Below are 50,574 nucleotides of genomic sequence, written 5' to 3' on the forward strand. Positions count from 1 at the left end.
CGTAAGCGCCACCCCGCGTTCCTTTACCAGCTTCACTGCCTCAAGCTTGAACTCCCGGCTGAATTTCCGTCTTTCCATCGTACACCTCCATAGGTATCATCCTACCTTAACAAGGTGTCCGTGAAACCGGGGGCAGCCCAGGCAGAGACCTCGTTATCCAAGCTCTCCTGCTGACAGCCGCAGAATTTCCTGGAACAATTCCCTCGGCACCATGACCTCGGCCATTTGGAAGATGACGTAGCGGCCATGCGCACGACCGCCGGCGCCGATATCCTTGCCATCAGTTTAGCTTTTCCAATCAAGTGAGCTGATCCCCCAGATTTGAACAACAATTTTAAGTTATTACAACACCTGTTAATCCGCAGGTCGTAGGTTCGAGCCCTACTCGGGGAGCCACTCCGGGCTCGAACCCTGTCTAATATTTGATAAGTCGCCAAGGAATGATGAGGCCTAGCAACAGAGAACCAAACGAGAAATTTTGACAGTGATTCTGGCATCACTCTCATCGAATCAACTAGGTACGGAATTCTTGAGATTGGACTTTAGGTTGGCTCGAAAAAACGAGGAGGCTTCAAGCCAAGCCCGTCATTATGGACAACAAAAACTCAACTACTCTTTTCGTTTATTCCAATACAATAAGAATTCATTAGAAAAATAAATAATAAATAGATTTAGGTAAAGTGATCCAAAGAGCAAGTAACTTCGGCTTGGCACATATCCGAAATGGGCAAACCTGGAGGCCACAACCTGTGCTAGTAGTGCGCATAAAATGATATTACCCCCACCTAGCTTGAATACGGATATTTCAATTGCCGCAGCAATCGCACCTAATATAAACATGCAACAGAATAAAAATGGAAATGAGCCTGGATAAAAACAAAACGCCAATATTCCAGGAAGTGAAATATAATGATATTTAGTCCTATCTGTATATCTATATGGCGATGTGATTAAGTTCGTATCGTAAAAACTCATTTTATTAGAGGGGGTCTCTTTCCACGCTTCGCTCCATAGATCCCAACCTTGCTTTGGATAACTGGAGACGGCCATAACACCCTCTATTCCAACCCACCGATCAAGAATGAGCACTGCTGGTGTCTCTCGACCTTTCGCAAGTACCTTTATGTTGTTTATGTGCAATTTTAGTAGCAGTTTTTTAAAAGCATCAAATGATCTCAGGTCGCTAATATTAATTGATTCCAGGACTCTAGGATCAATTGATCGCAAATGCTCAACCAGAATAACTGAGGTTCCAAACAGCAGTATAAATATTAAGAATGAGACTACTAAGAAACGAAAACTCGATTCTATGGAATAGAATTTCAAGCTTCTAAACACCCCGTAGCCTAGAGCACCTGTATTTAGAATCATCCCTCGACTTAATAGAGACACATTCGTGAGAAAACCTTCCACTAAACTTAAAATGACGACTGGATAGGATGTTTTCTTATTGAGCGTAAATTCAAAGTGAAGTATTAACGCAGAAATGGATGCAAGTCCAAATAGTAATAGCCAGCTATAAATCCCGCTAAGCCCATAAGGCAAGATTGTTCGGGGTATAGCCCCTCTTTGATAAATCCCAAAATAAATGTTTATTACGGCAACAGTGACAAATAAAATAACAAATCCTAACAAAACAACCTTTCGATGATGTTGGTAGACTTGTATCAACCCTTTTTGAGCAACTTCGGTTATCTTTTCCGGGTAAGTAAACACATACTTTGCTCGAAGAAAACTGACTGACAATAGTCCAAGGAAGCCACAAGAAGTGACAAGTAGCGCCCGATCAAATGCCGCTCCAGATCCGTCAAAGTTACCGACAGGTTCATGGAATTGACCGTCCAGGAAGGCGACTCTAAAAGTCAGCTTAAGCCAGAATCCAAGCCAGAAAAAAATGCCAATAAAAGTATCGAAAAAAATGGCATTTTTTCTAAACCCAAAGTAAAGCAATGCAGTTGATATTATTGTAAATAATACATATATCTGACCTTGACCTGGGTATTCGAGAAATGCCAAAAAAGACAGGACACAAATTAATGCATAAAAAATATATAAGTAGCGTCGAGGAGGCATATATCGACTTTCTTGATTATTCATCCCTATAATTTTCTCACGCGATAATCAAAACCTTCTGGATTTATTGCGCGCGTGCCGAGCAGGCGCCTCTTGTCTGCCGTCCGTAATGACTCGATACGCGCCAAGAGCAAGCCCCATAGAAAGAACGTGATGATCCCTGGATATGGCTGTCTGAGGCCGACCTTCAAAGAGTTGTCCACGAGCAATAAGAACAGCACCACAACGGTCAACCCAAGAAAGCTTGGAGAAGCAAGAATGGCTTCCCTATATCGAAACACCATCACGAGCGTGTAACCGAGCACACCCACCAACGGCAAAACAGCTAGGCTGCCGAAGTTATAGACAAAATCCAGGTAGTAATTGTGTGCGCTTTGAAATTTCGAGCGGTCCGGACGTTCAGCGTGCCCGAATATGAACACCTTGGAACCGCTCACGATGCTCTTGGCGTAATATTCCCAATACTGCAATCGCTTAGCTACAGGTGTTTGGGCTATTTCTTCACTAAACTGGACCTCTGCCGGAGTTAATTCCGCTCCTTCGGCAAACTTCTCGCGAAGCTGAAGCTCCTTAGGAGTTAGTTTCGCTCCAAGGAAGGCAAACTTCTGCGGGAAGATGTAAGCGTCCTTGAAAGAAGAACTCATAGCAACGGGAAGGTAACATGCAGAACTCAGAAACACCAAGAAGACGACAAGCATCGCCAGTTTATCAAGTCCAAGCCGCCATCGATAAATGGCAAACCCGATGACGCCTACAATCATTGCGCTATACGCCAGCAGCGAAACTGAGGCCACAGCATAGATGCCTATCAGCGGTGTGAGCAGGATAAGTAGCATTTTGAACCGAGGAACTGGCCATAACGAGTAAAGCGAAAGGAGATAGCCACAAATGAAAATTACAGCCACATACTGAAGATGCTGATAGATGCTGAATAAATACAAGTATGACGAAAGCATAGTGTGTCCCTGCACCCAGCTTATTACTAACTGGATTGGGACCAGTATAGACAAAATGTAAAGAACCACCTTCTCAAAAATTAGAGCATTTGAGCTACTCCCTTCGTAAGTCTGTCCCAAGACAAGCGCGAACATCGGCAAGATAAACTGGAGCAGCAAAAGAAGCTTTTCTGGTTTATTGATAACCTGGTCTTGGGCTGAAACAATGCACGCTAGAAGCATCAAACCGAACGACAGGAAAATAACCCCCAACGACAGAGATGCGCGTTTATATCCTCCAAGAAGCAGTATCCCTCCATAACATGCGAGGATTGACAACGGTAAAGGCAACTTCTTCAGAGATCCCTCCGAGTCAAAAACAAATGAGGGGTCGTGAAAAATGTTTCCGGTCAATTGGAAGAACAGAGGGAAAAACAGCAGAACAGCTACCAATGTTCGAAACATCCCGCTGGAGAAACCCAAGCGTCGATCGCCCATCGTCAGTCCAGGTTGCCCACTAAAGTAAAACACAAAGTGACCCGCCGCGAGTTTCTGTACCAGTTGATGTAAAGTAGTTTACTGGTTTTTGCGGTTCGTTGGCTGCTCGATAGGGTTGCTCCTTTCCGTTGTTGTAAGTCCCGGTGCTGGGTCTTCCGGTGTTGAGATCACGCATGAGATGATCCTAGCGGGTGCGCATCGCGTGTAGGACCAGTGCGGAGATATGCCCCTTGCTAGAGCAACAAGTCCGACATTCCCCAGATAAACCTCAGTTCCGAGCGCCAGAGTAGCCAACTGGGCTCCCTGCGGCCATCTGGAACGCAGTTGAAGGGCGCTCCTCTCCTCTACCACGACCGTCGAACACGCCCTTTCCGGGCTGCTGATGTCGCGTTTTTCCGTCCTCAAGGCGCACCTCTCCCCTTGTTTGTCATTCCCGCCGTCACCGCCCGCATCAAGCCGGAACTGGCGGCGCCCGAAGTTGAGCAATCAGCACGCAGATTTCCGGTGCCCCCAGCCTATCGTGTATAGTTTCTATCCTGGAAATCCAACAATGACGCCACGTTATCTTATCATCGGAGCATCCGGTTTTATTGGTTCGCGGTTGTTTTCGTTTCTTGGTCCTGACAACGCGGTGGCCACCTATTGCACTAGGCGCGTGGCGGGCGGCGTATTTTTCGATGCAGCCAGCATGCGGCTTGCTGATGCTGTATTGAAACAGCATAACGGTCTGACACATGCATTCATATTTCACGGTATCACCAACATTGACGCTTGCGCGCGTGATCCGCAAGGAACAGAGCGAGTAAACGTTACCAGCGTGCTCGCGGTTATCGACGACCTTATTAAGCACGGTATCGTGCCGGTATTCGCTTCCAGCGATGCGGTGTTCGACGGCACGAGAGGTATGTGGACTGAGGAGGACCCGGTAAATCCAATTTTAACTTATGGCCGCCACAAAGCGCAGGTTGAGCGTTACTTGCAAAAAAAATCTTCCCCGTGGCTGGTGGCGCGGCTTGCCAAAGTGACAGGCGCCGGGCCTGGGCAGGCTGACATACTCAGCGACTGGATGGATAAACTGGAATCGGGTGCGGAAATCCGTTGTGCCCGTGATCAGGTGTTCTCTCCGCTTGGTGTGGATGACGCGATTGATGCCATGCTTGGCTTGGCGGAAGGCGGCCATTCCGGGATTTTTCACGTGTGCGGCTCACGGCCGGTGACACGTCTGCAGTTGCTGCAGATGCTGATCGAGGAGATCGACAAATATCGCGAGCTACGGGCGCGGATCATTCCCTGTAGCATTCGCGATTTCGAGTTCGCCGAGTCACGGCCATTCGATACCTCGATGTCACCATGCAAGCTGTATGCAAACTTGGGCCGCAGTTTCGATGATCCGCGCGAGGTATGCCGTAAAGCCGCAGCGGCCCGCTACGGCGGGCGGTCCGTGCCGCAGGGTGCGGGCCACGCAAATGCGCAGTAGGTTGCCAGCACGGCTGGACGCGGTTGGCGTTCTTTTCATGCAGTGCCTGCCGAGCAAGCCGCAGCAAAAGGCCGGGTTGTGATGAAGGAGCCAAGCATCGCAGTCATTGTTCCGAACCGGAACGATGCGCGTTATCTCCCGCGCTGTCTTCGCTCGGTTCTCGAACAGGCAACGCCGCCTGAGGAACTCATCGTCGTGGACGACGCGTCCACGGACGACAGCGTGGCAACCATCAAGTCCCTGATTCAGGCTAACTCGCGGGCGCAGCTTTTTGTGAACCCCGTAAACATAGGCGCGAACCGCACAGTCAATGATTCATTGGGACGCGCACGGAGCGAGTATGTACTGCTGTTGTCGGCAAACGATTACGTGCTGCCCGGAATCTTTTCGCGCGCCAAGACCTGCCTGGCGCGCTCGCCGGGTGCAGGGCTCTGGTCCGCGATGGCGTGGCTGGTGGACGAAGACGACCGGCCGATCCGTCTGCATCTATCGCCCATCGTCGCCCTGAACGACGCTTTTCTGCCGCCGGAGCGTTGCATAAAGCTCGCGCACCGCTTCGGTAACTGGTTTACCGGCACTACACTCATCTATCACCGAGATACGTTGTTGGCGGTGGGTGGATTTGACCCTGCGTACGGTGCTCCAGCGGATCTCTTCACCGCTTTGACGGTAGCGAGCCTGCGGGGGGCAACCTACTCTCCGGAGCCGTTTGCCGCAATCCGGATTCATGCCGGCAGCTACTCCTCGCGCGATTTAAGTGACATCGCGGGACTCGATACGAGGCTGGAGCAGCTCCGGGCACGCGGCCCCCGGTTGTCACCGCGGCTGTTCAGCGGCAAGTTTTTCGAACGCACGGCTTCGCGTTTTCGCTTTGCGGCAATACGCGTGTCGGGTGGCGGATTGATCTCGGATGTTGCCGTGAGAGAAGGAGGATGGAAAGGCGCTACCTTACGCGTTGCGGACCAGTTGATTCCTGCGAGCTTGCGAAGGGTCCGCGTAGCCATCGCATTCCTGGTCCTCAGGCCGTTCGATATCGTACCCACACTGGTGAACCGGCTGCTCGGTTGGGCCGTTGTCAGATTGCGTGTTCAGTTACGCGGACGCGGATCACTGTGATACAGCGTCAAAATAATTTCGACCTGCTGCACACGCCTAGGCAGGCTACTGGGATCTCATTAACTGTGCCCCGCTCTAGTAGCGCGGATGACAGAATTAAAGCTGTTGCCAGCAGCTGTGTGAAAGTTGCGTCGCTCATGGAATGTGGTTTGTGAGTTGCCGGCGCGCCGCGCCGGCAACAGGCCTGTCAGGCACGCGCTTTACCCCATATTCTGATAAAATTTGCTGTTGCTCTTCGCTTGAAGCAGAAAGCGAATATGCGGATGATACCGGGCTTTATTCGCCATGCCCCGACCCATTTACTGTGCGAGCGGATGCCGTAAACGACTATGACCATAATCAATCACCAAACCATACTTGAAACGGGCCGCTATCGCGAGTTGTCCCTGCGTGATGCGGACCCCGCTATTATCGCCAGTCTCCACCGTTTCATGCTGCGCCTGCGCCGGTGCGAGCAGGCGCTGGCTAAGGAGTACCACCCGGCCGACGAAATGCGCTGCCCGGTTCATTTCTGTATCGGACAGGAAGCGGTGCCCGCAGCGCTCAGCGAGTTGCTGACTCAGGACGATTACCTGTTCAGCCATCATCGCTCGCACGGTCATTATCTTTCCAAAGGCGCGCCGATGCGCGCGATGTTTGCCGAGCTCTACGGCAAGGAAACCGGAGCGAACGGCGGCAAGGCGGGTTCGCAGGACATCTCCTACGGTCCGGCCAATTTTTTCAGCGGCGCCATTCTGGCTGGCGCAACGGCAATAGCGGTAGGAGCGGCACTTGCTTTTCAATTGCGCGGCGAGAGGCACGTAGTGGTGGCCGGCTTTGGCGAATCAGCAACCGACGAAGGCATTTTCTGGGAAACCATCAGTTACGCGGCACTGCGCAAATTGCCTGTGATATTCGTATGCGAGAACAACAAATACTCGGTCTTTTCGCCGCAGCTCAAGCGCCAATCGGCGGACAATATCAGCGAGCGGGTCGCGACATTCGGCGTGAAGAGCGTACCGTTGTTCGGGAATGACGTGGTCAAGGTTCATGCCGCCATCGCGGCCGCGATCGACGATGCGCGCGCAGGCAGAGGACCTTCTTTCATAGAAGCCTACACCTATCGCTGGAGCGGACATTACGGGCCCGAAAGCGATGATCTGGTCGGTTACCGCTCACCCGAGGAGATTTTGGCATGGAAGGCGAATTGTCCTATCGCCTTGCTGGAAGATGCCATGATATCTCGCGGTTGGCTTTCGGATGCCGACAAAGTGGAAATAATTCGTGGCATCGATGAAGAAATCGCCGATGCCTTCCGTTTCGCCAAGAGCAGTCCGTTTCCGCGCGCTGCAGACTGGGCATCGATGAACCTGAGCACACAGAGCCCGCTGGCCGACAAACTGCTTCTCGACGTCCATGTCGACGAATTCGATGAAAATCAAATCGCTGAGCAGGCAAAAGGCTACTGAAACTGGAGATTGATGTGGAAAAAGCACGTTCGCTGCGCGCCCATGCCGCTGCTGACCAAAGTACGGCGCAGCCGCTGCCGGCAACCCGTAAATGCTCTTATGCTGAAGCCATCAATGAGGGGCTTAGCCAGGCCATGGAGCTCAGCGACCAAGTATTGGTCCTGGGGCAGCTTGTCGACTACAAGCCGGGTGTGTTCGGCACGACTACCGGGCTTGTCGAGAAGTTCGGCACCGACCGAGTCCAGGATTTTCCGGTTGCCGAAAGCGTGATGACTTCAGCGGCGATCGGCGCCGCACTTGCCGGAATGCGGCCGGTTCTGATCCACCATCGGCTGGACTTCATGATTTATTCGATGGACGCGATCGTGAACTGGCTCTCGCTGTGGCGTTTCAAGTCCAACAACGAGACGGGACTTCCGGTCGTCATACGCGCGATCGTAGGCAAGGGCTGGGGGCAGGGTCCGCAGCATTCCAAAAGTCTTCATGCGTGGTTTGCTCATCTGCCCGGCGTGAAGGTGGCGGTGCCCGCCACGGCCTTCGATGCCAAGGGGCTGCTCCTTGAAAGCATTTTTGGGGAGGATCCCGCGATTATCATTGAACACCGCTCCATGTTCGGCCTGGTCGGTAACGTTCCGTCCCAGCCGTATCGTGTGCGATATGGCAAAGCCGTAATACGCCGCAAGGGCAAGCAGGTAACACTGGCTGCGATCGGTATGATGGTGCCGCTCGCGCTGCGCGCTGCAGCCCGGCTCGCCACGCAATCCGTAGACGCAGAAGTAATCGATCTTAGAACCGTGTCGCCGCTCGACATATGCAGTATCTGCGAGTCGGTTGCCAAGACCGGCAGACTGGTCGTCGCCGATCCGGCGTGGTGTACGGGCAGCGTGGCGGGGGAAATCATCGCCGCGGTTTGCGAACGCGAAGGGCGGCGCCTGAAAGCGAATCCGGGACGGGTATGCCTGCCGGACAGTCACACGCCGATGAGCTCGGCGCTGGAGGAAGTCTACTATCCCAACGAGGTTTCGATCGTAAATCAGGTTCTCACGCAATTTAAATGAAAACCTGGTGTGTATTACCGCTGCAGGCGCAGGCATGCATTGTCAGGCAAGGCAATCTGCAAGCGCCAAGCGTGAGTGATTGCAGCGATGGTGATGCGGGCCGCACAGAAAGTAATGATCACCGGCGTAAGTGGCTTCATCTGCCGGAGGTCGAAATCCAGGTAGGCTGAGTGGGCTCTCGATTAGGCGTAATTCGCCAATTCCTTACCGATATCCGGAGCGCCGGGCGTGAACGATTCGCCGGTCTCTTCGACCTTTCGTACCTGCACTACGCGCTTGGAGATGCGCTGACCGCGCAAATGAATATCGCCTGTCTGGCCCGTGAGGCAGGTTGTACGGGAATAGACCTCTGCTTGTTTGTTGACCCAGTCTATCCCGCGGCGCAGGCCCAGGATTTTATCAACCGTTACAATTACCCGGTGCATCTTGACAACCTGTTTCCGGCATTCCTCTGTCTGCCGGGGCTCAGCTCAATTCGCCTCGTCCGGGATTCGGTGACGGCCGGGCTCATCCTGTGCTCCCTCGCCGCAAGCCGCACTCCCATGTGGCCTTCCCTCCACCAACATCTGCGGCGCCGCATGACCTACCCGATGAGTCACGATATCATCAACCGGTTTTACGCACGCGAGGGCTTTGTGCCGCAGCTGGCCGCTCCGAGGGGCTACGGGCGGTGGGCACGGGAATTCCTTCTGCAGCACTGGCCAGACCGGTTTGTCGTGTGCATCAATCCTCGCCAGAGCCGGCTCAATGCGATTCCGGCCGCAACGTACCGCGATTCACCACTCAACGAATGGCATGCGTTCATTGATACCGTGGCCGACCGTTACCCGGACGTCCACTTCCTGATGCTCGGGGGTTTCCACGAGTGGGAAAGCGTGCTGACACGCCGGCCGAACGTCAGCATCCCACGCGTCATGGGACTGACTCTTGCACATGAACTCGCGCTCCTGCGTTCGGCTGACTTGTTCATGGGAGCTTCTAGCGGATTCTCGACGATGGCAACCTTCACTGACGTTCCCTATGTGATCACCAATTACGAGCATCTTTTCGCGTCGGTAGCGGGGGTTGAGGTTAATGCGCCCCGCTACCCGTTCGCCACCGAGCATCAGCACCTCGTGTGGCTGAAGGAAGATGCCGCGCTGCTGATGAAGTACTTCGAGGCCGTGTACCATCGCCTTCAACCACAGGAATAACGCGAACATGTTGGAGTTCATAGCTCGTTTACCTGGCCGTCTCGGCCGGTTATATGGGTGGTTCACCGGGCGGCGCCCGTTCCCACCCACAGTGAATTCGCCGCGCCAACTCTATGCCCTGATTGCGCATAATATGATCCGCCGTTCGTACTTCTTCCGCACGCTGTACGCAGTAGCAGCTAGCATTTTCAAGTATAAGGAGCGAATCTTAGCGGACCGCATTAACTTCGGCGCAAGGCTGCATGGTCCCGTAACCGTCGACACGCTGCGTAACGCGGTGCTGTGGCAACGCTACGTGCTTAATGCCCCGCCGTCCAAGCTCAAGGCCCACGCGAATTTCCACATTTCCGGCAACGCCGAGCAGGTGCAGCTCGATCGCCTGATGTCGCTCCTGCTGATGTCTGACGTATTTGCCAACGTGAACGTGTTTTTCGACGAGCAAGCGGCGCACGATGCCCATGTTTTCGCGCTCACTGTCGCCGAGGAGCGCCGGGGACGTGAAGATGAGTGCGATCTCGATGCGTCCCAACAGGTCCGCGCAGAGATGTTCGACAACCCAGGCTGGACGCGGATCTTCTCGACCACCGGCTTCGAGCGGAACGCCAACAACTACCTGAAGACTGCGCATCCCGGGGCGTTCGTTGTGGCCCTCGGTCTTCCCGAAAACGACGAGGGCTTCTGTGATGAGTGGATCGGGCCGTGGGAAGAAGCGGTTCGCGCCCTCGCGCCCGAGTTCCCCGATGTAACCTTTGTGGTGCTGAACAGGGTGGGGCCGATTGCTCTCCAATCGCCTGCAGGCTCGATGCGTAGTGCGATTGCATTCGCCAGGAAGGCCGGGCTCACGCTGGCGGAGGCCGCGTGTCTGGCCCGGAAGGCAGACGCCTTCATTGGACAGATGGACATGTTCGGCCTGGCCGCGCGCGCGGCGCGGCGCCCGGGGGTGTACATGATGAGCCCTGAGCGCGCGGACTTGTCTGATCCCGAAGCAGGTATTATTCACACGGGATTGTTGGCTCCGAACGAAGCGATGGCGCAGTTCCGGGCCCTCCTGGCTAACCGCCCGGCGCCGGCTGCAGCAGCATCTAAAGCGTTGTCAGACTCGGAGTCTAACAAGCGTCTGAGACGCTAGGCTCCGGTATCTCGAACGCAAGTCCGAGACGGAGCTAGCTATTCGCCTCCGATTCGTTCGCTCCTGATTCGGGTTAAGGAGTCCAGGAGCTTGGGCATGTCGTCAGGGGCAAAAAAGCGGGCTCGCCAGTATGCCAGTGCCAGATGGATTGGGTCCCGGGCGCCGCTGCCTGGCTCTACGGTGAGACGAATCTGTTGGCCATCCAAATCAATTCCGCTGAGCATAAAAGCGACCTCTGTTTCTCGAACACGTCGGTTGATTTCGTCCCGTGTAAAAAAGCGACTATTCTCCGGGGGATAAGGAATGGCCAACCGGGTCGTTTTTTGGAATGCCGCTGAAATAATCTCGGTCCAGATTGAGGTGGGGTAGTTCCATGTCCGCAGGGTTCTATCCCTGGGAAGTTTGTCGATCACTTGGATCACAGATGCCTGACCGACAAGCTGGTCATGAGCAACCTTCTCGATGGCGGAGCGATAATAAGCGTAATGGGCTTGCCAGTCAGCGTGATTTCGCCAATTGGAAAATGATTGCGCGACGATAAGAGCGGCAAAAGCGCCTATGGCAACTCGCCGCCGGAGGAGCCCTGAGCCCTGCGGTTCGGGCGCTTGGAATGACGCTCGAAGCTTCAAGAGCATGCAGAACAGCGCCGCTGTGATCCAACTGACGGATAGGGGAAAAAGCACACTGTCCCGGCTGTTAAAGCCGTACGCATAGAAAGTGCGCCGCCCTACTAAGTAGTAAGGCAATGCCGTGCCGAGCAGCGCCAGAATACCAAGGCCGAATAACATTTTAAGGTGGCTTCTAGCCGCCTCGGCGTCGTTCTCGAAACGCGCCAGCACCAGCCGGCTGCCAAGGAACACAATGAGGAAGATCACCACCGCAGCCAAAGAACCGATTGGAATTGAGAAAGGGACAAAAATATTGGTGCCCAAAATGTCCGGAATGAGCCGCAAGTAGGAGATGAAGATGCGGATCCAATCAAAACTAATCTTGTTGTAACGAACATATATGCCCACGCGCGGCATCAATGTCTCTTTGAGAACCCAAAAAACAATGGGAAGTACAAGAAAATCCAGGTGACGGATAAGAAATACCCTCGCGTTCAAGAATAATGTGCGCAAGTCTTTTAGTTCATTCTGCAGAGAGGCATAAAACACTGCGGGAACCAACGCATAAAAAAGCACAAGAAGAGAGTTGAGTGAAAAGGAGAGGAACAGAGCAGAAAGGGCGATCACCCGAATAGCAAGCCTGCGCCTCGTGGAGGAGGCCACCTGAATGAAAAAAAGCATACCTACCAGGAATGACGCAATAATCAAACTGTATATCAGCCCGGCTAAATGAAAACCTTCTCCGCTCCATGCGGGACAGCATGCTGCTGAAGCGCCTGCCAACGTAGCGAATAGCAGATTTCCATGTGCGACCCTCTTCGAAATCAGCATGATGAGAACGGCGCTTATTATCACGCTTGAAAAGTAGATTATCTTGGCGATCAGGACCGAAGTTGCAGCGTGTTGCACGAAGGCAATGAACGGAAAATCGACGAGAATATATGGCGTAACGCCATAACTGCTAAAAAACTGAAACATCCAATCCGGCCGTGCCTGAGTGATCCAGGTCAGCACAATCCAATCGTCCCACATGATGCTATCGCTGAGGAGCGCCGGCCAGTTCGCGAATATTCCCACAGCGATGACCAGAGCTAAAGCGGTGCCACGCGTTAGCGGCCTTTCCTGATTTAACAATTGGGAACCAAGGGCAGAAAGAGCATCCAAGGAAGGAGGCGGATCGGCATTTAACGTCATGAATCTCTCGCATGCAGACGGCGCTCGTTACAGTAACAGTTCTTCGCTCGTCGGTCTAGCAAGACGGCAAAGGTCTTCATGTTAAAATAATCAATTTGGAATTAAGCTTTTTTTGCGGGATAGGCTGTGACGTGACAATTTCTTGGTCATTCCGTGAGCCTCAAGGAGATGGTGCGTTGGTGTTGCAAGCTAAACTGGATGCGATAGATGAGTAATGACCTCCTCATATTTATCTCGACTTACAACGAAAGGGAGAACGTTGAGGGAATCCTTCGACAGATATTGGACCTGAAACTCCATGCGGATATTTTGTTCGTTGACGGCAAGACGCCGGATAGCGTGTACTTTAATTCGCTGCCGCAGAAACTGGCAGCTTAACCCGCAGAGCTTCACTTATCGGAACCTAAATTCTGTCTTAACGAGTGGGGCCACTTCTGTCAGGATGTCGACTCAAGGATTTTACAGAACTGCGAATACTTGGGCTGAAAGTATGAATGTCGGAAGAAGATGTGAATAACGAGACTGGAAAACCCAGATGCCAATTTACTACTGGTGCTATGGAGGATTATTACTCATTGATATATCTGGAACAGGGAAATTTAAATATGTTTCTTGGATCTAATACGCGGAAAGAGTCTTAAATTGAGGACCGCTTTGAAATACAAACGGCTTGTTGCTAAATGCTTGACCCTATCGGCTAAATTTGTATTGACCGTTGCATTGTTATGGTACCTTTTCCGCAGCGTGGATTTCCGAGACATGCTGGTCGAACTCAAGAATTCCAATGTATTTCTCCTAATTGCCGGCATCGTCCAGCTCAGCCTTCAACCTTTGCTTGCATCATTGCGCTGGCGCGTTGTCATGAGCCGTCTTGGATCTACTTTGCCATTCATGCAAATTCTGCGCATCACCTATATTGGTACTTTCTTTAATCAAGCGCTGCCCGCTACTGTCGGAGGTGATGCTGTACGGATGTGGCTGGCCCATAAGTCAGGTTGCACCGTTAAAAATGCTATGAACAGTATCGTGCTGGATCGCGCGGCAATGTTAATGGGTTTGATTCTCATGGTGGCGCTGACCATGCCCTGGCTGGCACATCATATTGAAATGGGGAATCTGATATGGCTGGTTCCACTCTTGTTGATTGGCGGAGTGAGTGGACTCGCGATAGTCATGTTGGGGGACAGATTGTCACGGTCGCTGCACAAATGGCGCGCCGCTCGGGCAGTGGCTTACCTTGCAGCAGATACAAGGCGTATATTTCTCACTCCCGACTCGCTAGGGATCGTGATGGCTTTATCTGTAATCGGTTGCATCAACATAATAATAGCGGTTTTCTTTTTTGCCTTGGCTTTTGATCAGAATGTACCTTTGTTTTATTTCTTGACATTGATTCCCCCGGTTATTCTGGTCAGCACTCTTCCGATTTCCATTGGCGGATGGGGCACACGCGAAATGGCAATGGTTTCTACTTTAAGCACAGTGGCGATCCAGCCTAGCATTGCACTGCTGATTTCCGCTTTTCTTGGGCTGGGCAGCATCATTATCAGTCTGCCTGGCGCCATATTCTATTTACTCTACCGCCACGGCATGACAGCCGGTTATGCTGAGCAGCGCGACATCTTATGAATACAGAGTTAGGCACCGCTCAATCTTGCCCTTGCTTATACCTGGAACGTGGCTTTACATTACTTGGACGCAGTCGGTAAAAGTTTGTTATAGCTACGGCAGAAACATATCTGATGCATCATCTTGATTTTTCGCTTTCACCGGTCATGCTTTATGCATTGATTGCCGGTACGGCATTACCGCTGTACCTGCTAATCATCGTGCGGTTGCCTATTGTTGCTGAGCGTAATGCTGTGCAGTTTCTGATTGGTATTCTCGTGATGATTGCATTTTGGGGCGGGGCCTTTTTGCTATGGCCGGGAGCAGGTAAAGCCACCTTCGGGGATATTGTGGCTGCTTTAATGATTCTCTGTGGATTGGGTTTATTTTATTTGGAGGCGTGGGCGCTGCTGTCACGTGGGTATACCCTTGGTTTGCTTTTAACTTTGCTGAAAGCAGACAGGCCTTTGACGGAAGGCGAGCTTGCACAACGCTATCGAGGCGGTGAGGGTTTGTCCTGGATTATGCAGCATCGTTTGTCCGGGCTAATCGCTGCTGGCCTTATTAAAAACCAGGAAGGAGTGCTTACTCTTACCGCTTTTCCGGGGGTTATGGTGGCGTGGTTATATAAAATTAGTATTGGTGCTATTGGCTTGCAAAGGACTGGGTAATGACTGAGGCATTTTTCAGCGGAGTATGCGGTTTCACGGCTTATTTGGTTCTTACTGCTTGTCTGCTGCGATTGCTCCAACGAAAAGCGCCTGCGCTGGTTGCCATTACTGCATCGATTCTGGTCTATATGGTAGTGCTGCTGTTTGCAATACTTTCGGGCCGCGTGGTAATGTTTTGGTATTTATCCGCCACTTACTGGTTCCTGGTGTTGTGCTTTCTTGTTATGTTTGGGGCGGTCTACAAATCCATATCACTGCGCATTTTGTTTGACCTGTTAAACCAGCCCACCAGATCAGAACTTTATGCCCGTATTCTTGAGCGTTATATCCAGCAGGAGAGTTATATGAGTCGACTCCAAGTAATGATGTCCGACGGGCTTGCAGTACAGCTGCCGACCGGCTTCCAGCTTACTGAAAAGGGCCACAGGATTGCTGCGACAATCCATGCAGTCCAGCAAGCATTTAATATTCAGCGGAGTGGGTAGAATTTCGAACTCGATGGACGGTCATTAAGTGGCAAATCCGCCTGAATCCTTATCACCTGATGAGCACAACTTGGCTGAGACAACTCCCTCGAATATTGATGTTTCGTTTTTTGTTCCCTGTTACAACGAGGAGGCTAATGTCACCGGCGCAATCGAGAAGCTGGTTAATGCTTCGAAAATCAGCGGGATTTCTTATGAGATACTGATTTTCGATGATTGCTCACAGGACCGGACGGTTGATTGCGTCAGGGCCTATCAAAACAATCATCCCGAGTTCCCGATTCGCTTTTTCACTAATGAAATCAACCGTGGTGTTTCGCGAAATTTCGTAGAGGGGGCATTTATGGGAAAGGGAAAATATTACCGCCTGGTTTGCGGCGATGATATCGAGCCTCTTGAGACACATTTGGAGGTTCTGAGGCACATTGGCCAGGCCGATATAATTATTCCGTATTTCACCGAGATTAGAGGACGTAAGGCGTATCGTCGTATTATCTCTAGGCTTTACACGGCATTGGTCAATCTGGCAAGCGGTTACTCATTGCGATACTACAATGGCTGTCCTTTGTATAAACGCTACGACGTTATGCGCTTCCACGTGGAAACCACTGGCTTCGGTTATCAAGCTGAATTCCTGACCCGTCTGTTGCACGAGAATAAATCTTACTTGGAAATCCCGCTCATTTCGGTGGACAGAGAAGGTTCCGGTTCCCTCAACCTGAGAAATTTTCTGTCCGTTGCCCATTCTCTGTTTAAGATTGCACTGAGGCGGTTAAGGGTATATTTGTTTAAGTAAACGTGTACTCCCTTTTCTTGTGAAATTTTAGTGAAATAATACTTACGTGAACCCGGCCCAAGCTGAAGTCATAGCTAATCCCACCTATTACCAAAGGCGTGGTCAGTGTCCATGCTGCGGAGCCACATCGTCACGTGCGAAACCGGCGATGGCATCAATTCCTCCAGCGGAGTCTTTGGCGCTGGAGGAACACGGTAAATTCCTTTCCGGTTATGCTTCTGCAAGAGTCTTTTTCACCTATTACAAATGCGGTGATTGCGAAGCGTTATACTGCCCCACTTACTACAGTCATGAACAACTGGATCAATTATATAGCCGTCAGGCCGAGAACATGGCTGAAGTGCCGCTCGCGGCACGTTTGCGTACGCAAGAGGCTTACTCCAAGCCGCTGATGCTTTACAGCCGAATGGCCGGCGGCTTTCTGGAAATTGGCAGTGACATCGGACTTTTCGCGGAAACCTGCGCACGCGCCGGTGCATTTGAACATTTCTGGCTTTATGAACCCAACAGCGAAGTGCATGACCAGCTGGCTCACCGGTTTCAACATCGCAGTTTCACGATACGCAGTGCTAACTTTACGTCCGCTGACGTGCCTGCTGGGAGCGTCTCCACTGCTGTCATGATACACGTGCTGGATCATCTATTAGATCCGGGGCGGATACTGCGCGAAATTTACCGCAGTCTTGAGCCTCGAGGGGTGTTATTTGTCGTGACTCATAACGCGCAGTCCCTGTTGGCAAGGATGCTGGCCCGCCGGTGGCCGCCTTTTACGCTGCAACATCCGCATCTGTTTTCGCCGCGTTCAATAAAAATGCTTCTCACCCGGTGCGGATTTGAGACAGTTGAAATCGCCGATACGCTAAATTATTTTCCTGCAACCTACTTGCTGCGCGCTGCATTCACGGTATTGGGAATAAAATTACACTTTATCCCGGACTGGGAATGGCCAATGCTAGGTTTGAAGCTAGGCAATATTGCGGCCATTGCGCGAAAACCTTAGTTGTTTCTTGAAGGTTTATTAGAGCACCTAGTCGTTTGCAGCCTGCATGGGGTTGAAGTATTCTTTACGACCTGGGCCGGGCCTGACTTTAGGCCTATTCGCTAGTTATGGGGAGCGCAAATGTCACATGTTCGGAAGTATTTTGAGCAGGTGGGCGAGATCGCCCGCACCATTGACCATCAAGCCATCGATGCCATGGCCGAATCGCTCGCGGATTTGAGGGCCAAGGGAGGCAGATTGTTTTTTATCGGGGTTGGGGGAAGCGCGGGCAATTGCGGGCATGCGGTCAATGATTTTCGAAAACTATGCGGTTTCGAGGCTTATGCTCCAACTGATAATGTTTCCGAGTTGACCGCCAGGACCAATGATGAAGGCTGGGATACGGTGTTTGCTGCGTGGCTCAAAACGAGCCGTGCAACGGATAAGGATGGCGTATTTGTTTTTTCTGTCGGCGGCGGCAACTTGGAGAAGAATGTCAGCCCCAATATTGTCAGGGCATTAGAGTTCGCGAAATTACGCGGCATGAAAATTTTTGGGGTCGTGGGGCGCGATGGCGGTTATACCCGCAAGGTAGGGGACCAGGTAATTGTGATACCCACTATTGATCCTAATTTAGTTACCCCTCACACCGAAGCTTTTCAGGCTGTGGTGTGGCACTGCCTCGTGTCTCACCCAAAATTACAACAACATGCAACAAAATGGTAATTAAAACCTTTGAGTTCATTTATTATCAACGCGCTCTTTTAGCAAGACCGGTTCCGAATAAGCTTTTCTCTTGTCCCTTCAGGTTTGGGTCATTGGAATACCCGATGCTTCCTCATTGCACCGTTAACTGCTTCTTTCTTAATTTCCTGTTAAGAGCGTAAATAATTGGTACCACAATACGACCTCGTCCTACGAGACATTTACGATGGCTCCAAGCAATGGCGCTTGTGGGGTCGGCTGGGATGGGCCGAGGTGAGAGGCCGCTATCGGCGCACCGTTTTTGGCCCCTTCTGGGCTGTGGTCAGCCTTGCAATCTTTATTATTATCTTCAGCATCGTCTGGGCTCGTCTTTGGAAAGTCAACGTTGTCGAATTCCTCCCATATGTGAGCGCAGGAATGATTACCTGGACGATGTTGTCCGCAATAATTACCGAAGGTTGTGCGACATTTAACGCTGCCGAAGGGATTATCAAAACACTGCGCTTTCCTTATACAGTGCTCACCTGTGCACTGACATGGCGGAACCTCATTCTTTTTTTTCATAATCTCGTTGTTTACGTCGGTATCGCGTATTTTTGCGGTGTTCCGTTAACGTGGGCGACGTTGTTGATAATTCCCGGCTTATTTATTATCTGTGTCAACGGAGTGTGGGTCGCTACGCTGCTGGGCATGTTGTGCGCACGCTTTCGCGACGTGCCACAACTCATCACCATCTTTCTCCAGGTTCTATTATTTGTTACACCTATCTTCTGGACATACGACCAGCTTAGCGGCCGTATGGGCGTTGCCCTTGTTAACTTTAATCTTTTGCTCCACTACCTCGAGGTTGTGCGCATGCCGATGCTTGGCAAGCCGCCGACCGCCTATAGTTGGATCGTAGTTATCGCGGGCACGCTGATTGGATGGTTGTTCACGTTACTGGTTTACAGTCGCTTCCGGCGGCGCATACCTTACTGGCTTTAAGGGGGTTTTTTGGCATCAATTATTCTTGAGAATGTCACGGTTGACTTTCTGATTTACGGTCACCTGCAGAGTTTTCGCACTACGCTATTGTCGCGAGCCGGCGGATTGATCCGCCGGGAAGGCAAGCGCAGCGAGCGCGTGAGTGTGCGCTCGCTGAACAGTATTTCGCTTGTCATTGAACACGGGGATCGGGTTGCGCTTATCGGACACAATGGCGCGGGCAAGTCAACGCTTCTTCGCGTAATTGCCGGCGTTTACGAGCCTATTGCCGGACGTGCGATTATTAATGGCCGGGTGTCGCCCTTATTTAACACGAGCCCAGGGCTGAATCTAGAAGACACCGGTTATGAGAATATGCTGACCTGTGGACTCTTTCTTGGCATGACAAGAAAAGAAATTCGGCAGAAAACACCGAATATTGAGCAGTTCACCGAGCTGGGCCAATACCTCTCGTTCCCGGTCCGGACCTATTCCAGCGGAATGCTGATGCGCCTCGGCTTTGCCATCGCTACCGCGATCGATCCCGAGATACTGCTGCTGGACGAAGGGCTTGGAGCTGGCGACGCCCGTTTCGTTGAGCACGCCAATAAACGTATCGATGCGCTGGTCAGTCGATCGAGCATTCTTGTCCTTGCCTCACACACTGAAACGCTCATTGAATCCATGTGCAATAAGGCAATTCTCATGGACCAGGGACAAATCGTCATGGCCGGAACGGTTAGCGACGTCCTGAAGGAATACCGTCGGACGAGCGCCGCTTCAGTCGCCTCTTGATGGATAAGTTTAATACACCGGACGTCTGCTCGCAGACAAGATGTAATTCACGAATTGCTTTCAGCGGGAAGCATTAACCTCAACCTCAACAATAGCCGGCAGATCGTATCCAGAGGTTGTTTGTAACGTCATTCTAAAAGCGTGAGCTCAAGAAATATTGTCAAAACACCTCGGGCTGTTTTCCTCGACCGTGATGGGGTGGTCAACCGCTGCGAAGTGCGCAGAGGGAAGCCCTATGCGCCGCGCCGGATTGAAGATTTTCGGCTGTTGCCAGGAGTGAAGAATGCCGTGCAGGCGCTCAAGCGCGCCAATTTTCTGGTCATCGTTGTTACCAACCAACCTGACATCGGTAATGGGCTCATAAACGGTGTTACAGTCGAAGCCATGCACCAACGTCTCAAAGAGCGCCTGCAGGTGGACGATATCAAGGTTTGCCCGCACCGCCAGGATGAGGGTTGCGGGTGCCGTAAGCCTAAACCCGGGATGCTTTTGGAAGCCGCAAGACAATGGAAAATAGATCTTACCAACAGCTACATGGTGGGCGACCGTTGTAGCGATGTTGTTGCCGGGCAAAGCGCGGGTTGTTATACTATTTTTATAAATCGAGGTTACAGGGAAGGCAAGTGTCCCAAGCCGGATAGAATGATTAATTCACTTCCTGCCGCAGTTCGATTAATCCTTTCCCGAAAATGATGCGTGGAGACTTGGAAGATGAGCCTGATAAATAAGCTGCATGTCAAGATCTTCGCCGACGGTGCGGATTTTGATGGAATCATGAAAATGTATGCCAACCCGCTCATCAAGGGATTTACTACTAATCCGACATTGATGCGCAAAGCGGGAATCACTGACTATGAAGATTTTGCGCGAAAGGTTCTTGCGGCGATTCCGGATCGGCCGGTCTCGCTCGAGGTGTTTGCCGATGATTTTGACGAAATGGAGCGCCAGGCGAAGGTGATTGCATCCTGGGGCAGGAATGTCAACGTCAAGATTCCCGTTACCAATACCAAACGCGAGTTTTCCGGGGCTCTTATCCGCGAACTTTCAGCAGCCGGGGTTGCGGTCAACGTAACGGCGATAACAACGCTTGAACAAGTCCGCCAAGTGACCGGGTGTCTTGCGCCAGGCACTCCGGCAATCGTTTCGGTATTCGCGGGCCGCATCGCCGATACCGGCGTCGACCCTTTGCCGCTGATGGCCGAGGCAGTGAAGATTCTGAAATCCAAACCGAAGGCTGAGCTCATCTGGGCCAGCCCGCGCGAATTGCTTAACATTTTCCATGCGGACGCCATTGGCTGCCACATTATTACCGTTACCAACGACATCCTTGCGAAGTTGCCGCTCGTGGGGAAGAAGCTCGAAGACTATTCGCTCGACACGGTCCAGATGTTTCATCGTGATGCAGTCGCCGCAGGGTATTCGATTAATACTGAAAAGGCCGCCAAGCCGCCCAAACGCGCAGTTGTTTGAATACGATTCCTTAATCAATCCCGGATAAACCAAGATGAAAAAAGTCCTCATTACCGGAGGTGCGGGCTACGTTGGCAGCGTGCTCACGCCGCAGCTTCTCAAAGCGGGTTATAACGTTACCCTCTATGACATGATGTATTTCGGCAACCATCTGCCGATGGGCCACCCCAATCTCCGGCTTGTCGAAGGGGATATCCGCGATACGGCCAAGCTTGCCAAGGCCTTTGCAGGAATCGAGGCGGTGTTGAACCTTGCCTGCATTTCCAATGATGCCAGCTTTGAACTGGATGAAAAACTCAGTACCAGCGTTAACCTGGATGCTTTTGAACCGATGGTGATCGCTGCCAAAAAAGCGGGCGTGAAACGATTTGTGTACTGTTCCTCTAGTTCCGTTTACGGTGTCTCCGATAAGCCGGAGGTCACCGAAGACCACCCGCTGGTGCCCTTGACTCATTACAATAAATACAAAGGCATGTGCGAACCGTTGCTGTGGAAGCACCAGGGGCCCGGTTTCACCTGTGTCACCATCCGTCCGGCCACCATCTGTGGCTACAGCCCGCGCATGCGCCTTGACCTTTCGGTCAATATTCTGACCAACCATGCTATTAATAACGGCAAGATCACCGTTTTCGGCGGCAGCCAGCTGCGTCCCAACCTGCACATCCAGGACATGTGCGACCTTTACCAGTTGTTGCTCAGCGCGCCTGATGAGAAGATTTCCGGCCAGACCTTCAACGCCGGCTATCAGAACCAGAGCATCATGGACATCGCCAAGATTGTCCGCCGTGTGGTTAAGGAAGAATTTCCGGATAAGGGCGAAATTGAAATTGTGACCACGCCTACCGATGATATCCGCTCCTACCACATTAATTCGGACAAGATCGCCCGCGTGCTTGGCTTCAGGCCGAAATACAGCATCGAAGACGCTGTACGTGATATGTGTAAGGCTTTCAAGGCCGGCAAACTGCCCAACAGCATGACTGATGACCTTTACTTCAATGTCAAGCGCATGAAAGTGCTCAAGGCGGCATGACCGAAAAAGCCATTGCCATTGTCACCGGGGGGGCGGGATTTATTGGCAGTCACATGGTTGACAATCTCCTGGACCATGGCTACCGGGTGAGAACAATAGATAATTTGGTGAGCGGCCGCGAGAGCAATATCGCCCATCTTGCAGGCAGTCCGGATTTTTCGTTTGAACGTGCTGACATTCGCGACCTGCATCCAGGCCACAAGTTGTTTGCACAGGCGCGCTACGTGTTCCACTTTGCGGGGATCGGCGATATTGTTCCCTCCATCGAACACCCTCTTGAATATATGTCCGCAAACGTCCAGGGCACGGCCCATGTGCTGGAGTGTGCCCGTCACATGAAAGTGCAAAAGCTGGTTTATGCGGCATCTTCGTCCTGTTACGGTCTTGCCGCTACGCCGACACGCGAGGATCATCCCATCGCGCCGCGATACCCCTACGCGCTGAGTAAATACATGGGGGAACAGGCGTGTTTTCATTGGCGCAAGGTGTATGGCCTGCCGGTAAATTCGATTCGCATCTTTAATGCTTACGGGACAAGGGTACGGACTACCGGCGCCTACGGCGCGGTGTTCGGCGTCTTCTTCAAGCAAAAACTGGAGGGCAAGCCGTTCACGGTAGCCGGCGACGGCACGCAGAAACGCGACTTTCTTTATGCGACCGACGTGGCGGAGGCATTTCGGCTTGCCGCCGAAACAGACAAGACCGGCGAGATCTGGAATCTCGGGGCCGGCAATCCGCAGTCAGTAAATCACCTGGTTGATCTTTTAGGCGGTGAAAGAATCCATATTCCAAAGCGGCCTGGCGAGCCCGATTGCACCTGGGCCGATATTACGAAGATTACGCGCGATTTGGGATGGCGGCCGCGGGTGTCTTTCGAAGAAGGCGTGGCGCGTATGGCTAGGGACATCGAAGCATGGCGCGATGCACCGTTATGGGATCCGCAATCCATCGCCGAGGCGACGAAAACCTGGTTTCAATATCTTGGCAACAGCTGATACCCGTGCTCGCATCGCTTACCAAGAAATACCGCCACAAGATCAAATCCGTTGAGGAGTTGCGCAAAATCATCGGACCGCGCCCGCGGAAGAAAAAGGTAATCATGTGCCACGGCGTGTTCGATGTGGTGCATCCAGGGCACCTGCGGCATCTTCTTTACGCCAAGAGTAAAGCCGATATCCTGATAGCCAGCATCACGGCGGACGCGCATATCAGCAAGGGACAATACCGGCCGCACATACCGCAAGATCTCCGTGCGCTTAACTTGGCTGCTTTCGAAATCGTCGATTACGTGATCATAGATTCGGAAGCCACCCCGCTAAAGAATATTTCAAGGCTTCAGCCGGATTTTTTTGCCAAGGGCTACGAGTATACCGCTGACAATACCACGCCGAAAACGCATGAAGAGAAGGAAGTGCTGGAGTCCTATGGCGGCAAAATTATTTTTACTCCAGGCGACATTGTCTATTCCTCCACCAAGCTTATTGACCTGGCGCCGCCCAGTATCAGGCTGGAGACGCTGCTCACTTTGATGCATAGGCACAAGCTCACGTTCGGCTCACTGCGGGGAAGCCTCGATAAACTCAAGGGGAAAAAAGTTCATGTGGTGGGGGACACCATCGTTGATAGCTACACCCAGACCGCGATGATTGGCGGTCAAGCCAAAACTCCCACCATGAGCGTGCTTTATGAAAGACGTGATGATTACATCGGTGGAGCTGCTGTAGTGGCAGAGCATTTGCGGGCTGCGGGTGCGCAAGTGGTGTTTTCCACGGTTCTGGGCGATGATGCGTTGAAAGACTTCGTGCTGAACGGGCTCAAGAAGTCCGGTGTCGAATGCCGTCCGGTTATTGACTCTACCCGGCCCACTACCAACAAGAATGCCATCGTAGCGGGCGGCTACAGGCTGCTTAAAATTGATACGCTGGATAACCGCACTATTTCTGACGAGATACTTGATAAACTGGCCAAGACTGTCAAAGGAACATCCTGTGATGCCGTGGTGTTCAGTGATTTTCGCCACGGCATCTTCAATCGCCGCACTATTCCGCGGCTGGTCAAAGCCATTCCACCAAAAGCATACAAAGTAGCGGACAGCCAGGTTGCCAGCCGTTGGGGCAACATAACCGAGTTCAAAAATTTCGATCTCATTACGCCCAATGAGCGGGAAGCCCGTTTCGCATTGGCTGACCAGGATTCCGGCATTCGTCCCCTGGCTTCCGCTCTGTACGATTCCGCAAATTGCAAGACGCTTATCCTAAAACTCGGTGAACGCGGCGTGCTCACCTGCCGCAGTAAAAACCATGAATTCCTTGATTCCTTCGCGGTGGTGGATAGTTTTGTCGATCGGTTGGTAGACGCGGTCGGTGCCGGAGATGCGCTCCTCGCTTATGCTACTTTAGCCATGCTTGTCACGAAGTCGGACACAGTTGCCACCATAATTGGCTCGATGGCGGCGGCATGTGAATGTGAACGCGACGGGAATGTTCCAATTACGCCTGGAGACGTGCATAAAAAGATTGACGATGTTGAACGGCAGGCCAATTACCGCTAGGTCATCAGTTTTATGCGATCTCTCGTAGTCGGCCTCGGTGTCCAGGGTAATAAACGCCGGCACTTCGCCGGAAGCGATTTTGTCGCTGCCGTCGACCCGGTCAATACCGAAGCCCAATACCGCGCGGTCGAGGAAGTCCCGCTTTCAAGTTATGATGCGGCGCTGGTGTGCATATCCGATAAACCCAAAGTGGATGTGCTCACTTACCTCCTGAACAACGGCAAACACGTGTTGGTGGAAAAGCCGTTGTGGGCTGATGACGGTGACAAGATCATGCAGCTCAACCGGCTCGCAGACTCCAGGAAGGTTGTATGCTACACCGCATATAACCACCGCTTCGAGCCGCATTACATGCGCATGCGCGACTTGGTTAAATCCGGCGAGCTGGGAAAAATTTATCGCTGCAGGATGTTTTACGGCAATGGCACTGCCAGGCTGGTGCGCGATTCGGCGTGGCGCGATCAAGGCGCGGGAGTGCTGCCGGACCTGGGGTCACATCTCTTGGATACCGCAAGATTCTGGTTTGGCGAGCTGGAAGATGATTTTCACATCGTTTCCGCCAATTGTTTTGAGAACCGGGCGCCGGATCACGTAGTGTTCGCCTCGGATACGACCAAACCCAAACTTGAGTTTGAAATTACGCTTCTATCCTGGCGTAATGATTTCACCTGCGATGTGCTCGCCGAAAAAGGCACGGCCCACATTCGCTCGCTGTGCAAATGGGGCCCCAGCATATTTACCAAGCGTACCCGGATACTGCCTTCCGGCCGTCCTCCCGAAGACGTAGTCACCCTGGTCGAAGACGATCCAACCTGGGCCGCCGAGTATGCCCATTTCAAGGCGCTTTGCAAGAGTCCCAGCACCGACCTGTCCAATGATTTGTGGTTGCAGCGGCTGTTGCGCAGATTGGGCGAGGATGCCTTGCGAAAGATCAGAGCGTGAGCATGTTTGTCATCGGATATGCAGGGATGACCCACCTCGGACTCAACTCGGCCGCTGCGGCGGCGGAGAAAGGATTCGAAACGCTTTGCTTCGATGCCGATCCCGCCGTCATTGCAAGGCTGAGCTCAGGAGCACTGCCGGTGATGGAGCCTGGTTTACCACAGTTGCTGGAGAAAAACCGGGAGCGCATCAGATTTACATCAGACAGCGGCGATCTCAAACGTTGCGATGTCATCTACATTGCCGCTGATGTGCCTACCGATGATCAGGGAGAGAGCGATCTCACCGGTATCCGGGCGCTGATTGACGCTGCTGCCATCGGCCTAAACAGCAAAGCGATTCTGGTAATCCTGTGCCAAGTACCGCCGGGATTTACCCGAAGCCTTCCGCTGCCGCCAGAACGCCTTTATTACCAGGCTGAAACACTGATATTCGGGAATGCAGTGGAACGTGCCGTGCGTCCCGAGCGCATTATTGTCGGCTGTGCGGCTCCGCAGCGGCCGCTGCCTGAAAGCTACCGGCAATTTTTGTCGGCATTCGAATGCCCCATCCTGCCGATGCGCTTTGAGAGCGCCGAGCTGGCCAAAATCGCCATCAACTGCTGTCTTGTGGCTTCAATCAGCGTGGCCAACACGCTTGCGGAACTCAGCGAGCGGATAGGCGCCGACTGGAGTGAAATCGCGCCCGCCTTGAAGCTTGATAGGCGCATTGGCGCACATTCGTATCTCAACCCGGGTCTTGGGCTGGCCGGCGGAAATCTGGAACGGGATCTGGCCACAGTGCTGCGCCTTGCTCAGGCAACCGGCAGTGACGCGGGCATTATTGAAGCCTTCGTGCGCAACAGCCGGCATCGGCGCGATTGGGTGCTACGCACGCTTCACGGCGAGGTGCTCGCAGTAAAGCCGCGCGCCGTACTGGGCGTGCTCGGACTTGCTTACAAAGAAAACACGCACTCCATCAAGAATTCTCCCTCGCTGGCGCTGATCAAGCATCTGCAGCGCTGCACACTCAGGGTTTACGATCCGGCGGTTCCGTCTACCTCGGCAAACCATCCCGCCGCCACAGGCTGCGCTTCGGCGCTTAAGGCGGCACAAGGCGTCGATGCGCTTATCATCATGACGCCTTGGCCTGTCTTCCGCGATCTTAAGCCCGCCGATCTCGCGCAGGTGATGGCAGGCCGGGCGGTTATTGATCCTTATCGCGTCCTCGACGGGAATGCCGTGGTTTCGGCCGGCCTCGACTATTTCACTCTCGGCATGCCTGCGCTGCGCGCCGAAAAGCACAAGGCAGCTCGTGCTTGAACACTTAAATCCAAATCCCGTCAAGCCGAGCCGCGTCGTCGTCATCGGCGCCGGCGGTTTTGTCGGAGGAGCAATCAGGAAGAAACTTACTGCCGAGGGCGTGAACACGCTTGCGCTTACCCGCAAAGAAATGGATTTGCTGGCAGACGATGCCGCTGCGAGATTAAGGGAATTATTGCAGCCGACCGACAGCGTGGTTATGGTCTCGGCGGTTGCTCCTGCCAAGACCATTCCCGATCTCATGCAGAATCTGAAAATGGCGGAAGCGGTATGCGAGGTGCTGGCCGCCGCAACCGTTGCGCATCTCGTCTATATCAGCTCGGATGCGGTTTACGCGGATGACGCCAACCCGGTGAACGAGCGATCATACTGCGCGCCATCAACTCTTCATGGCATGATGCATGCGGCGCGCGAGTTGATGCTCAAGTCATCAACTCATGCGCCCTTCGCGGCATTGCGCCCTACCCTGATTTACGGCGCAGCAGACCCGCATAACGGCTATGGTCCCAACCGCTTCCGCCGCCAGGCCGCCAAGGGGGAGCCGATTACGTTGTTTGGCGAAGGCGAAGAAAGGCGCGACCATGTTGCAATCGAAGACGTTGCCGCCCTTGTCGCGCTGGTGCTTGCACACCGCAGTGCGGGAGTTCTGAATGTGGCAACCGGTGTATCGACATCGTTTCATGACATCGCGCACATGACAGCCGCTTTATTTTCCAATATGGTTCCAGTCAAAAGTACGCCTCGCCAGGGTCCGCGCCCGCACTTGACACATCGGTTCTTTGACATCACCGATTGCCTAAAGGCATTTCCTGATTTTCATTACACCCCTCTCAGCAAGGGGCTATTCCTGGCAAAACAGGCTGCATAAAAAGAGGATTCATGGCTGAAGTAAATTTGCTGGCGCGGTTACCCAAGACCGAGCGCAACATTCAGAAGCGCACTGAGGCGCAAACGCCGGAGAATATTGCGATCGCACGGCAATACGGTGAAGCCTATTTTGACGGACCGCGCGAAGTGGGTTATGGCGGCTACCGTTATGACGGCCGCTGGATACCGATCGCCGAAGATTTCGTGCACCATTTCAAGCTCAAGCCGGGCGACCGGGTGCTGGATGTGGGTTGTGCCAAGGGTTTTCTGGTCAGGGATTTGATGCAAGTATGTCCGGGGCTTGAAGCGTTCGGCCTCGACATTTCCGAATATGCGCTGATGCACTGCGAACCAAAAGTGGTCGGCCGGCTGCACCTGGGCAGCGCGGACAAATTGCCTTTCCCGGATAACAGTTTCAGCGCCGTCATCTCAATCAACACCATTCATAATTTCGAGCGCGCTGACGCGGTTCGTGCAGTACGTGAAGTTGAACGCCTCGCTCCCGGTCGCGGCTTCATTCAAGTTGATTCCTACCGCACTCCCGAACAGAGGGATTTGTTCCTGAGCTGGGTGCTCACCGCCAAGTTTCATGATTACCCTGCGGGCTGGCTTAAATTGTTCAAGGAAGCCGGTTATACGGGTGACTGGTATTGGACGATACTTGAGTAACTGTTTAAAATTACGTTAAAGCAAAGAAGCCTGAAAAATTTATGAAAACCTATGTGATTCTGGGAGGGGGCGGCTCATTTGGCATTCACGCCGCTTTTTATCTCCTAAACAACGCCAACCCAAAGAAAGTTATCGGTATCGGGCGTAATCCGCTCAGGCCCGAGCCGTTTTCACTCAATATCGACAAACATCCTCTCTACCGGTACCACGCTTATCACGTCACCTATGAGCTGGATTCGTTAATGGAAGTATTGGACAAAGAAAAGCCGGAGGTCATCGTTAACTTCGCCGCGCAGGGTGAAGGAGCGGTTTCTTGGAAGAAATCCTGGCGGTTTTTTGAGACCAACTCCATGGCGCTTGCGCGGCTTACCGAGGAGTTGATGGCGCGTGACTATTTAGAGCGCTTCATCCAGATCGGTACTTCGGAACTCTACGGCTCGGTCGATTTCGCTGCCAAGGAAACCACTCCAATCCAGCCGACCAGTCCCTATGCCGCTTCCAAGGCTGCTTTTGATATGCATTTGATGTCTATTCACAAGGTTCTCAAATTTCCGATGAACATCATTCGGCCGTCAAATGCTTATTGCCCCGGCCAGCTTTTGCATCGCGTAATCCCCAAGGCCATCGTGTGCGGGCTTACCGGCAGAAAGCTTCCGCTGCATGGCGGCGGGCGCGCGGAGAAATCCTACATTCATGCTCGTGATCTCGCCCGGGCAATTCATCTTGTTGCCGAGAAAGCGCCACTCGGACCGGTTTACAACGCAGGCCCCAAGGAGCCGACTTCAATTCGCCGGGTAGTCGAGTTGACTGCCGAAGCGCTGGGTATGCCTTTTGAACAGCTGTGTGAACTGACGGGTGACCGGCTTGGGCAGGATTCTCGTTACTGGCTTGATTCGAGCGCAATCAAACGGGATGTCGGCTGGGAGCCCCGGATAGGCTGGCAAGAAGGGCTCGCCGAGATGGTTGCTTGGGGCCGTAAATATCTTGACCAATTGCGCGACTGGCCGATGGATTACATTCTTCGAGCATAATGCGTACGTTTTTCAAGGTATGAATGGATAAGGATGTTTTCTTGTCTGCAATGGGCAGACTTCGGGCGTCCGATGCTGTAGCCGGAATTATCATAATGGAAGACGGGCGCTACGTTATGCAATTGAGGGATGCGGTCCCTGACATTTTTTATCCAGATCATTGGGGTTGCTTCGGAGGTGCGGTTGATGATGTAGAGAATCCCCTCCAGGCATTACGACGCGAATTGCGCGAGGAATTGGAATTTGAGATCAATGAAGCGAACGAATTTATTCGCTTTGATTTTGACCTGACCACGCTTGGTCAGGGAAAGGTGTTCCGCATTTATTATGAGTTATTTGTTTCGCTGGAAAGCTTCTCACGCTTTGTCTTGCATGAAGGGGTGCTAGTAAGGGCTTTCACGGCCAGGGAAATCCTTACTCAACAACGTATGACCCCTTACGACGCCTATGCAATCTGGCTGCATGCGAGCAGATCACGATTTCAGTCAGGGTAGTTTGGCACACCGCCGTCAAAGGATAAATGTCACTTAGACCGGTGATGGGTGGCGGTAAATGAATCATGCGCTAGGCCTTTACCAAGTTTTCGCGGGTCTGAGATAAACGCTGCGCGTGTCCACAATGAGCTTGGTGTGGCGCTTTATCTCATCTCGTAATCGAAGGCAGCGCGACTGGGTTCGCTCGCACACCTAATCGAAAAGGAATCGGTTACAGTTTGCAGCGATGGGCTCTAGATCGCACTGCTGCTAAAACAGGGTTCACATCGACTCAGGCACATACTTTGTGCCGCCAAGGAATGACGAAGTCGGGCCGGGTTTCCTTGATGATTTGAATTAACCTCGGAGAATCCAGCACCTCTCAGAGAATTCAAATTTCCGGGGAGAATAGCCAAAGTCCTGCTTGGCGGCAAGATGATCGAAAGCAAGATCGAGATTGATGCGATTGACCATCTCTAAATTGATATGCTTATATGCAGGAACCAGGGAAGCTCCTTTCACCAATAAAGCAAATGCCTGTAAAGGAATTCTAACGATACGAGGTTTCTTGCCCAATGCCCTAAAAATGGCTTCCACCATTTTACGATAGGTAAGCGTCTCGCCTCCGCTTAAATCGTAGGCCCGGTTATAAGCCGCAGGGCACTCTAATACCGTCACACATGCCGTGGCCAAATCATCGGCATGTACCGGTTGGCGCAGTCCATTTCCCTCACCGACTATCGGGAAAAAACCGAAACGATGTATGAATTTCGCGATTGTCGTTACGTTCTTGTCCAGGCCGGCGCCGTAAATCAGCGTGGGGCGGAACAGCGTCCACTTGATGCCGTGCAACGCGCAGCTCTCCACAACGGACTCTTCCGCCTGAGCGAGGTCGTTCGCCCACGCCCGCTCTTCGGGGGCTCCCGAGCGCAACTTGGTGAACCGGCTCGTCGAGCTGAACGCGACAAGGCGCCTCAAGCCCTGCGCGGCCAAGGTATCGATCAAGCCGCGCACGGTTGGCAAAGGCGCGAGGTGGATCAGGGTGGCAGCGCCCGGGACGTTCAACGACCGGGGCTCGCGGACGATGTCCAGCTTGTGCCAGATCACGTTCCCCTCAGGTACGGTTTGCCCTTCGACGTGTCTACGGGTGACGGCGTGAACCATGAAACCGCCCCGGACCAGGTGCGGGATGAGGAACGTCCCGATCTGGCTCGTGGCGCCGGTGACAATCACTGGGGGCGGCAAAACGTCCGAACGTTGTGCGGACGCGCCCTCCGATTCGAACGGGCCGCTCATCTGCGCCCAAGGCCGAACCCGCCCGACGTGGCGCAGGCTGTAATAGATGGCCATCGCCCCAAATCGCAGCCACACCCCAGCCCCCACCAGCCACATCAATACGCCGGGGTATTGATGGCGGAAGAATTTAAGGTAGAACCGCATCATCCCTTTATGCTTATGCCACTCCACAAAAATCGGCCGCGCCTTGCTGCTTGTTCCCTTGTAATGCACCACTTTCGCATCGGGGACAAAAAGAATCCTCCAACCCTTCTGGCGAAAGCGCATGCACCAGTCCAAGTCCTCGCAGTGCATGAAATAGCCTTCGTCCCACAAGCCCACATCAGCGACCGCTTCGCGCTTGACCAACATGCAGGCACCGGAAATCGCCTCCACCTCGATGGGCCGATCCGGCAAGGGCTGCTTGTGCAGATGGAAATCAAAAAACAACTTCGGCCAGCGCCTGGCGAAGCGGCTCAACCCAAAAGCCCGCACAAAAGAACGCCAGGGTGTGGGCACCGCACGGCGCCCGCCGCCCTGCTCGGAACCGTCGGGATTGACCAGCAACCCGCCCACCATTCCCACCGCCGCGTCCGCTTGCAAAGCCCGCAACAACTCGGAAACCGCCGCCCCATCCAGGCAGCAGTCGGGGTTCAGAAACAGCACGAAGTCGTCCTTGGCCTGGGAAAAGCCGATATTGCAGGCGGCCGCAAAGCCAAGATTGGCATCATTGCGAATGATCTTGAGCTTAGGTTCATCAGCAAACTGACGCGCGCAGCCCTCGACACTCGGATCGCTTGAAGCATTGTCGACGACCAGGACTTCACTCACCTGGGGCAGGGCTGCACGGACGCACTCTGTCAGGAGTAGTCCGGCGTTGTAGTTCACGACCACGACTGAGACCGGCGGCTTGCTAGATCGCGTATCTACCTCATTAACCATCGGGGTTTCCATCTCGCCTGGCGGTCGTGCCTGCCAGGAATCATGCGCTTATCCAGCACCCGCCAAATATCCCGAACCGATGCAACACGCGCAGCCTGAATCTTTTTGCGTTTCGCCCACATGCGAGGCAGACCTTTGATAGCATCCCACTTGGCACGCAGAATTACGCCCCCCTGTCCTCGCAGTGAAAGCCACACAACAGAGACCAGATTGAGCACCAAGTGCAGCGGCAACAGCAGCCAAAACAAGGCTCCCGGCATGTTCTTTACGAAGGTCCACACCAGATTGCGGTGTCCGTGATAAACGGGAAAATCGCTGTGCTGCCCGCCGGTGGTTGCCGAACCCACATGATGAACCACCGCATCCGGCACATACATGGCTTTGTGCCCCGCCAAGCGTAGACGAAAACCCAAATCCACATCCTCCACATAACAGAAGAAGTCCTCATCAAACCCGCCTACGTCCACCAGAGCCTGCCGCCGATACAGGGCGGCTGCCGCACAGGGGGAAAATATCTCCTGCGGGGCCAGGTCTTCCGCCTGTTGCCGCGCACCATGCCGCTCTCGCCAAACCAACCCGCTTATATGGTAGCTGTCACCGATCCCATCCAAAACTTCAGAATTGCCTTGGCACAACTGACGGGAGCCAAATGCAGCCACATCCGGGTACGCACTAGCGGCTGCAAGTAAACACTCAAGCCAGTCTGGCTCCGGAAAAGCATCGGGGTTGAGCAAAGCCACAAACTCAGTAGCGCATTCGGCGAGGCCGCGGTTGTTGCCCGCCGCAAAACCAAAGTTGCCCTTCATTCTATGCACGGTGACATTTGCGAATGCCTCAGCGCTGGTGGCGGAGTCATCAGAACTGGCGTTATCCACCACCAGCACACGCGCAGGCTGGACAGTCTGCCGCTCAAGGTGTCTCAAGCAGTCGCCCAGAAGCGCTCCGCTGTTCCAGTTAACGACAATGACAGTTACAGTCATCATTCACACAGATTTCCAAATACCCAGTAACTCATCCACATAGAGCTATAAGGAAACGCTGATTTATTCGCATATATGGCTCGATACATTTTCCGTTCGTCCCGAGTGCCGCGCTATGCGCGGCGTATCGAGGGACTCTCGGAAAACACTCGCCACGAACGGGATTTAATCAGCGTTTCCATAAAGCGATGCATTTGCCCTTCTTTATTGGAACTCCACAGCATGCAGGTGCCATACTTTATCCGCTGAAGACGATAATTGCAGATGCAATAAATACGATGAAAGGTCGATAGCGGGTATTTCATAGCAGAATCGAGTGCCAGGCTTAACCGACAGTCGTAGACCATCCAAATGGACTTCTGGCGCGGTTTCCAGATCACACCGAACCCAGATCACAGCAGGGGGAAGCTGGTTGTACCAAGGCAGAAAAACATCCACGTGGCAATCCACTTCATTACCATATGGAGAAAGCCCATAATTAAAACGCCTGCTGAGTCCGCTTGGGTTTTGAAACTGGCGTTTCTGATGACGATAGAAATCCAGCGCCTTCAATAAAAATCGCTCAAATCCGGTTACTTGACCGGATAAAAGATCTTGGTAGTAAAAGCCGATCAATGACTTAACTGTAGCAGTCGGGGTGGCATTCAGCCAAAGATGTCGGCCAATTTCGAAAAACCGCCTCCATGAACGGCTCGATGTCTTAGTACCCTCATATATTCTCACCACTGACAGTGGCTTGTTCAGATAGTGGAATTTCGCCCCCGACCGGTAAAGTCGCGTCCATAAATCCCAATCCATGATGTAATGCAATTCAGAATCCAGACGCCCGATCGCCTCCAATGCAGTTCGGCGCACAAAACAGGATGGTTGGGAGATACAACACCCTTTCGATATTGAGGAAATATCGCTATCGATTCCTGGAAAATAACCTAAAAAATGGCCGACTTCATCCACAAAGACCGAGTCACCATAGACTACGTCCACATCAGGGCGACTGAGGAAAACTCTTTTCACTGCATCAAGGGTATCCGGAAAGTAATAGTCGTCAGCACATAGCCAAGCAACAATTTCACCATCAGTATTATCCCATCCTTCCTGTATCGCTGGCGTTTGGCCCGCATCGTGCCCATGTCTGCGATAACTCAGTAGGTCCCGATAGTTTTCCAAGACTTTCTGTACACTGTCGTCCGGAGTTGCATCTATCACGGCCAGTTGGACATCCCGGGCCTGCACGCGAATGCTTTCTAGCGCGGATGGCAGAAAATTGGCCTGTCGGTATACGGGTATCGCTATACTAAATTGCACTTACTAGATTCCAGGGAATAATGACAATACACGTTCGGGGTTGAATTCCTGCGCATCAACGCGACACAGGTGCCGCATGGCTGTTGAGAAAATCCGCATAGGCCTTCGCCAACCCGGCCTGCAATGAGGTGGGAGCGCGCCAGCCAAGGGCATTCAGGCGAGTGACATCCAAAAGCTTTCGCGGCGTACCATCAGGCTTTGAGGTGTCAAAAACGATTTCGCCTTCAAAACCCCCCACCTTCTTTACCAGCGCAGCCAGTTCACCGATGGTCACGTCTTCACCGACCCCAATGTTCACCAGAGGCGGCTCAAACTTTCCGCTTACTGTTTCATCACTGCCGAGCAGTCTGCTAAATGAGTCGTCTGGCAAATTCATCAGGAAAACGCAGACATCGGCCATGTCCTCGCTGTAAAGAAACTCTCGCCTTGGCGTACCGGTTCCCCAAACCGCCACTTGCTGGTCGCCGCGCACCTTGGCTTCGTGAAACTTGCGGATCAGTGCCGGAATTACATGGCTATTGTTCAAATCGTAGTTGTCACCCGGGCCATAGAGATTGGTCGGCATCACAGCCAGATAGCGCGTGTCGTATTGCCGGTTATAACTCCAGCACATTTCGATGCCGGCAATCTTGGCCAAGGCATAAGGCCGGTTGGTGGGCTCCAAGGGGCCAGTCAGAAGGCAGTCCTCGCGCATCGGCTGCGGCGCCAATTTTGGATAGATGCAGCTCGAACCCAGAAACATCAGGCGCGCAACCCCGCTCTGGTAGGCAGCGTGAATGATATTGGTCTGGATGGCGAGGTTGTCGCGAATGAACTCCGCAGGATAGGTATTGTTGGCCAGGATGCCACCAACTCGAGCTGCTGCGAGAAAGACATAGGCCGGCTTTTCCTGCGCAAAGAAATCAACCGTCGCCGCCTGATCCGTCAGATCCAGTTCGGCATGAGATCGGGTGCAGATATTGGTGTAACCCTTCCCAAGCAAATTGCGCACGATGGCCGACCCAACAAGGCCACGATGCCCGGCGACATAAATTTTGGCGTGCTTTTCCATCGGCCCCTGCTTACTCGTGATAATCGTACGCAGAATAGCCATGGCGTTTTACCAGGTGGTCCCTTTCAGCGGATTTAAGGTCCTCATGCACCATTTCAGCGACAAGTTGCTTGAATTTTATCTTTGGGGTCCAACCGAGCTTAATCTTGGCCTTGCTTGCATCACCAAGCAAACTCTCCACCTCGGTTGGACGAAAGTAACGTGGGTCAACAGCAACAATGCATTTTCCCGAGGCGTCGTAGCCTTTTTCCTCTATACCTGAACCTCGCCAGTGAATCGTCATACCGAGTTCATGTGCTGCGGCATTGAGAAAATCTCGCACGCTATATTGCTCTCCGCTCGCAATGACAAAGTCCTCAGGGGTGTCCTGTTGCAACATCAACCACGTCGCTTCGACGTAGTCTCGCGCATGGCCCCAATCGCGTTTGGCATCCAAGTTCCCGAGGTACAGGCAGACCTGCAGCCCCAATTTGATTCTCGCCAAAGCGCGCGTAATCTTCCGGGTGACAAAAGTTTCCCCTCGCACAGGTGATTCGTGGTTGAACAGGATCCCGTTACACGCGTACAAGCCATAAGCCTCCCGGTAATTTACGGTAATCCAGTGCGCATAAAGTTTGGCGACCGCATAAGGGGAGCGAGGATAAAACGGGGTTGTTTCCGTCTGCGGGGTGTCCTGTACCAAACCGTAGAGCTCAGAAGTTGAAGCCTGGTAATAACGGGTTTTCTTTTCCAGCCCGAGGATTCTTATTGCTTCGAGCAGTCGCAATGCGCCGAGCGCATCAGAATCGGCAGTGTATTCCGGTTCTTCGAAGGAAACCGCAACGTGGCTCTGGGCAGCCAGGTTATAGATTTCATGTGGCTGAACCTGTTGAATTATGCGGACAAGGCTGCTGGAATCAGTCATGTCTCCATAATGGAGAATAAACCTACGGTCTTTTTCGTGCGGATCTTGGTAGAGATGATCAATCCGATCAGTATTAAACAATGATGACCGCCGCTTGATACCGTGAACCTCGTAGCCTTTGTTTAACAATAATTCAGCCAGGTAGGCCCCATCTTGTCCTGTAATTCCGGTGATTAAAGCAACTTTGTGCATAAGCCTTCATAAGGCGTTTTTTAAAAAAAACAATTATACTTTGAAACCTTTAGGCCCCCAAAAAGTTATCTAAGTCGGTCTCCCCTAGTCATAATCGAGGCTGCTTCAGAACGAGGCGGTCATTAGTTTAAGAAATAGGCAATTTATTCATGTTGTTACCAATCATTCTTTCGGGCGGTAGTGGAACGAGGCTGTGGCCGGTATCGCGCGAAGCTTATCCCAAGCCCTTTATCCGCTTACCCAACGGGAAAAGCCTGTTGCAGGCTACGTTGGCCCGAATTGCAGCGCTTGACCATGTCAGCGATGTAATAACGATTACAAACAAGGAGCATTATTTCCCTACCAGGGATGAATACCAAAGCATGGGATTTGGGTTAAATCACATTTATATACTTGAACCATGTGCCCGCAATACTGCGCCAGCCATAGCTATAGGAGCTTTTTATGCGTTAGCAAGATACGGTAACGACGCAACATTATTTGTTCTGCCGGCGGATCACCTGATTGAAAAACACAATTTGTTCGCTGCCTCGGTTTTAAAGGCGCAAACACTGGCCCAGCAAGGCTTTCTGGTGACATTTGGTATCAAGCCTACTTACCCTGAGACCGGGTACGGTTACATCGAGCTTGGGGACCAGCTCAACGATGGAAAGGGACACCGCGTTCTCCGATTCATAGAAAAACCTTCCCTTGAAGTTGTACAAAGTTTTTTGGCCTCCGGGAAACATTTATGGAATTCTGGAATGTTTTGCTTCACAGTCAGCGTGTTTCTCGACCGTCTCAAAGTATATGCCCCCGACGTATACAAGGGTGCATTGGCTTGCTGGCACTGTTGTGACCCAAAAACCGATAAGATAGACCTCGACGCGGCAACATTTTGCCAGATTCCTTCTATTTCGATTGACTACGCTCTGATCGAAAAATCGGATCAGCTTGCCGTAGTACCATGTAATTTTGATTGGAGCGATATCGGTTCTTGGGACGCTTTGAGCCGACTAACACCCGCCGATCCAAACGGAAACCGCGTTGTTGGCGAAGCTGTGCTTATGGACAGCCGAAATTGCTACGTACAGACGGATTCCCGTTTGATTGCTGCAGTTGGCCTGGAAAACGTGATTATCGTTGATACACCGGATGCCCTCCTTGTAGCACAGCGGGATAGCGTCCAGGGCGTCAAGCAGGTAACCGAGCAATTAAAACTTACCAACCATCCGACCCACCGCCAGCACAGTACCGTGGTTCGGCCATGGGGGACCTATTCAGTGCTGGAGGAAGGAACTGGTTTTAAGATTAAGCGCATCGTCGTAAAGCCAGGCGAATCTCTAAGTTTTCAAATGCATCATCATCGAAGCGAGCATTGGGTCGTAGTATCTGGAACCGCGAAGGTAATCAATGGGGACAGCGAAATGCTGGTCAGGACCAACGAGTCGACTTTTGTTCCAGCCGGAAATAAGCATCGACTAGAAAATCCCGGGGCAGCTGATTTGGTGATAATCGAGGTACAAAGTGGGAGTTATTTAGGGGAGGACGATATCATCCGCTTCGACGACCGCTACGGCCGTTCTTAGTGGAATCATTCCCGGCTGAGACGGCGACCCTCAGTCACGAGGGACAAGGCTAGGCCACGGCCTCAGGCCTTTACCAAGTTTTCGCGGGTCTGAGATAAACGCTGCGCGTGTCCACAATGAGCTTGGTGTGGCGCTTTATCATCTCGTAATCGAAGGCAGCGCGACTGGGTTCGCTCGCACGCCCAATCGAAAAGGAATCGATTCCAGTTTGCAGCGATGGGCTCTAGATCGCACTGCTGCTAAAACAGGGTTCACGTCGATGTCCCCAGTCGCGCTTGGACTCCAGGTTGCCCAGGTAAAGGCAGTCTTGCAGGCCCAGCTTGATGCGCGCCAGCGCCCGGGTAATCTTGCGGGTAACAAACGTCTCACCGCGAACAGGCGATTCGTGGTTGAACAAAATCCCGTTGCAGGCATACATACCATAGGCCTCACGGTAATTCACCGTGATCCAGTAGGCATAGAGCTTGGCCACCGCATAGGGGCTGCGGGGGTAGAAGGGAGTGGTTTCCTTCTGCGGAGTTTCCTGTACCAAGCCATAAATCTCTGAGGTGGAAGCCTGATAGAAGCGGGTTTTCTTTTCCAGGCCAAGAATTCGTATGGCCTCCAGAATACGCAAGGCGCCCAGGGCATCGGAGTTCGCCGTGTACTCCGGCTCCTCAAACGACACCGCGACATGGCTTTGTGTTGCCAGATTATAGATTTCCTTCGGCTGCACCTGTTGAATAATCCGAATGAGACTGGAGGAATCGGTCATGTCCCCATAATGCAGAATGAAGTTACGGTCGGAGACATGCGGGTCCTGGTAGAGGTGATCGATACGGTCGGTATTGAACAAAGAGGTGCGGCGCTTGATGCCGTGCACCTCGTAGCCCTTCTTCAGCAAGAATTCGGCGAGATAGGCGCCGTCTTGGCCAGTAATCCCAGTGATCAGAGCTTTTTTTCATTCTTGCATCCTACTGGAAAACGAAATTCTTAAACTCAATTCGAGCCATGTGCTACGTTTTTCAACCGCTGTATTTGCGCCGCGACCATTTTCTTGACCATCGCGTCAAAGCTCACCGTGGGCTCCCATCCCAACTGCTTGCGAGCCTTTGAGGCATCCGCAAGCGTTTGCCCCGATTCCAGCGGTCGCACAAGCGCCGCGTCGCTCACTACACATTCGCGCCAATCCCTATCTACGCAACGGTAAGCAACCTCGCACAATTCCTTTAGCGTATGCAGTTGCCCCGTGCCAATCACGAAATCATCCGGACGATCCTGTTGAAGCATCAACCACATCGCCCGCACAAAGTCGGCGGCGTAGCCCCAATCCCGGGCGATCTCGAGGTTACCCAGGGCAAGCTTTCCATGCTGGACAATAGGTCTTCCCATTTCGTTGAGATCCGGCGAATCTGAAATCCCCAGCGCCGCGCAGGCTGCGCCGTAGGCAACCTTTTGCGTCAAGAAATGGTGCGGCCTCCGCTCGCTCTCGTGATTGAACAAAACTCCGCTCACAATGTAGAGGCTATAACTCTCGCGATAAATCCGCGCCATCTGGTGGGCATACACCTTGGCTGCCGCGTAGGGATTGACCGGATTGAAGGGAGTTTGCTCGTTCTGGGGCGCGATGGATATCTGCCCGAACATCTCGGAAGAAGAAGCGTGATACACCCGACACGCCGGGCAATTGTGCCGGACCGCTTCAAAAAGACGTACCGCCCCCAAGGCATTGACCAGCAACGTCTCCGACGCTCGCGCCCAGGATTCGCCAGGGCGAGATTGAGACGCCAGGTTATAGATTTCATCGGGCTCGGCGTCCTGAATCGCCGAAGCAATGTCCACGCCCTCGGACATATCACCGAACAACACCTCTATACGCCCAGCCAGATGGCTGGCGTTATTCGTCCGATACCAGCTTTCCCGACGTGCTAGCCCAAAAACCCGGTACCCTTTTTCAAGCAACAACTCAGCAAGAAACGAACCGTCCTGCCCGGTAATACCCGTAATCAACGTGTTCTTCATGCCACCATCTACCTATTCTCCAGGCATGCTTGCAAGTCGCCGTGGATGTCGAACGCGACGGCCGATACCCCTGTTGCTATTTTATCTTGAGACTAACCAGAGCAAGACTTAAGCGACGGGAATCTCCACTTAGACCAAGCTCTTTCGGTGATTTGGCATCCGGCAATTCAAAGATAATCGATCTTGCATTACCGTCAGTAGCAACAGGAATTACAACCTCGGTGGGTTCCGGCTTGCTGAATTTTGTCTCTAATTGAGCGGTCCCAACGACTATTTTAATGGGCTTACCCATAGAAGGGGCGAACGGAGCCGCCTTGATTTTCAGCGTGAAGTTTTTGGGAAGTGGCTGGGTAAATTCAATGACGGCCTGTGTTCCGTCAGTCCATCGGCCAAATCCCTCTTTTCCTGAAATACCTTTAACGCTGGATACAAAACCGGGATAACCATCCCGATTGAATGTAATTCCCTCAGAAAACTGCGAACTGTCTCCACAAGCACCCAGAAAAGAAGTGATAATCAAGGCAGTTGAAACGCGCGACACGAAATTCAAATCGGCATTGAACAGCATAATTGTTACCTCCTAAAAATTTGGCTCATCGCGTGAGAATGTCTTCATACCGCTATCCGCCGTTTTGAAGCAGCCAACGCATCCTCGTAAAGTTGCAGCAACGAAGAGACGCTGCGCCTCCCGTCAAACCGAGCCGCCTGCTCCAGCGCAGCGGCACTCAACTCATCCCTCTCCATCGTATTCGAAGCCAGCCGCAGCATCGCTTGCGCCCAGCCTTCGGTATCCTTCGGAGCGAGTAGGATAGCAGCTTTCCCAGCCACTTCCGGAATCGAAGTGGACTGCGAGGTCAGTGTCGGCGCACCGAACTGCATGCCCTCCAGAACGGGGAGCCCGAAACCTTCGAACAGCGAAGGGTAAAGATTGGCGTAACAATTCCGGTAGAGCCAGATCAACTCCTCATCTGACACATATCCGGTCATCACAACGTGAGCAGTAATCCCCAACTCGCTCAAATGCTTCTGAAAATCCTCCATCAGCCAGCCTTTGCCACCCGCCAACACCAGCGGCATAGGCGCCCCCCCCAAGGCCAGATAGCGGGCATACGCCTCAGCGAGACAGCGCTGGTTTTTCCTAGGCTCGATGGTGCCAACGCTCAACCAATAGCCCCCGACGGGAACGCCCTTGAGCGCCTTTGGCCGTTTACCCTTCGCAGTTGAATCCGCAAACCGCGAACACGGATAAATCACACGAATGCGATCCTTCGGGAAGTGGGGGAACACGCTCAAATAATGCGCTCGTGAAGCCTCCGAAATAGCGACCACCCAATCCGCCGCTATCGCCGAGCGAAATACACCATCGAAACAGCCCACACGGTTGGCCTCGGTTGTCCAAGCGGGATCAACAGCGAAGCCCATGTCGTAGAAGGTGTAAATCAAGCGACTTGACGCCAATTGAACTGGGCACCAGAAGTTGTTGGCATGCACGATATCCGGCCTTCCCAGCGAGGCTTCCGCATCAGGCCCGGTCCAAAATACACGCGCCGTTTCCCGCGTGAGATGCCGTGGGCCGTACTGCACATTCCCGCCCGCATAGGGATTCCGAATGGGCATCAGTGCATCAAAATAGAAATCGCCAAAGCTGGGGAAAAGCGAATAGCGATGCTCCAGCGCAAGCTCCAGCATCGCCTGTATCATCGCGTGAGCAAAATAGCCGCAACCCGCCTTACCGGAGCCGGTTTGGGAAATGTCAAAGCCGATGTGCATAACTCCAATACTGCTATTCAGGTTTGTCGACGTAGAAAATGACGCGATCCCAGTAGTTGATACTGGCTAGAAGGTCCGTCATCCGCAAACGTTGAAGCTTGTCTCCCTGCCGGAATGAAGCCCAATCTTCCATTGAAAAAATCTGTAGGGCGGCTGGATGAGGCATAGGTGCGATGGATAAACCGGCCTTGAAGCCGGCATCGCGAGCAATCTGATCGATTTCTTCGAGCACTACATCGCGTGCGATCCAAGTGGGGTCGTGCTTCTTCTGGGCTTCTACAAACGCCATGGTCTCCGGAGAAGTGCTGTGCCGCGCCCCCCTCCCGCTTCACTTGGGCCAACAGATCGGCCATCTTCTCGACGGCGGCGATATCAATTTTCTGGGTGATCTCCGCGGCTTCTTTGAGGTGTTGCTGCGCGTAGCTCATGCGATCTCCCTTGCAGAAAAATAAGCTTCGGTTTCCTTCAGTCCCTGAGGCGAGCCAATTTCGTAGAAACGTTCGCTGACCTCGAATCCCGCCAACTGATCGGCGAGGGACAGCTCATGATAGACATCGGACAAATCGAAGGCCCGTTCCTTCGGATAAGACTCCAGCGCCGCCGCCGAAAGGATACCCAGGCCGTAATCTATGTATGCCATTTCCGGTCGGGGAGCGCTCTTGTTGTACTCCACGATTCGCCCGTCCCGAAACGACACATTGCTCTTGTCCCATTGATCTTCGTTGTGCAACACGGTCATCAACGCCGGTTTGCTGCTCTGCAGGAAAGCCTGCTGAACCGCACGAAAATCGCACGGGAGATAAGAGTCGCCGTTGAGCACGAAGAACCGTTCGCCCAACAACGGCAGGGCTTGCCTCAACGCCCCACCAGTTCCGAGCAGGGTTGGTCCGTCATGTGAATATTGTACCGTGAGGCCAGATGCATGCCCATTGCCGACAGCCGCCTCGATCTGCTCGCCCAGATAGCCCACGCATACCACGACCTTCACGATTCCCTGACGAGAAAGATAATCGAGCTGGCGGCAGATGAACGGCTTGCCCGACACCTCAATGAGCGCTTTCGGGATTTTCCGGGTTACGGGATGTAGCCTGGTCGCCAAGCCACCCGCCAGGATGGCCGCGGGGAACGACTCAAGATAAGACAACTTTAGTTCCTTCAAAATCGAACCGGAAACGAACCTCTTCGAGCCCGGCCTTGGCCATGGCATGACGCAACTTGTTGCGATCGGCCGCATAGAACATCAGGAACCCGCCGCCGCCCGCGCCCACGAGCTTGCCGCCCACGGCGCCGTTTTTCCTGCCGAGCTCGTAGCATTCGTCAATCCGGGGGTTGCTCATTCCGCCGGAGCGGCGCTTCTTGTGTTCCCAGTGCTCATGCATCAGTTCCCCGAAGAGGTTCGCATTGCCTTCTTCCAGCGCTTTCTTGCTGCTAAGGCCTAGCTCCTTCACGTAGTGCAGGTTCTTTAGCATCTCGCTGTCGCTCTGCATCGTGCGCGTGTTCTGATCTTTCAGGATGCTGCCCGCGCTGCGGGAATAACCCGTAAAGAACAGCAAAATGTTGTCCTCGAGATCAAACAGGGTGTCCATGGATATCTTGAGCGGCACGGCGGTCACACTGTCATCTTTATGGAAAGTAAAACAGGTTAAGCCGCCATATGCAGCGATGTACTGATCCTGTTTACCAATCGGCTCGCCCAGCCGGTCAATTTCAATGTGGCAGGCCAATTCTGCCAATTCTTGCGGATGAATCAACTGGCGGCGATGTGCATACAACGCCTTGAGTAGGGCGGTCGTAAAGCTACCTGATGACCCCAGGCCCGTTCCAGCGGGAATATCAGCCAAGGTGGTAATTTCGGTCTGCGGTGTGCGCAAATTTTGCATCAGTAGCGCTTCACGGATGATCGGATGATGCACATCCTGCACATGATCCACGTGCTCGAGCTGGGAGTATTTGAGGTAGATGCCCGGTGTAAAAGGACGCATCACCGTCACGTAAACGTATTTGTCTATCGCCGCTGCGATCACGAACCCTTCATGTTCGCGGTAATAGGAGGACAGGTCCGTGCCGCCGCCGCCCAGGGTTATGCGCAGAGGACTACGCGCGATGATCATAACCAGACTCCTTGTATAGCTTGTCCACAATCTCCAGCGCTGCAACCGCGTCCTTCAAGCCGGCCGCGGGCTTCCGACCGAGACGAATGTCTTCGAGGAACTCCGCCATTTCTACCCCCCAGGAATCATCATCCGTCGGATACTCCCAGACCTTTGTTTCGGGCGGTCCCATTTCCGGCAGCATCTTGTAGTAAGTCAAGCGCTCGACGCCATAGCTGCCGCCAAGGCCATCAATCTGCAACTTGCCGCTCCGCCCGTAGAGCTCGAACGAGAAAGTATTTTTCCACTCCGTGCAACTTACGTGCAGAAAAGCAACCTGCTTCTGCGCGGTCTTGAGCAGCAGGAACGCATTGTCGTCCACCGGCATGTCCCAGAAATAAGTGTGGGCAAATCCGTCGATCTCGGAAAAATCGCCGAGGAACCAGCGGGCAAGATCTATGACGTGCACCCCTTGGTCAATCAGCTCGCCACCACCGGAAATCGCCGGCTGCGCGCGCCATTCCTTCTCATAACCGATACGCCCTCCATGCCCATAACGCGCCCGCAGGAACATCAGCGGCCCCAGCCCGTCCGAATCGACGATTTGCCGCGCCTGTCGGAAGGCCCGGTGGTAGCGGTGGTTGAAACCGACGCGAACCAGAACGTCTTTTTCCCCGGCCAATGCGGTCAACGGCCGCAGCTCCTCGACGTGCCGGGCCGCCGGTTTTTCCGCCAGTACGTGCTTGCCAGCCTGGATCGCAACGCCGGCGATCTCCGCGAGCGCGTTGTGCGGCGTGGCAATGACGACGATGTCGATATCTTTCCGCTCCGCGGCCGATCGCCAATCCGTAGTGGCGGTGCAACCGGGTGCGGCGCGCGCGAGCTGCTCGGCCCGTGCAAGTTGGGTGTCCGCGCAAGCCACCAGGCGTGCGCCCGCAAGCGCGTTGGCGCGCTTCTCGCCGATGAGGCCGCAGCCGATGATGGCGACGTTCATGCGTCATTGCCCCAGGTCTTGCCGCGATCCTTGGGCACGATGCGGCGCAGCGTATAGATGTCCGAGTTGTTCAGGTCGTCGAGATGCTCCGGCAGCGAAGGCCAGGGATCCCACGTCGCGTTGATGAGCTTGCCCGTAATGCTACCGCCTGCTGCCGATGTAAGAAATACGCAAAGCTCGGCAACACGTTGCATGGATACACCACCACCCCGCTGCACTTTCAGGGCGTTGGCGTATTCTTTCTCGCCAGCAGCATTGGCTCCCCGAATGACTACCTCGGCCAACATCGTAGTATTCATTGCTCCAGGAGCTATGCAATTTACGCGCACATTGTGCGGGCGCAACTCCTCAGCCAGTGTCTCGCTGAATCGCACCAGACCGCACTTTGCCGTGGCGTAGGCAGTAAAATTCGGTCGAGGGCCTGTTGCACCTCCTCCCGAAAGATTGATGATGCTGCCACCGCCATGCCTGATCAAGCATGGTGCTAGGGCGCGGCACAAGGCAATTGGGCTTATCAGATCCACTTGAAGTGCGTTTAGCCATGCCAGCCAATCATTTTCCACGAGGGGGCCAATGGGTCCCAAAATGGCAGCGTTGTTAATCAGCGTGTTCAATTGTGGAACCTTTGCGTTTACCAACTTCGCGATTTTTTCCGTGGCATCGGGATTAGCCAAGTCCGCTGGCAATGTGATTGCTTGTTGGCCGGCCCGTTTGCCTAACTCGGCAATCAACCGTTCAAGATCCTCCTCGCGCCTCGCAACAAGCACGAGATTTGCGCCCGCCTCCCAGAAGGTGCGGGCCAGCACGTTACCGAGACCGCGAGTTGCGCCCGTAATCAGGCAGTGTGTTCCGCTTACGCTTACCATAGTGACCATTCCTCAAGAATCAGAAAAATCATTGCCGCAATTCCAGCACCCACTCGTTGGCACGGAGAAACTCGACCGTCTTGATTACCCCTTCCCGGATGCCGAATTTGGGCACCCAGCCCAGGGCGCGTATCCGGGCCGTATCGAGAAAGATGAACGGATTGTCGCCGATCCAGCCGCGATCGCCGCCAGTGTACTCGATGCGCGGATTGACGCCCAAGGCTGAGCTGATCCAGCCGATCGAGTCGTTGACTTCGCAGTAGGCGTCCACGCCCAGATTGAAGACGTTGACCTTGTCCGTGGCTTTCTCCATCGCCAGCAGCATTGCGTCGACGCAGTCCGCGATATGGAGATAAGACTTGCGTTGCTTGCCGTTGCCCAGCACGCGCAACTTCGCCGGGTCATTTCTTAATTGCTTGTAAAAATCGAATACGTGGCCGTGAGTGTAACGCTCGCCGAGAATCGAGACGAAACGGAAGATCCAGGACTGAAACCCGAAGCCCTCGCAATAGGCGGCGATCAACCCTTCCCCGGCCAGCTTGGATGCCCCATACAGCGATGTCTGAACAGGAAACGGCGCGTCCTCGGGTGTCGGAACCACGGAGGCCTCGCCGTACACCGACCCCGTCGAAGAGAAAGCAATGCGCTTGATGCCATTGGCGCGCATCGCCTCCAGCACATTGTAAGTAGCGATGGTGTTTTGCTCTAGGTCCTTCCGCGGATGCTCGGTGCCGAGCCGCACGTCGGCATTCGCCGCCAGATGCATGACGCAGTCGGCCCCCTTGAACCACTGGGTCAGCCCGTCCAGGTCGAGCAAGTCGCCCTCGATCAGGCGAAATTGCGGGTGTTCGAGCGCGCTCTCGAGAAACCGGCGCTGGCCGGTGGAAAAATTGTCGATGCCCGTAACTTGATGGTTCTCTGATATCAACCTGTCAACCAGGTTACTTCCTATAAATCCCGCGCATCCCGTTACCACGACGCTCATTTATATACCCAGAAGTGCCCGAGAAGATATCCCAGCGACGCAGTCGCAACCATGCAGATAATCACCGTTATGCCCGTTGAGACTTTAACGTAATTTATACAACCCTCGACGATTGCGAGAGACAATAAATAGCTTGCGAGAACCGATAGCAGATACCTGACGAATTGGCGGGGTGCATTGCCGTTGGCCTGGAAGGTAAAATATTTATTGGCCGTATACTGGAAGATTACTGCCAGCAAGTACGCAGACGTGACTGAAGCGACGCTCCCCCAAGCCATCTTCTCAAGAAAAAAATACAGAAGCGCTGTGTAGAGTAAGGTATTGGCCGCTCCTACGATTGCGTATTTGATCGCTCTTGTCAGGTGCAGATTCAGGGTTTGCATGCCGTCAGCAGGTAGGGTTGCACGGGGGTAAAACGGGCCGGGAACTTGAATCCGAATTGAAGAACGTACTTGCCTTTCGGTATTCTGGTTACGGTCGGGTCTGTTCCGAAAAGATTGCGAATTACGGCAGAAATATAATCCACGGTATATTGAAAAGCTGGCGGATGAGTCAGAAGCCTGTTGATCACCGGCACTGCCAGCGGAAAAACCAGTTTTTCAAAGCGGTAAAACCAGAGGGGGACACATGATTCAACAATCACCAATTTCCCACCAGGGTGCAACACTCGAAAAGCTTCTGATATAGCCCTTTCCAAATTAGCGGTACACTGAGTAACTGAGTTTCCCACCAGGTGATGCAGCAACATTACCATCACTACCCCATCAAACGAGTTGTCTGCCTTCGGGATATTCAGTGCATCGCCGGTCTCCATCGTCACGTTTTGTGGAATTTGCATGTCTGTGGGCAATTGATCGAGGAATAGGTCCAAACCGATAACATGGCCCACAACAAAAGTGTCGTAATCGAAAACGCCCCCGTTTCCAACGTCTAACAGGGATTGAATCCCACGCAATTCGGTAGTAAGCGCAACGTTAATTCTTTTGTACGTATCCAACTGACCAACACTTTTGGAATACTCACCCAAATTTTTCAGGAAGAACTCCGCGTTCTTGTCCCGGCTTTGTTGTGTTTGGGAATTATTGTCCTGGTTACGCATTGATAAATGATATCTGCTAGGTGCGCCCTAAGTCGCCCGCTTTCGGGCAACGACCAGACAACGAATCCCCTTGGGATAAGAAATCCATCTGGACAAGAATCCTTCTAGAATTAACACGACTTTTAAAAGACTACTTGCGGCAGTATTGGAGGCCTGCTTTCGTACAATCAGATCCAGATCCTCCTCGTTCAGGCGGCTTTGGTTGCGTTTTTTCACGATCGAAAAAGCGGGGTATATGAAAAAGCCGAGGTGGGATTGCCGTTCCACGGAAAATCCTGCACCCCGTAATTTAGATGTTAACTCGCTGATATCGTATCGGCGAAAATGCTTCAACGCCTTGTCATAAGCATCGTACAGATGCGGGCCCGCAGGCACCTCGATAACGGCAATGCCGCCAGGCCGCAGTATTCGATATACTTGTGCCAGCGCAGCCGCGTCGTCCTCGATATGTTCCAGAACATTGAGCATAACGACGGCATCAAAAGAAGCGGAGGGCAGCGGGCACTGAAGCAGGTCAAAGCGGAGCAGAGGAACAAACGGCAGTTCTTTAGCCAACCTGTACAGTGGCTCTCGTACAACGTCTGCTCCAATGATCATTGCATCGGGCAGTGCCAGCCTCATTTTTTTCAGCATAAACCCGGACGAACATCCTATTTCCAGAATGCAAGGCGTCTTGGTGCTCAAGTTGACCCTAAGCTGCCTTAAAGCATCCTCTCTGGAAGCAACGTCGATCGGGTGGGATTCGCCAGCCGCATCCTCATGCAAAGCAGTTAAATCGTCCGACCAGCCTTCAAAGTTTTCGCTGTATTCAAGAACCGGAACAATTTGTTGCCCCAGGCGGAATCCACCCCCGACCCACTCGGGAGGGCCCGCCGTATTCAGTGGAGGCGGCAACTTGAAAGGCAGCATTATGTTTCCGGGCGATCGAAATTGATCTTCTTGTCAATAATGTACATCGGCCGCCGCTTGACTTCGTCGTAGATGCGCCCGACGTATTCCCCGATCAATCCCAGACCAAGCAGTTGTACTCCGGCGAAGAACGTCACCACCAACACCGTTGTCGGCAAACCGGGAGTTAATTCCACCCCCAACAGCTTTTGCAGCAAATACCAGGCGCCAAGCAAAAAGCTGAATCCTGCCAGCCCGACCCCCGCAAGCGACATGAGCTGCAGCGGCCTGCTGCTGAAGCTGATCAACCCGTTCAGCCCGATCTTGAGGGACCCGGTCAGACGGTTGTAGTTGCCCTTGCCGGCAAACCGCTCATCACGGTCGTATTCGACATAAGCCTGCTTAAAACCCACATAGGCCACCAACCCCCGAAGGAATCCATGCGTCTCGTTCAGGCGCCGCAGTTCCTCGATTACACGGCGCGTCATAATCCTGAAATCCCCCGTGTTTCTGGGAATCTGCACGTCGCTTAGCCTGTTGATCGCCGAGTACCCCATATAAGAAATTAATCGCTTGGCCGGCGTCTCGCCTTTGCGCGAGCGGCGTCTTGCATAGACGACCTCATATCCTTCACGAAGCTTGGCAAGGAGCTGTTCAATCAGCTCTGGGGGATCCTGCAGATCGACATCGATCACGACACACGTGTCGCCGGTGCAGCTGAGAATGCCCGCCATCGTCGCGGCCGGTTGCCCGAATCGCCGCGAGAATACGAGCAGCTTGATGTTCGGATTGCGGTTGATCTCCTCCAGAATCACGCCTTCGGTATTGTCGGGCGATGGATCGAGGGAGAAAATAATTTCGTAACTCACCCCCATCTTCGCCATCACCGCTTCAGTGCGCTGCAGGAAGGGGCGAATGTTGGCTTGTTCCTTATAGACAGGCACAACTAATGTGAGATCATTGGTTTCAGTCATTTGCTTATTACCCAACTTACAGTAAATTAAAACTAATTATAGATGCACCAAGGTTTCTCGAATCGGGACTATTAGCATATCCTTTACTAGGAACCCATGCTCGCTGACGATTTTAGGATCACTTTCACGATACTATCCTCACTTTGCACTTCGCCACCAATCCGATAAACTCCAGGGTGATCGACCGTGAGTTCACCCAATTGATGGTCATTCGCTTCCAATACAAATTTAACAGCAGCCTGGCCGACAAACAATTCTCCGGGAACATTGAACTCCAAACCGATAGTCTTTCTAGGCACGGTAACGCAGGCCGACCACACACCGTCAGAAGTGGCCAACATAAAAAACTTTCTCCAAGTAACCAGTTGTTTTTCCTGCCCCATATTAATGCAGCCAAGGTTAGAAGGGCACCGCAGACGAAGAACCATGTGGAGGAACTGAAGGAAACTTGGGCTGCAGCCAAATAGCCAAAGCCAGAGAACTGGGCTGCACCCGGTTCGGTGGACACCCACCTAAGCTAATTGCATCTGGTTTTCGAACTCCATCGGGCTCACATATCCGAGCGTCGAATGCCGGCGCCGCGGGTTATAGAAGCGCTCAATATAATCAAATACGTCGGCCT

Annotated in this window: 50 protein-coding genes and 1 pseudogene; 27 read left to right on the forward strand and 24 right to left on the reverse strand. The window is 53.1% G+C overall.

Translation table 11 applies throughout. From position 1 onward, the window contains the following. Positions 1–609: 609 nt before the first annotated feature. Both VHE58_04235 and VHE58_04240 read right to left on the reverse strand, forming a co-directional pair. On the reverse strand, positions 610–2,097 hold the full coding sequence (locus VHE58_04235) for a hypothetical protein (GenBank protein ID HVS26490.1): 1,488 nt from the start codon (positions 2,095–2,097) through the stop codon (positions 610–612). Between the two features lie 2 nt (positions 2,098–2,099). Continuing rightward, entirely contained in the window at positions 2,100–3,506 is a 1,407-nt protein-coding gene (locus VHE58_04240) for a hypothetical protein (protein HVS26491.1), read from the reverse strand. A 550-nt stretch (positions 3,507–4,056) separates the two neighbouring features. Between VHE58_04240 and VHE58_04245 the strand changes: the two genes are divergently transcribed. The 6 genes from VHE58_04245 (at position 4,057) to VHE58_04270 (ending at position 10,927) form a co-directional block, all read left to right on the forward strand. Continuing rightward, entirely contained in the window at positions 4,057–4,983 is a 927-nt protein-coding gene (locus tag VHE58_04245) for a sugar nucleotide-binding protein (protein ID HVS26492.1), read from the forward strand. An 81-nt stretch (positions 4,984–5,064) separates the two neighbouring features. Beyond that, on the forward strand, positions 5,065–6,099 hold the full coding sequence (locus VHE58_04250; protein HVS26493.1) for a glycosyltransferase family A protein: 1,035 nt from the start codon (positions 5,065–5,067) through the stop codon (positions 6,097–6,099). 329 nt (positions 6,100–6,428) lie between these two features. After that, on the forward strand, positions 6,429–7,547 hold the full coding sequence (locus VHE58_04255) for a thiamine pyrophosphate-dependent dehydrogenase E1 component subunit alpha (protein HVS26494.1): 1,119 nt from the start codon (positions 6,429–6,431) through the stop codon (positions 7,545–7,547). Between the two features lie 14 nt (positions 7,548–7,561). Beyond that, positions 7,562–8,605, forward strand: a complete 1,044-nt coding sequence (locus VHE58_04260) for a transketolase C-terminal domain-containing protein (protein ID HVS26495.1) — start codon at positions 7,562–7,564, stop codon at positions 8,603–8,605. Positions 8,606–8,775: 170 nt separating this feature from the next. Further along, positions 8,776–9,798, forward strand: coding sequence for a hypothetical protein (locus VHE58_04265; protein ID HVS26496.1), 1,023 nt, complete (start codon positions 8,776–8,778; stop codon positions 9,796–9,798). A gap of 7 nt (positions 9,799–9,805) precedes the next feature. After that, complete coding sequence (locus VHE58_04270) at positions 9,806–10,927, forward strand: hypothetical protein (GenBank protein ID HVS26497.1); 1,122 nt, start codon at positions 9,806–9,808, stop codon at positions 10,925–10,927. Between the two features lie 38 nt (positions 10,928–10,965). Here VHE58_04270 and VHE58_04275 read toward each other — a convergent pair whose 3' ends face one another. After that, entirely contained in the window at positions 10,966–12,729 is a 1,764-nt protein-coding gene (locus VHE58_04275; GenBank protein HVS26498.1) for a hypothetical protein, read from the reverse strand. 207 nt (positions 12,730–12,936) lie between these two features. Here VHE58_04275 and VHE58_04280 point away from each other — a divergent pair, with 207 nt between their 5' ends. From VHE58_04280 to VHE58_04375, 20 genes are all read left to right on the forward strand, one after another. Further along, positions 12,937–13,107: a hypothetical protein gene (locus VHE58_04280; protein HVS26499.1), complete on the forward strand. Its 171-nt coding sequence runs from the start codon at positions 12,937–12,939 to the stop codon at positions 13,105–13,107. Between the two features lie 276 nt (positions 13,108–13,383). Continuing rightward, positions 13,384–14,358, forward strand: a complete 975-nt coding sequence (locus VHE58_04285; GenBank protein HVS26500.1) for a lysylphosphatidylglycerol synthase transmembrane domain-containing protein — start codon at positions 13,384–13,386, stop codon at positions 14,356–14,358. A gap of 113 nt (positions 14,359–14,471) precedes the next feature. Further along, positions 14,472–15,008, forward strand: coding sequence for a hypothetical protein (locus VHE58_04290; protein ID HVS26501.1), 537 nt, complete (start codon positions 14,472–14,474; stop codon positions 15,006–15,008). Further along, complete coding sequence (locus VHE58_04295; protein ID HVS26502.1) at positions 15,008–15,493, forward strand: hypothetical protein; 486 nt, start codon at positions 15,008–15,010, stop codon at positions 15,491–15,493. Before VHE58_04290 ends, VHE58_04295 begins: the two co-directional genes overlap by 1 nt. A gap of 28 nt (positions 15,494–15,521) precedes the next feature. Continuing rightward, positions 15,522–16,289 carry a glycosyltransferase family 2 protein gene (locus VHE58_04300; GenBank protein HVS26503.1) on the forward strand — a complete coding sequence of 256 codons (768 nt, stop codon included), beginning with the start codon at positions 15,522–15,524 and terminating at the stop codon, positions 16,287–16,289. Positions 16,290–16,437: 148 nt separating this feature from the next. Continuing rightward, a complete protein-coding gene (locus VHE58_04305) occupies positions 16,438–17,289 on the forward strand; it encodes a class I SAM-dependent methyltransferase (GenBank protein ID HVS26504.1) in 852 nt (283 codons plus the stop codon). Between the two features lie 120 nt (positions 17,290–17,409). Continuing rightward, positions 17,410–17,994 carry an SIS domain-containing protein gene (locus VHE58_04310; protein HVS26505.1) on the forward strand — a complete coding sequence of 195 codons (585 nt, stop codon included), beginning with the start codon at positions 17,410–17,412 and terminating at the stop codon, positions 17,992–17,994. 225 nt (positions 17,995–18,219) lie between these two features. Beyond that, positions 18,220–18,957: an ABC transporter permease gene (locus VHE58_04315; protein ID HVS26506.1), complete on the forward strand. Its 738-nt coding sequence runs from the start codon at positions 18,220–18,222 to the stop codon at positions 18,955–18,957. 9 nt (positions 18,958–18,966) lie between these two features. After that, entirely contained in the window at positions 18,967–19,731 is a 765-nt protein-coding gene (locus VHE58_04320) for an ABC transporter ATP-binding protein (GenBank protein HVS26507.1), read from the forward strand. 141 nt (positions 19,732–19,872) lie between these two features. Beyond that, positions 19,873–20,424 (forward strand): HAD family hydrolase, encoded by a 552-nt coding sequence (locus tag VHE58_04325; protein HVS26508.1) that lies wholly within the window; start codon positions 19,873–19,875, stop codon positions 20,422–20,424. Positions 20,425–20,427: 3 nt separating this feature from the next. Next, entirely contained in the window at positions 20,428–21,201 is a 774-nt protein-coding gene (locus VHE58_04330; protein HVS26509.1) for a transaldolase, read from the forward strand. 34 nt (positions 21,202–21,235) lie between these two features. After that, a complete protein-coding gene (locus VHE58_04335; GenBank protein ID HVS26510.1) occupies positions 21,236–22,234 on the forward strand; it encodes an SDR family oxidoreductase in 999 nt (332 codons plus the stop codon). Continuing rightward, a complete protein-coding gene (locus tag VHE58_04340; GenBank protein ID HVS26511.1) occupies positions 22,231–23,229 on the forward strand; it encodes an NAD-dependent epimerase/dehydratase family protein in 999 nt (332 codons plus the stop codon). The genes VHE58_04335 and VHE58_04340 overlap by 4 nt, the downstream gene beginning before the upstream one ends. 59 nt (positions 23,230–23,288) lie before the next feature. Continuing rightward, positions 23,289–24,785, forward strand: a complete 1,497-nt coding sequence (locus VHE58_04345; GenBank protein HVS26512.1) for a PfkB family carbohydrate kinase — start codon at positions 23,289–23,291, stop codon at positions 24,783–24,785. Between the two features lie 12 nt (positions 24,786–24,797). Beyond that, complete coding sequence (locus VHE58_04350) at positions 24,798–25,727, forward strand: Gfo/Idh/MocA family oxidoreductase (GenBank protein ID HVS26513.1); 930 nt, start codon at positions 24,798–24,800, stop codon at positions 25,725–25,727. A 26-nt stretch (positions 25,728–25,753) separates the two neighbouring features. Beyond that, the gene (locus VHE58_04355) at positions 25,754–27,028 is read left to right on the forward strand and encodes a nucleotide sugar dehydrogenase (GenBank protein HVS26514.1); all 1,275 of its coding nucleotides are present in this window, start codon (positions 25,754–25,756) and stop codon (positions 27,026–27,028) included. After that, on the forward strand, positions 27,021–27,896 hold the full coding sequence (locus VHE58_04360; protein HVS26515.1) for an NAD-dependent epimerase/dehydratase family protein: 876 nt from the start codon (positions 27,021–27,023) through the stop codon (positions 27,894–27,896). Before VHE58_04355 ends, VHE58_04360 begins: the two co-directional genes overlap by 8 nt. An 11-nt stretch (positions 27,897–27,907) precedes the next feature. After that, on the forward strand, positions 27,908–28,564 hold the full coding sequence (locus tag VHE58_04365) for a methyltransferase domain-containing protein (protein ID HVS26516.1): 657 nt from the start codon (positions 27,908–27,910) through the stop codon (positions 28,562–28,564). 41 nt (positions 28,565–28,605) lie between these two features. Further along, the gene (locus tag VHE58_04370; protein ID HVS26517.1) at positions 28,606–29,595 is read left to right on the forward strand and encodes a GDP-mannose 4,6-dehydratase; all 990 of its coding nucleotides are present in this window, start codon (positions 28,606–28,608) and stop codon (positions 29,593–29,595) included. Positions 29,596–29,645: 50 nt separating this feature from the next. Then, positions 29,646–30,089, forward strand: coding sequence for an NUDIX domain-containing protein (locus VHE58_04375; GenBank protein HVS26518.1), 444 nt, complete (start codon positions 29,646–29,648; stop codon positions 30,087–30,089). 336 nt (positions 30,090–30,425) lie between these two features. Here VHE58_04375 and VHE58_04380 read toward each other — a convergent pair whose 3' ends face one another. The 5 genes from VHE58_04380 to gmd (VHE58_04400) all read right to left on the reverse strand — a co-directional run bounded on the left by VHE58_04380 (position 30,426) and on the right by gmd (VHE58_04400) (position 36,717). Continuing rightward, on the reverse strand, positions 30,426–32,297 hold the full coding sequence (locus tag VHE58_04380) for a glycosyltransferase (GenBank protein HVS26519.1): 1,872 nt from the start codon (positions 32,295–32,297) through the stop codon (positions 30,426–30,428). After that, positions 32,270–33,268, reverse strand: coding sequence for a glycosyltransferase family 2 protein (locus tag VHE58_04385; GenBank protein HVS26520.1), 999 nt, complete (start codon positions 33,266–33,268; stop codon positions 32,270–32,272). The genes VHE58_04380 and VHE58_04385 overlap by 28 nt, the downstream gene beginning before the upstream one ends. Positions 33,269–33,469: 201 nt before the next feature. Next, positions 33,470–34,570, reverse strand: a complete 1,101-nt coding sequence (locus tag VHE58_04390) for a glycosyltransferase (protein ID HVS26521.1) — start codon at positions 34,568–34,570, stop codon at positions 33,470–33,472. A 55-nt stretch (positions 34,571–34,625) separates the two neighbouring features. Further along, complete coding sequence (locus VHE58_04395) at positions 34,626–35,621, reverse strand: GDP-L-fucose synthase (protein ID HVS26522.1); 996 nt, start codon at positions 35,619–35,621, stop codon at positions 34,626–34,628. Between the two features lie 10 nt (positions 35,622–35,631). Next, complete coding sequence (gene gmd / locus VHE58_04400) at positions 35,632–36,717, reverse strand: GDP-mannose 4,6-dehydratase (protein HVS26523.1); 1,086 nt, start codon at positions 36,715–36,717, stop codon at positions 35,632–35,634. Positions 36,718–36,866: 149 nt separating this feature from the next. On the opposite strand from gmd (VHE58_04400), the gene VHE58_04405 reads away from it, so the two are divergent. Then, positions 36,867–38,285, forward strand: coding sequence for a mannose-1-phosphate guanylyltransferase/mannose-6-phosphate isomerase (locus VHE58_04405; protein ID HVS26524.1), 1,419 nt, complete (start codon positions 36,867–36,869; stop codon positions 38,283–38,285). Between the two features lie 250 nt (positions 38,286–38,535). On the opposite strand, the pseudogene gmd (VHE58_04410) reads toward VHE58_04405, so the two are convergent. The 16 genes and pseudogenes from gmd (VHE58_04410) to VHE58_04485 all read right to left on the reverse strand — a co-directional run. Then, positions 38,536–39,216, reverse strand: a pseudogene (gene gmd, locus VHE58_04410) (GDP-mannose 4,6-dehydratase). A 47-nt stretch (positions 39,217–39,263) separates the two neighbouring features. Beyond that, positions 39,264–40,286: a GDP-mannose 4,6-dehydratase gene (locus VHE58_04415; protein ID HVS26525.1), complete on the reverse strand. Its 1,023-nt coding sequence runs from the start codon at positions 40,284–40,286 to the stop codon at positions 39,264–39,266. A gap of 76 nt (positions 40,287–40,362) precedes the next feature. Continuing rightward, a complete protein-coding gene (locus VHE58_04420; GenBank protein ID HVS26526.1) occupies positions 40,363–40,854 on the reverse strand; it encodes a hypothetical protein in 492 nt (163 codons plus the stop codon). Positions 40,855–40,898: 44 nt separating this feature from the next. Beyond that, positions 40,899–42,056 (reverse strand): glycosyltransferase family 1 protein, encoded by a 1,158-nt coding sequence (locus tag VHE58_04425; protein ID HVS26527.1) that lies wholly within the window; start codon positions 42,054–42,056, stop codon positions 40,899–40,901. Between the two features lie 13 nt (positions 42,057–42,069). Then, on the reverse strand, positions 42,070–42,345 hold the full coding sequence (locus VHE58_04430) for a hypothetical protein (GenBank protein HVS26528.1): 276 nt from the start codon (positions 42,343–42,345) through the stop codon (positions 42,070–42,072). 135 nt (positions 42,346–42,480) lie between these two features. Beyond that, positions 42,481–43,200: a nucleotidyltransferase family protein gene (locus tag VHE58_04435; protein HVS26529.1), complete on the reverse strand. Its 720-nt coding sequence runs from the start codon at positions 43,198–43,200 to the stop codon at positions 42,481–42,483. Continuing rightward, positions 43,187–44,167: a GHMP kinase gene (locus VHE58_04440; protein HVS26530.1), complete on the reverse strand. Its 981-nt coding sequence runs from the start codon at positions 44,165–44,167 to the stop codon at positions 43,187–43,189. Before VHE58_04440 ends, VHE58_04435 begins: the two co-directional genes overlap by 14 nt. Then, positions 44,151–45,140: a Gfo/Idh/MocA family oxidoreductase gene (locus VHE58_04445; GenBank protein HVS26531.1), complete on the reverse strand. Its 990-nt coding sequence runs from the start codon at positions 45,138–45,140 to the stop codon at positions 44,151–44,153. The genes VHE58_04440 and VHE58_04445 overlap by 17 nt, the downstream gene beginning before the upstream one ends. Next, positions 45,137–46,015, reverse strand: coding sequence for an SDR family oxidoreductase (locus VHE58_04450; protein ID HVS26532.1), 879 nt, complete (start codon positions 46,013–46,015; stop codon positions 45,137–45,139). Before VHE58_04450 ends, VHE58_04445 begins: the two co-directional genes overlap by 4 nt. Before the next feature lie 19 nt (positions 46,016–46,034). Then, a complete protein-coding gene (locus tag VHE58_04455) occupies positions 46,035–46,991 on the reverse strand; it encodes an NAD-dependent epimerase/dehydratase family protein (protein HVS26533.1) in 957 nt (318 codons plus the stop codon). Continuing rightward, positions 46,988–47,374 carry a GtrA family protein gene (locus VHE58_04460; protein HVS26534.1) on the reverse strand — a complete coding sequence of 129 codons (387 nt, stop codon included), beginning with the start codon at positions 47,372–47,374 and terminating at the stop codon, positions 46,988–46,990. The genes VHE58_04455 and VHE58_04460 overlap by 4 nt, the downstream gene beginning before the upstream one ends. Beyond that, complete coding sequence (locus VHE58_04465; protein ID HVS26535.1) at positions 47,362–48,090, reverse strand: class I SAM-dependent methyltransferase; 729 nt, start codon at positions 48,088–48,090, stop codon at positions 47,362–47,364. The genes VHE58_04460 and VHE58_04465 overlap by 13 nt, the downstream gene beginning before the upstream one ends. A 27-nt stretch (positions 48,091–48,117) precedes the next feature. Beyond that, positions 48,118–48,999, reverse strand: coding sequence for a class I SAM-dependent methyltransferase (locus tag VHE58_04470; GenBank protein ID HVS26536.1), 882 nt, complete (start codon positions 48,997–48,999; stop codon positions 48,118–48,120). Further along, positions 48,999–49,952, reverse strand: a complete 954-nt coding sequence (locus VHE58_04475; GenBank protein HVS26537.1) for a glycosyltransferase family 2 protein — start codon at positions 49,950–49,952, stop codon at positions 48,999–49,001. The genes VHE58_04470 and VHE58_04475 overlap by 1 nt, the downstream gene beginning before the upstream one ends. An 86-nt stretch (positions 49,953–50,038) precedes the next feature. Further along, complete coding sequence (locus VHE58_04480) at positions 50,039–50,335, reverse strand: hypothetical protein (GenBank protein HVS26538.1); 297 nt, start codon at positions 50,333–50,335, stop codon at positions 50,039–50,041. Between the two features lie 129 nt (positions 50,336–50,464). Next, positions 50,465–50,574 (reverse strand): IS3 family transposase (locus VHE58_04485; GenBank protein HVS26539.1); only part of this gene is annotated, 110 nt, incomplete at its 5' end.

This window comes from Burkholderiales bacterium, assembly GCA_035543335.1.
GTDB lineage: Bacteria > Pseudomonadota > Gammaproteobacteria > Burkholderiales > JAHFRG01 > JAHFRG01.

Bases quoted from the DNA above. Each gene is read 5' to 3' on its own strand.
- VHE58_04235 (HVS26490.1), bottom strand. From the start codon at position 2,097: ATGAATAATCAAGAAAGTCGATATATGCCTCCTCGACGCTACTTATAT.
- VHE58_04240 (HVS26491.1), bottom strand. From the start codon at position 3,506: ATGGGCGATCGACGCTTGGGTTTCTCCAGCGGGATGTTTCGAACATTG.
- VHE58_04245 (HVS26492.1), top strand. From the start codon at position 4,057: ATGACGCCACGTTATCTTATCATCGGAGCATCCGGTTTTATTGGTTCG.
- VHE58_04250 (HVS26493.1), top strand. From the start codon at position 5,065: ATGAAGGAGCCAAGCATCGCAGTCATTGTTCCGAACCGGAACGATGCG.
- VHE58_04255 (HVS26494.1), top strand. From the start codon at position 6,429: ATGACCATAATCAATCACCAAACCATACTTGAAACGGGCCGCTATCGC.
- VHE58_04270 (HVS26497.1), top strand. From the start codon at position 9,806: ATGTTGGAGTTCATAGCTCGTTTACCTGGCCGTCTCGGCCGGTTATAT.
- VHE58_04275 (HVS26498.1), bottom strand. From the start codon at position 12,729: ATGACGTTAAATGCCGATCCGCCTCCTTCCTTGGATGCTCTTTCTGCC.
- VHE58_04280 (HVS26499.1), top strand. From the start codon at position 12,937: ATGAGTAATGACCTCCTCATATTTATCTCGACTTACAACGAAAGGGAG.
- VHE58_04290 (HVS26501.1), top strand. From the start codon at position 14,472: ATGCATCATCTTGATTTTTCGCTTTCACCGGTCATGCTTTATGCATTG.
- VHE58_04295 (HVS26502.1), top strand. From the start codon at position 15,008: ATGACTGAGGCATTTTTCAGCGGAGTATGCGGTTTCACGGCTTATTTG.
- VHE58_04305 (HVS26504.1), top strand. From the start codon at position 16,438: ATGGCATCAATTCCTCCAGCGGAGTCTTTGGCGCTGGAGGAACACGGT.
- VHE58_04310 (HVS26505.1), top strand. From the start codon at position 17,410: ATGTCACATGTTCGGAAGTATTTTGAGCAGGTGGGCGAGATCGCCCGC.
- VHE58_04335 (HVS26510.1), top strand. From the start codon at position 21,236: ATGAAAAAAGTCCTCATTACCGGAGGTGCGGGCTACGTTGGCAGCGTG.
- VHE58_04340 (HVS26511.1), top strand. From the start codon at position 22,231: ATGACCGAAAAAGCCATTGCCATTGTCACCGGGGGGGCGGGATTTATT.
- VHE58_04350 (HVS26513.1), top strand. From the start codon at position 24,798: ATGCGATCTCTCGTAGTCGGCCTCGGTGTCCAGGGTAATAAACGCCGG.
- VHE58_04355 (HVS26514.1), top strand. From the start codon at position 25,754: ATGACCCACCTCGGACTCAACTCGGCCGCTGCGGCGGCGGAGAAAGGA.
- VHE58_04365 (HVS26516.1), top strand. From the start codon at position 27,908: ATGGCTGAAGTAAATTTGCTGGCGCGGTTACCCAAGACCGAGCGCAAC.
- VHE58_04370 (HVS26517.1), top strand. From the start codon at position 28,606: ATGAAAACCTATGTGATTCTGGGAGGGGGCGGCTCATTTGGCATTCAC.
- VHE58_04375 (HVS26518.1), top strand. From the start codon at position 29,646: ATGGGCAGACTTCGGGCGTCCGATGCTGTAGCCGGAATTATCATAATG.
- VHE58_04380 (HVS26519.1), bottom strand. From the start codon at position 32,297: ATGGAAACCCCGATGGTTAATGAGGTAGATACGCGATCTAGCAAGCCG.
- VHE58_04385 (HVS26520.1), bottom strand. From the start codon at position 33,268: ATGATGACTGTAACTGTCATTGTCGTTAACTGGAACAGCGGAGCGCTT.
- VHE58_04395 (HVS26522.1), bottom strand. From the start codon at position 35,621: ATGGAAAAGCACGCCAAAATTTATGTCGCCGGGCATCGTGGCCTTGTT.
- gmd (HVS26523.1), bottom strand. From the start codon at position 36,717: ATGCACAAAGTTGCTTTAATCACCGGAATTACAGGACAAGATGGGGCC.
- VHE58_04405 (HVS26524.1), top strand. From the start codon at position 36,867: ATGTTGTTACCAATCATTCTTTCGGGCGGTAGTGGAACGAGGCTGTGG.
- VHE58_04415 (HVS26525.1), bottom strand. From the start codon at position 40,286: ATGAAGAACACGTTGATTACGGGTATTACCGGGCAGGACGGTTCGTTT.
- VHE58_04420 (HVS26526.1), bottom strand. From the start codon at position 40,854: ATGCTGTTCAATGCCGATTTGAATTTCGTGTCGCGCGTTTCAACTGCC.
- VHE58_04425 (HVS26527.1), bottom strand. From the start codon at position 42,056: ATGCACATCGGCTTTGACATTTCCCAAACCGGCTCCGGTAAGGCGGGT.
- VHE58_04430 (HVS26528.1), bottom strand. From the start codon at position 42,345: ATGGCGTTTGTAGAAGCCCAGAAGAAGCACGACCCCACTTGGATCGCA.
- VHE58_04440 (HVS26530.1), bottom strand. From the start codon at position 44,167: ATGATCATCGCGCGTAGTCCTCTGCGCATAACCCTGGGCGGCGGCGGC.
- VHE58_04445 (HVS26531.1), bottom strand. From the start codon at position 45,140: ATGAACGTCGCCATCATCGGCTGCGGCCTCATCGGCGAGAAGCGCGCC.
- VHE58_04450 (HVS26532.1), bottom strand. From the start codon at position 46,015: ATGGTCACTATGGTAAGCGTAAGCGGAACACACTGCCTGATTACGGGC.
- VHE58_04455 (HVS26533.1), bottom strand. From the start codon at position 46,991: ATGAGCGTCGTGGTAACGGGATGCGCGGGATTTATAGGAAGTAACCTG.
- VHE58_04460 (HVS26534.1), bottom strand. From the start codon at position 47,374: ATGCAAACCCTGAATCTGCACCTGACAAGAGCGATCAAATACGCAATC.
- VHE58_04465 (HVS26535.1), bottom strand. From the start codon at position 48,090: ATGCGTAACCAGGACAATAATTCCCAAACACAACAAAGCCGGGACAAG.
- VHE58_04470 (HVS26536.1), bottom strand. From the start codon at position 48,999: ATGCTGCCTTTCAAGTTGCCGCCTCCACTGAATACGGCGGGCCCTCCC.
- VHE58_04475 (HVS26537.1), bottom strand. From the start codon at position 49,952: ATGACTGAAACCAATGATCTCACATTAGTTGTGCCTGTCTATAAGGAA.
- VHE58_04480 (HVS26538.1), bottom strand. From the start codon at position 50,335: ATGGGGCAGGAAAAACAACTGGTTACTTGGAGAAAGTTTTTTATGTTG.